The 57,671-nt window shown below is 66.4% G+C and carries 45 protein-coding genes (2 of these 45 cut by a window edge); 28 read left to right on the forward strand and 17 right to left on the reverse strand.

What is annotated here, in order from left to right:
- Positions 1–83: the end of a nidogen-like domain-containing protein gene (locus tag U1H99_RS00245; protein WP_323139788.1), read on the forward strand. It extends 658 nt beyond the left edge of the window; the window shows 83 of its 741 coding nt (coding positions 659–741); its start codon lies off the left edge, out of view; it ends in the stop codon at positions 81–83.
- Between the two features lie 340 nt (positions 84–423).
- Here the strand turns inward: U1H99_RS00245 and U1H99_RS00250 are convergent, their stop codons facing one another.
- Both U1H99_RS00250 and U1H99_RS00255 read right to left on the reverse strand, forming a co-directional pair.
- Entirely contained in the window at positions 424–1,257 is an 834-nt protein-coding gene (locus U1H99_RS00250; protein WP_323139789.1) for an HDOD domain-containing protein, read from the reverse strand.
- A gap of 117 nt (positions 1,258–1,374) precedes the next feature.
- Positions 1,375–1,656 (reverse strand): hypothetical protein, encoded by a 282-nt coding sequence (locus tag U1H99_RS00255; RefSeq protein WP_141831183.1) that lies wholly within the window; start codon positions 1,654–1,656, stop codon positions 1,375–1,377.
- Between the two features lie 178 nt (positions 1,657–1,834).
- On the opposite strand from U1H99_RS00255, the gene U1H99_RS00260 reads away from it, so the two are divergent.
- The 13 genes from U1H99_RS00260 (at position 1,835) to U1H99_RS00320 (ending at position 22,169) form a co-directional block, all read left to right on the forward strand.
- Entirely contained in the window at positions 1,835–2,746 is a 912-nt protein-coding gene (locus U1H99_RS00260; RefSeq protein WP_323139790.1) for a DMT family transporter, read from the forward strand.
- 18 nt (positions 2,747–2,764) lie between these two features.
- Positions 2,765–3,706, forward strand: a complete 942-nt coding sequence (locus U1H99_RS00265) for a GlxA family transcriptional regulator (RefSeq protein WP_323139791.1) — start codon at positions 2,765–2,767, stop codon at positions 3,704–3,706.
- A gap of 200 nt (positions 3,707–3,906) precedes the next feature.
- The gene (locus tag U1H99_RS00270; protein WP_323139792.1) at positions 3,907–5,148 is read left to right on the forward strand and encodes an acetylornithine/succinyldiaminopimelate transaminase; all 1,242 of its coding nucleotides are present in this window, start codon (positions 3,907–3,909) and stop codon (positions 5,146–5,148) included.
- Between the two features lie 85 nt (positions 5,149–5,233).
- Positions 5,234–6,274 carry an arginine N-succinyltransferase gene (gene astA / locus U1H99_RS00275; RefSeq protein ID WP_323139793.1) on the forward strand — a complete coding sequence of 347 codons (1,041 nt, stop codon included), beginning with the start codon at positions 5,234–5,236 and terminating at the stop codon, positions 6,272–6,274.
- 13 nt (positions 6,275–6,287) lie between these two features.
- Positions 6,288–7,334, forward strand: a complete 1,047-nt coding sequence (gene astA / locus U1H99_RS00280) for an arginine N-succinyltransferase (RefSeq protein ID WP_323139794.1) — start codon at positions 6,288–6,290, stop codon at positions 7,332–7,334.
- The gene (gene astD / locus U1H99_RS00285; protein ID WP_323139795.1) at positions 7,327–8,805 is read left to right on the forward strand and encodes a succinylglutamate-semialdehyde dehydrogenase; all 1,479 of its coding nucleotides are present in this window, start codon (positions 7,327–7,329) and stop codon (positions 8,803–8,805) included. Before astA (U1H99_RS00280) ends, astD begins: the two co-directional genes overlap by 8 nt.
- Complete coding sequence (astB, locus tag U1H99_RS00290) at positions 8,805–10,163, forward strand: N-succinylarginine dihydrolase (RefSeq protein WP_323139796.1); 1,359 nt, start codon at positions 8,805–8,807, stop codon at positions 10,161–10,163. The genes astD and astB overlap by 1 nt, the downstream gene beginning before the upstream one ends.
- Positions 10,164–10,307: 144 nt before the next feature.
- Entirely contained in the window at positions 10,308–15,026 is a 4,719-nt protein-coding gene (locus tag U1H99_RS00295; RefSeq protein WP_323139797.1) for an NAD-glutamate dehydrogenase domain-containing protein, read from the forward strand.
- Positions 15,027–15,029: 3 nt separating this feature from the next.
- Positions 15,030–16,028 (forward strand): succinylglutamate desuccinylase, encoded by a 999-nt coding sequence (locus U1H99_RS00300; RefSeq protein WP_323139798.1) that lies wholly within the window; start codon positions 15,030–15,032, stop codon positions 16,026–16,028.
- A gap of 209 nt (positions 16,029–16,237) precedes the next feature.
- Complete coding sequence (locus U1H99_RS00305) at positions 16,238–17,353, forward strand: NADH:flavin oxidoreductase/NADH oxidase (RefSeq protein WP_323139799.1); 1,116 nt, start codon at positions 16,238–16,240, stop codon at positions 17,351–17,353.
- A gap of 102 nt (positions 17,354–17,455) precedes the next feature.
- Positions 17,456–18,331 (forward strand): head GIN domain-containing protein, encoded by an 876-nt coding sequence (locus U1H99_RS00310; RefSeq protein ID WP_323139800.1) that lies wholly within the window; start codon positions 17,456–17,458, stop codon positions 18,329–18,331.
- A 340-nt stretch (positions 18,332–18,671) separates the two neighbouring features.
- Entirely contained in the window at positions 18,672–20,162 is a 1,491-nt protein-coding gene (locus U1H99_RS00315) for an APC family permease (RefSeq protein WP_323139801.1), read from the forward strand.
- An 84-nt stretch (positions 20,163–20,246) separates the two neighbouring features.
- Positions 20,247–22,169: a glycoside hydrolase family 43 protein gene (locus U1H99_RS00320; RefSeq protein WP_323139802.1), complete on the forward strand. Its 1,923-nt coding sequence runs from the start codon at positions 20,247–20,249 to the stop codon at positions 22,167–22,169.
- 13 nt (positions 22,170–22,182) lie between these two features.
- On the opposite strand, the gene U1H99_RS00325 is transcribed toward U1H99_RS00320, so the two are convergent.
- Positions 22,183–23,283, reverse strand: coding sequence for an NADH:flavin oxidoreductase/NADH oxidase (locus U1H99_RS00325; RefSeq protein WP_323139803.1), 1,101 nt, complete (start codon positions 23,281–23,283; stop codon positions 22,183–22,185).
- A gap of 206 nt (positions 23,284–23,489) precedes the next feature.
- On the opposite strand from U1H99_RS00325, the gene U1H99_RS00330 reads away from it, so the two are divergent.
- Positions 23,490–24,371 (forward strand): LysR family transcriptional regulator, encoded by an 882-nt coding sequence (locus U1H99_RS00330; RefSeq protein ID WP_323139804.1) that lies wholly within the window; start codon positions 23,490–23,492, stop codon positions 24,369–24,371.
- A gap of 20 nt (positions 24,372–24,391) precedes the next feature.
- Here U1H99_RS00330 and U1H99_RS00335 read toward each other — a convergent pair whose 3' ends face one another.
- From U1H99_RS00335 to U1H99_RS00355, 5 genes are all read right to left on the reverse strand, one after another.
- Positions 24,392–25,930 carry a sensor histidine kinase gene (locus tag U1H99_RS00335; RefSeq protein WP_323139805.1) on the reverse strand — a complete coding sequence of 513 codons (1,539 nt, stop codon included), beginning with the start codon at positions 25,928–25,930 and terminating at the stop codon, positions 24,392–24,394.
- Between the two features lie 95 nt (positions 25,931–26,025).
- Positions 26,026–28,203: a glycosyltransferase gene (locus U1H99_RS00340; protein ID WP_323139806.1), complete on the reverse strand. Its 2,178-nt coding sequence runs from the start codon at positions 28,201–28,203 to the stop codon at positions 26,026–26,028.
- A gap of 172 nt (positions 28,204–28,375) precedes the next feature.
- Positions 28,376–30,535, reverse strand: a complete 2,160-nt coding sequence (locus U1H99_RS00345) for a S46 family peptidase (protein ID WP_323139807.1) — start codon at positions 30,533–30,535, stop codon at positions 28,376–28,378.
- Positions 30,536–30,824: 289 nt separating this feature from the next.
- Positions 30,825–32,102, reverse strand: a complete 1,278-nt coding sequence (gene cls, locus U1H99_RS00350; protein WP_323139808.1) for a cardiolipin synthase — start codon at positions 32,100–32,102, stop codon at positions 30,825–30,827.
- 71 nt (positions 32,103–32,173) lie between these two features.
- On the reverse strand, positions 32,174–32,443 hold the full coding sequence (locus tag U1H99_RS00355; protein WP_020656446.1) for a GlsB/YeaQ/YmgE family stress response membrane protein: 270 nt from the start codon (positions 32,441–32,443) through the stop codon (positions 32,174–32,176).
- 299 nt (positions 32,444–32,742) lie between these two features.
- Between U1H99_RS00355 and U1H99_RS00360 the strand changes: the two genes are divergently transcribed.
- Positions 32,743–34,242 carry a hypothetical protein gene (locus U1H99_RS00360; protein WP_323139809.1) on the forward strand — a complete coding sequence of 500 codons (1,500 nt, stop codon included), beginning with the start codon at positions 32,743–32,745 and terminating at the stop codon, positions 34,240–34,242.
- A 104-nt stretch (positions 34,243–34,346) separates the two neighbouring features.
- Here U1H99_RS00360 and U1H99_RS00365 read toward each other — a convergent pair whose 3' ends face one another.
- From U1H99_RS00365 to U1H99_RS00375, 3 genes are read right to left on the reverse strand one after another with little or no spacing between them, the layout of a single operon-like run.
- The gene (locus U1H99_RS00365) at positions 34,347–34,919 is read right to left on the reverse strand and encodes a YceI family protein (RefSeq protein ID WP_323139810.1); all 573 of its coding nucleotides are present in this window, start codon (positions 34,917–34,919) and stop codon (positions 34,347–34,349) included.
- A gap of 33 nt (positions 34,920–34,952) precedes the next feature.
- Positions 34,953–35,504 (reverse strand): YceI family protein, encoded by a 552-nt coding sequence (locus U1H99_RS00370; RefSeq protein WP_323139811.1) that lies wholly within the window; start codon positions 35,502–35,504, stop codon positions 34,953–34,955.
- A 9-nt stretch (positions 35,505–35,513) separates the two neighbouring features.
- Positions 35,514–36,050: a cytochrome b gene (locus tag U1H99_RS00375; RefSeq protein WP_323139812.1), complete on the reverse strand. Its 537-nt coding sequence runs from the start codon at positions 36,048–36,050 to the stop codon at positions 35,514–35,516.
- Between the two features lie 299 nt (positions 36,051–36,349).
- Between U1H99_RS00375 and U1H99_RS00380 the strand changes: the two genes are divergently transcribed.
- Entirely contained in the window at positions 36,350–38,311 is a 1,962-nt protein-coding gene (locus U1H99_RS00380; RefSeq protein WP_323139813.1) for a TOL_0244 family TonB-dependent receptor, read from the forward strand.
- A 193-nt stretch (positions 38,312–38,504) separates the two neighbouring features.
- On the opposite strand, the gene purB is transcribed toward U1H99_RS00380, so the two are convergent.
- Positions 38,505–39,884, reverse strand: a complete 1,380-nt coding sequence (gene purB, locus U1H99_RS00385; protein WP_323139814.1) for an adenylosuccinate lyase — start codon at positions 39,882–39,884, stop codon at positions 38,505–38,507.
- A gap of 168 nt (positions 39,885–40,052) precedes the next feature.
- On the opposite strand from purB, the gene U1H99_RS00390 reads away from it, so the two are divergent.
- The 7 genes from U1H99_RS00390 (at position 40,053) to U1H99_RS00420 (ending at position 49,400) form a co-directional block, all read left to right on the forward strand.
- Positions 40,053–40,661, forward strand: a complete 609-nt coding sequence (locus U1H99_RS00390; RefSeq protein WP_323139815.1) for a glutathione S-transferase N-terminal domain-containing protein — start codon at positions 40,053–40,055, stop codon at positions 40,659–40,661.
- 37 nt (positions 40,662–40,698) lie between these two features.
- The gene (locus U1H99_RS00395) at positions 40,699–41,685 is read left to right on the forward strand and encodes a LacI family DNA-binding transcriptional regulator (protein WP_323139816.1); all 987 of its coding nucleotides are present in this window, start codon (positions 40,699–40,701) and stop codon (positions 41,683–41,685) included.
- Between the two features lie 243 nt (positions 41,686–41,928).
- Positions 41,929–44,202: a TonB-dependent receptor gene (locus U1H99_RS00400; RefSeq protein ID WP_323139817.1), complete on the forward strand. Its 2,274-nt coding sequence runs from the start codon at positions 41,929–41,931 to the stop codon at positions 44,200–44,202.
- A gap of 92 nt (positions 44,203–44,294) precedes the next feature.
- Positions 44,295–46,130 (forward strand): alpha-amylase family glycosyl hydrolase, encoded by a 1,836-nt coding sequence (locus U1H99_RS00405; protein WP_323139818.1) that lies wholly within the window; start codon positions 44,295–44,297, stop codon positions 46,128–46,130.
- A complete protein-coding gene (locus U1H99_RS00410; RefSeq protein ID WP_323139819.1) occupies positions 46,127–47,080 on the forward strand; it encodes a PfkB family carbohydrate kinase in 954 nt (317 codons plus the stop codon). The genes U1H99_RS00405 and U1H99_RS00410 overlap by 4 nt, the downstream gene beginning before the upstream one ends.
- Positions 47,081–47,089: 9 nt before the next feature.
- Positions 47,090–48,469 (forward strand): MFS transporter, encoded by a 1,380-nt coding sequence (locus tag U1H99_RS00415; RefSeq protein ID WP_323139820.1) that lies wholly within the window; start codon positions 47,090–47,092, stop codon positions 48,467–48,469.
- Positions 48,438–49,400 carry a PfkB family carbohydrate kinase gene (locus U1H99_RS00420; protein WP_323139821.1) on the forward strand — a complete coding sequence of 321 codons (963 nt, stop codon included), beginning with the start codon at positions 48,438–48,440 and terminating at the stop codon, positions 49,398–49,400. Before U1H99_RS00415 ends, U1H99_RS00420 begins: the two co-directional genes overlap by 32 nt.
- Before the next feature lie 132 nt (positions 49,401–49,532).
- Here the strand turns inward: U1H99_RS00420 and bfr are convergent, their stop codons facing one another.
- The 3 genes from bfr to U1H99_RS00435 form a co-directional block, all read right to left on the reverse strand.
- The gene (bfr, locus tag U1H99_RS00425) at positions 49,533–50,006 is read right to left on the reverse strand and encodes a bacterioferritin (protein ID WP_141831242.1); all 474 of its coding nucleotides are present in this window, start codon (positions 50,004–50,006) and stop codon (positions 49,533–49,535) included.
- 65 nt (positions 50,007–50,071) lie between these two features.
- On the reverse strand, positions 50,072–50,752 hold the full coding sequence (locus U1H99_RS00430) for a PepSY-associated TM helix domain-containing protein (protein ID WP_323139822.1): 681 nt from the start codon (positions 50,750–50,752) through the stop codon (positions 50,072–50,074).
- Positions 50,753–50,914: 162 nt separating this feature from the next.
- Positions 50,915–51,133, reverse strand: a complete 219-nt coding sequence (locus tag U1H99_RS00435) for a (2Fe-2S)-binding protein (RefSeq protein WP_323139823.1) — start codon at positions 51,131–51,133, stop codon at positions 50,915–50,917.
- Between the two features lie 249 nt (positions 51,134–51,382).
- On the opposite strand from U1H99_RS00435, the gene U1H99_RS00440 reads away from it, so the two are divergent.
- From U1H99_RS00440 to U1H99_RS00455, 4 genes are all read left to right on the forward strand, one after another.
- Positions 51,383–51,649, forward strand: coding sequence for a FeoA family protein (locus U1H99_RS00440; protein ID WP_141831248.1), 267 nt, complete (start codon positions 51,383–51,385; stop codon positions 51,647–51,649).
- 14 nt (positions 51,650–51,663) lie between these two features.
- A complete protein-coding gene (gene feoB / locus U1H99_RS00445) occupies positions 51,664–53,553 on the forward strand; it encodes a ferrous iron transporter B (protein ID WP_323139824.1) in 1,890 nt (629 codons plus the stop codon).
- Between the two features lie 2 nt (positions 53,554–53,555).
- Positions 53,556–53,819 (forward strand): DUF6587 family protein, encoded by a 264-nt coding sequence (locus tag U1H99_RS00450; protein WP_141831252.1) that lies wholly within the window; start codon positions 53,556–53,558, stop codon positions 53,817–53,819.
- Between the two features lie 88 nt (positions 53,820–53,907).
- Entirely contained in the window at positions 53,908–56,022 is a 2,115-nt protein-coding gene (locus U1H99_RS00455) for a PAS domain-containing sensor histidine kinase (RefSeq protein ID WP_323139825.1), read from the forward strand.
- Here the strand turns inward: U1H99_RS00455 and U1H99_RS00460 are convergent.
- Both U1H99_RS00460 and U1H99_RS00465 read right to left on the reverse strand, forming a co-directional pair.
- Positions 55,958–56,851 (reverse strand): DUF72 domain-containing protein, encoded by an 894-nt coding sequence (locus tag U1H99_RS00460; protein ID WP_323139826.1) that lies wholly within the window; start codon positions 56,849–56,851, stop codon positions 55,958–55,960. The two genes, U1H99_RS00455 and U1H99_RS00460, sit on opposite strands and share 65 nt — an antisense overlap.
- A gap of 71 nt (positions 56,852–56,922) precedes the next feature.
- On the reverse strand, positions 56,923–57,671 hold the final stretch of the coding sequence (locus tag U1H99_RS00465; protein WP_323139827.1) for a CocE/NonD family hydrolase. 1,186 nt of this gene lie beyond the right edge of the window; 749 of the gene's 1,935 nt are visible here — the last part of the coding sequence; its start codon lies off the right edge, out of view; it ends in the stop codon at positions 56,923–56,925.

The following is a 57,671-nucleotide window of genomic DNA, read 5'->3' on the forward strand; positions in this document are numbered from 1 at the left end:
AAGTGCCGGAGCCTGCCAGTATCGCCCTGCTGGGGCTCGGCCTCGCAGGCTGCATTGCGGCACGCCGCCGTAAAACCGCTTGAACGAGAACAAAGATCTTTTTTGTGTGAAATGACGCACAGAGACGTGCTCGAGCGTGTTTTAACATTGGCTCGTCTCTTTCAGGACATCCCTAGTTTTGGACTTCACCCGTTCCGTTATCGGAGCGGGTTTTTTTTTGTCCAGCTTGTTTGGTAACTTATTGCCGCCTTCTTGCTCCAGATATGACTTTTACGCGCTGGATCAAACAAACGTCAAAAAATTTAACAAGTGTGAGGCAGCGCACAGAGCGTGTCTATTAGCGGAACTAATATGGACTCGTCTCTTTCAGGACATCCCTAGTTTTGGACTTTACCCGCTTCCGTAGCGGGTTTTTTTTGCCCGTCAGGACAGGGCGGCGCTCAGGCCGCGCACTTCCTCTGCCGATTCTTCGAGGATCCGGGCCAGCGTGCCTTCACCCACCGTGAAATCGATGGTGGCGGCACTGCGCAGGCCGGCCATACCGGGGCGCTCCAGCAGCGGCGACGGTACCGGGCATAGGTCGTTGGCCAGCAGCAGCGTGTCGCCCAGGGTCTCCGGCGGCAGCGCGCGCATGCCGTTCCACAGCGCTTCGATCGCGCCCATCACCGGCGCCGGCACACCCAGCTTGAGCAGCACGCCGCGTCCGATCTCGACTTCGCCATGCTCGATCCAATCGTCGGCGCCGCCTTCCAGCAGGCCGGGGAACTCGGCCGCGCGCGACAGCACGTAAAAGCCGCCGACTTCATGCACGATGCCGGCGAACATCGCCGTTTCCGGATCGACGTTGGAGACGCGCTTGGCGATCACCTGGGACAGGGCGGCGACTTGGGCCGAGTGCTGCCACAGCTGGTCGGCCTTGGCGCGCAGGCCGGCGTCGGTGATGCCGCTGGCGAGCTGGCGCACGATCACCGCCGCCGCCAGCGCGCCGAGGGTGCGGAAACCGACCCGCTGCACGGCGGCGCGCACGTTGGTCACGTCCTGGCCGCTGCGGTTATAGGCGGCTGCATTCGCGATCGCGACCGTGCGCGCGGCCAGCAGCGGCTCGGTCTGCACAAGTCGTGCGGCGTCGTCGATATGGCAGTCGGGGTCATTGAGCGCGTGCTGCAGCTTGAGCGTGGCAGCGACGTTCGTGGGGAAGCTGAGGTCACCGCGTGCGACCTGGGCAGCGATGCTCTTGAGGGCGTCGGTTGTGTCCATTGGAAAATTATACCGCCAATAAACAGCTGGGTTTGCCGGGAAATGCGGGGAAGATGCTAGGGCAGCGGGGCGGGGCCGCCCGGCTGCCGTACGATTATGATCTGGCTTATCTGGACATCAAGGTTCGCTGAAGATGGCGTCGCAGCCTTCCTTCGGCTCTTCGGTATCCTGCAGCTCGTCGACCAGGCCGAGGTCGAACAATTCCTCGACCGCGTTCATGAAGCTGTTCAGCTTGGTAGCGCCGATCAGGCGATAGATCTCGCCGGCTTCGTTGCGCACGCCGATCAGCATCTGTTCTTCGCGGACTTCATCGGGGGTGGCGACGTCGAGCAGCAGGTTGCCGATGATGTGCTTGTCGAAATGGGCCGGCTTTTTACCGTCGAGCAGGGCAGTTTTCACGGGGGTGTCCTTTGTTGTTCCTGAGGGGCAGCCGCTCCGGGTGACCTTGCATGGAGCGGCGATATGGCGGGATTATAGCCGCCCGCGGCAATCTTGCCTGCCGATCCATTTCTATCCCACCGTACCGGCTGACCGGGTACCATAGCCGATCTTGCAACCTGGCACCATCGCTCCAACCATGAACCAGCAGCTGCGCGGCATGTGCGCCCTCGTCATCGTCGTTCTCGTCTGGGGCACGACTTTCCCGGCCATGAAGGACCTGACCGCGACGTTTTCTCCGGTGTGGATCATCCTGGTCCGGTTTGCGCTGGCGACCTTGATTCTGTCACCTTTCCTGTGGCGTGCGCGACGCACGGACCTGCTATCCGGCGTGATACTCGGCTTGGTGTTGTTTTTCTGCTACCTGTTCCAGGTCGAAGGGCTGGCGCTGACCAGTTCCAACCGCAATGCCTTCATCACCGGCCTGAACGTACTCGTGGTGCCCCTGCTGGGCGTGCTCGGCGGACGCCTGCCCGAACGCCGCATCTTGCTCGCGCTGGTGCTGGCGCTGGCCGGCCTGGCGGCGCTGTGCTGGGACGACGGCGCCTGGGGCAGCGGCGACACCCTCGCGCTGCTGGGCGCGGTCTGCTTCGGCATCTACGTGAAAGTGATGGAAATCCGCACGCGCCTGGCGCTGCGCCTGATGAGCGTGACCGCGGCCCAGATCGCCACCGTCGCCGTCTGCGCCGCGCTGTGGCTGCTGGCGCGCGAGGTGCCGGTGGGCCTGGGCGCGGCCGGGGACGGTGCCAACTACTGGCAATCGATTGGCAGCCAGCTGGCGCAGTACTGGCCGAATTTCGCCTATCTCGGCGTGGTCTGCACCGCGGCCATCATCTCGATGCAGGCCTGGGGCCAGGCGCGCACGGGCGCCAACGAAGCGGCCGTGATCTATGCCTTCGAGCCGGGTGCCGCCGCCTTTTTCGGCTTTTTCTGGCTGGGTGAGGCGATAACCGGACGCAGCTGGCTGGGAGCAGCACTATTGATCTCCGGTATGATAGTCAGCCAATGGAATACCGAAGGCCGGCCTGCCGCCGCGCTCGCCCCTGAGTAATGTGTTTTAGCCACGTCAATGCAGCACGCTGAACTGTCCCGCCTGGCGCAGGAGACACCGCTGCGCGTGCTGCTGGTGAACGCCGGCGAACCCGACTCGCTGACCTGGTCGGGCCTGATCCAGCCGCTGCGCCTGGCCGCCCGCCTGGTCGGACCGCAGCGCCTGCATGTCGACGTGCGCAGTCCCGACAAGTTCGCCGGCGAATCGCTGCGTCCCTGGCAACTGGTGCTGCTGGTCGCTGACGAAGCCGAAGCCGGCCTGCGCCCTGCCAACCTGCGCGCACTGGCCGAACGCTGCCGCAGCGCACCGTGCTGGGGCGGCGTCGGCGCCGGCGTGCTGTGGCTGGCCGAAACGGGCGTGCTGAACGGCGCGCGCACGGCGCTGCCGTGGTCGCTGTACCCGGATGCCGACGCCATCGCCGACCAGTCGACCTTCAGCCCGCACCTGTTCGAGATCGACGGCGCGCGCCTGACCTGCTGCGGCGGCGCCGCCAGCCTCGACTTCGCCCTGACCCTGGTCGACATCCTGTTCGGCGCCACGGTCCAGGCCCAGGTGAAGGAAATCCTGTGCGTCGACCGCGTGCGCGGCGCCGAAGAGCGCCAGCGGGTAGCCTTGCAGGCGCGTTTCGGCACGCTGCAGCCGAAGCTGACCGAGGCCGTGACCTTGATGGAAGCGAATATCGAGGAACCGCTGTCGACCGACGAGATCGCGCAACTGGTCGGCATCTCGCGGCGCCAGCTGGAACGCCTGTTCAAGCAATACCTCGGCAGCTTGCCGTCGCGCTATTACCTCGAACTGCGCCTGCAACGCGCACGCCAATTGCTGCGCGACACCAACTCCTCGATCGTGCAGGTCGGCCTGATGTGCGGTTTCTCCTCTGGCTCGCATTTCTCGACCGCCTTCGGCGCCCTGTTCGGCAATACCCCGCGCGAAGAGCGCCAGCGCAAACTAAGCGAGTAAAGTCATATCTCAATTCGGGGTCAGAGCAGAATATTGTGCTCTGACCCCGAATCGGGCTTTGACCCGGTTTGTTGTCCGTCCAAAAATGAAAATGCCTGTCGCAGATTGGAAAGAACTGCAAGGATGGGCTTTCTATAATGGGACGCTCGGCGCGGCTGTTGTAGTTCGCGCGACTCTTTAATTGGATGAGGAACAACGTCATGAATGCCAAGCTCGATTCCGGTGTCACCACGCGGCCTGTCACGCGCCAGACTTTCGACGAGGTCCTCGTCCCGACCTACGCCCCGGCGGCGATGGTGCCGGTGCGCGCATCGGGCCTGGACGTGTGGGACCAGGAAGGCAAGCATTACCTCGACTTCACCTCCGGCATCGCCGTCTCCAGCCTGGGTCACTGCAACCCGGTCGTGGTGGAAGCGCTGACGCGCCAGGCCAACACGCTGTGGCACGTCGGTAACGGCTACACCAACGAACCGGTGCTGCGCCTGGCCTCGGCCCTGATCGACGCCACCTTCGCCGAACGCGCCTTCTTCGCCAACTCGGGCGCCGAAGCCAACGAAGCCGCCCTGAAACTGGCGCGCAAGTACGCCCACGGCAAGTTCGGCGCGCACAAGTCGCGCATCGTGTCGTGCTACGCATCCTTCCACGGCCGCACCCTGTTCACCGTCTCGGTGGGTGGCCAGTCGAAGTACACCGAAGGCTTCGAGCCGCTGCCCCCCAGCATCGACCACATCAACTACAACGACATCGAATCGGCGCGCGCCGCGATCACCGACGACGTCGCCGCCGTGATCGTCGAGCCGATCCAGGGCGAGGGTGGCGTGATCCCGGGCGATCCGGCCTTCCTGAAGGCGCTGCGCGAGCTGTGCGACCAGACCGGCGCCCTGCTGGTGTTCGACGAAGTGCAGTCCGGCGTGGGCCGCACCGGCACCTTCTACGATTACATGAACACCGGCGTGACCCCGGACATCCTGACCTCGGCCAAGGCGCTGGGCAACGGCTACCCGATCGGCGCCATGCTGACCACGGACGAGATCGCCCAGTACTTCGCTGTCGGTTCGCACGGCACCACCTACGGCGGCAACCCGCTGGCCACCACGGTGGCTCTGGCGGTGATCGAGCAGATCAACCAGCCGGCCTTCCTCGAGCGCGTGCGCACCGCGTCGGCCAAGGTGTTCGCCAACCTGGACAAGCTGGTCGCCGACTACCCGCAGCTGTTCGGCAAGGCTCGCGGCAAGGGCCTGCTGATCGGCCTGCCGATGGCCGACGCCCACAAGGGCCGTTCCAAGGACTACACCAAGGTCGCCGAGAAGCTCGGCCTGATGCTGCTGATCGCGGGTCCGGACGTGGTGCGCCTGGCGCCGTCGCTGATCGTGTCCGACGCCCAGATCGAGGAAGCCGACCGCATCATGCGCGCGGCCGCCGACGCTTTCCTGGCCGGCTGATAAGTCAATGAGCACAGCGAGTGCGCGGCTGGATGCATCCGGCCCCGCACTCCGCGCCAATCTCTTCAGCCTTCCGGGAGCCCCCATGTACCTTGTCCGTCCGGTCGAACCCGCGGATGCCGGCGCCCTCGAGGCCCTGCTCGCGGACTCCATGCCGGGAGTGCATACCCTGCCGCGCACGCGCGAGAAGATCGCGGCGCTGATCGAGCGCTCGTGCGCCTCGTTCGCGGCCCACGTCGACATTCCCAGCGAAGAAACCTACCTGTTCGTCCTCGAACACATCGAGAGCCATGAACTCGTCGGTACCGCCGCCATCCACGCCTCGGCCGGCTCCAACGGCACCTATTTCGCCTTCCGCAACGACGTGATCCAGCAGGTCTCGCGCGACCTGAACATCAGCCACAGCGTGCACGCGCTGACCCTGTGCTCGGAACTCACCGCGTATTCGCAGCTGTCCGGCTTCACCATCCGCCACCGCGACAGCGCCGGCCAGGAAGCGGCCCTGCTGTCGCGCGCCAGGCTGCTCTACGCGGTGCTGGCGCCGCACCGCTTCGGCGACCGTTTCTTCGTGCCGCTGGCCGGCGTCACCGACGACGAAGGCCAGTCGCCGTTCTGGGACGCCCTGGGGCGCAAGTTCTTCAAGATGGACTTCCTGGACGCCGAACGCACCATCGGCGGCGCCCGCAACCGCACCCTGATCGTCGAGCTGATGCCGCATTACCCGGTCTACGTGCCGCTGCTGCCCGGACCGGCGCAGGCGGCCATGGGCCAGATCCATCCGGACGGCGAACTGGCGTTCGACCTGCTCACCGAAGAAGGCTTCGAGGCCGACGAATACGTCGACATCTTCGATGGCGGCCCGATCCTGCAAGCCCACAAGAACGCGCTGCGCTCGTTTTCGGGCGCCATGGTGCGGCGCGTGGTGGCCCCGGCGCGCGGACCCGCCGCACCGGCCCAGCTGGACACGATGGTCACCTACGCCGTGGCCAGCAGCGAGCGCAACTTCCGCGCCATCGTCGTGCCCTGCGCGCCGGCCGAAAGCGTCGATGCCCTGTGCCTGCCGGCCTGGGCCCAGCAGGCGCTCGGCGTGGCGCCGGGCGACAACGTCATCTGCGTGCGTATCTGAAGGAACTCCAACCATGCTCGTAATACGCGCAATCACCCTGGACGACATCGACCCCCTGATCGAGATGGCGCGCCAGGTCGGCAGCGGGATGACTACCCTGAAGCCGGACCGTGCCATGCTGGGCGAACGCGTGAACATCGCGGTGGCCTCGTTCGCCCAGGCCATCCCGCCGGAAGAACGCGACTACATGTTCGTGATGGAAGACACCGCTGCCGGACGCCTGGCCGGCGTCTGTGCGATCAAGGCCGCGGTCGGCCTCACGGAGCCGTTCTACAACTACCGCATCGGCACCCTGGTGCACCACAGCCGCGAACTGAACGTGTTCACGCGCATGGACACGCTGTACCTGTCGAACGACCTCACCGGGTCGACCGAACTGTGCTCGCTGTTCCTGATGCCGGAATACCGCACCGGCTCGAACGGCAAGTGGCTGTCGAAAAGCCGCTTCCTGTTCATCGCCCAGTTCCAGCACCTGTTCACCGAAAAGATCATCGCCGAGATGCGCGGCTACCAGGCCGAGGACGGCACCTCGCCGTTCTACGAAGGCCTGGGCCGCCATTTCTTCAAGATGGATTTCAACCACGTCGACGGCCTGACCGCGATCGGCAAGAAGTCCTTCATCGCCGAGCTGATGCCGCGCCAGCCGCTGTACGTGGCCTACCTGCCGGACGACGCCCAGCAAGTCATCGGCCAGGTGCACCGCTCGACGCAGCCGGCGCGCAGGCTGCTGGAGCAGGAGGGCATGCACTACGAAGGCTACGTCGACATCTTCGATGCCGGCCCGGTGCTGCAGGGCCGCGTGACCGAGCTGCGCGCGGTGCGCGACAGCGTGCTGACCGTGGCCGACGAAGGCCAGCCCGCAGTTCAGTCCGACCGCGAGTGCGACGTGACGCTGGTCTCGAACACCCGCATCGACGATTTCCGCATGATCCTGACGCAAGCCTGCGCCGGCGGCACCCAGGTCGCCCTGTCGGCGCGCGAACTGCAACTGCTGCATTGCCAGGCGGGCGACCCGGTGCGCACGCTGTCACTCAATGTAAGGAAGAACGTACATGGCTAATCTGTCGAACTACATCAACGGCGAGTGGACCGAAGGGCGTGGTCCCGAACTGGTCACCGTCGATCCTTCCAGCGGCGTCCGCACCTGGACCAGCAACGCGTCGACTGAGGAAGACGTGGCGCGCGCCGTGCAGGCCGCGCACGACGCCTTCGAAGACTGGGCGCTGCGCCCGCTGCAGGAGCGCATCGCGATCTGCCAGCGCTTCCGCGACCTGCTGAAAGAGCACAACGAGGACCTGGCCGCGATCATCGCCGAGGAAGTCGGCAAGCCGCTGTGGGAAGCGCGCACCGAAGTCACCACCATGGCCAACAAGGTCGACATCTCGGTCCAGTCGCATGCGGCGCGCACCGGCGAAACGGCTAGCCGTGTCGCGGACGGCGACGCCGTGCTACGCCACCGTCCGCACGGCGTGTTCGCCGTGTTCGGCCCGTACAACTTCCCCGGCCACCTGCCGAACGGCCACATCGTGCCGGCCCTGATCGCCGGCAACACGCTGGTGTTCAAGCCCAGCGAATATGCGCCGCGCACGGCCATGCGCACGGTACAGTTGTGGATCGAGGCCGGCCTGCCGCCGGGCGTGCTGAACCTGGTCAACGGCGGCCGCGATACCGGTATCGCCCTGGGCCAGGCCGAGGTCGACGGCATCCTGTTCACCGGCAGCAGCCAGACCGGCGCCGCGCTGCATCGACAGTTCGGCGGCCAGCCGGGCAAGATGCTGGCGCTGGAAATGGGCGGCAACAACCCGCTGGTGGTGTGGGATCTCGGTGACAACGACAAGGATGTGGACGCCGCCGTGCACCACACCGTGATGTCGGCCTTCATCTCGGCCGGCCAGCGCTGCACCTGCGCGCGCCGCCTGGTTGTGCAGGACACGCCGGCAGGCCAGGCCTTCATCGAGCGCCTGGTCGAGGTGGCGGGCAAGCTGGCCGTCGGCCCGTCGAACGCCGATCCGCAGCCCTTCATGGGGCCGGTGGTCTCGAGCGCAGTGGCCGCGCGCCTGGTCGACGCGCAGTCGATGATGGAAGAGAAGGGCGGCAAGGTCCTGCTGCGCATGCGCCAGCCGGATCCGAACGCCGGCTTCGTCAGCGCAGGCATCGTCGACGTCACCGACGCGCAAGGCATCCCCGACGAAGAGTGGTTCGGGCCGCTGCTGCAGGTGATCCGCGTGAGCGACTTCGACGCCGCCATCCGCGCCGCCAACGCTACCCAGTTCGGCCTGGCCGCGGCGTTGCTGTCGCCGTCCGAAGACCTGTGGAAGCGCTTCGCCGTCAAGGCGCGTGCCGGCGTGGTCAACTGGAACCGCCCGACCACCGGCGCGGCCAGCTCGGCCCCGTTCGGCGGCGTCGGCAAGTCGGGCAACCACCGCCCGAGCGCCTACTATGCCGCCGATTACTGCGCCTACCCGGTCGCCTCGATCGAAAACGCCGCGCTCGAGATGCCGGCCAAACTTTCCCCGGGACTCAGCTTCTAATGTACAACGCCCGCGAATTCAACTTCGACGGCCTGGTCGGCCCGTCGCACAACTATGCCGGCCTCTCGTTCGGCAACGTCGCCTCCTTCAACAACGTCAAGAGCGCGTCGAATCCGCGCCAGGCCGCCCTGCAGGGGCTGGCCAAGATGCGGGCACTGGCCGCGCGCGGCTTCGCCCAGGCGGTGCTGCCGCCGCAAGTGCGCCCGAACTTCCGCCTGCTGCGCCAGCTCGGCTTTTCCGGGACGGACGCCGACGTGCTGGCCCATGCCTGGCGCGAAGCGCCGGTGATCCTGGCCTGCGCCTATTCGGCCTCGCCGATGTGGACCGCCAACGCCGCCACCGTCAGCCCCTCCGCCGACAGCGCGGACGGCCGCGTGCATTTCACCGCCGCCAACCTGAACAACAAGCTGCACCGCGCCGAGGAACACATCCAGTCGACCCGTACCCTGCGCGCGCTGTTCGCCGATCCGGAGCGCTTCGTGGTGCACGATCCGCTGCCTTCCACTCCCGCCTTCGGCGACGAGGGGGCAGCCAACCACACACGCTTTGCCAGCGCCCACGGCGCCGCCGGCGTCGAGTTCTTCGTGTATGGCCGCGTCGAGTTCGATCCCTCCGCACCGAGTCCGAAAAAATACCCGGCGCGCCAGACCCTGGAAGCCTCGCAGGCGATCGCGCGCCTGCACGGCCTCGATCCGGCGCGCACCGTGTTCGCGGCGCAGAACCCGGACGTGGTCGACCAGGGCGTGTTCCACAACGACGTGATCGCGGTTGGCAACGGCAATGTGCTGTTCTACCACGAGCAGGCCTTCGCCGACGAAGCGGCCACGCTGGACGCCTTGCGCCGCGCGCTGGCGAATGTCGACAGCGACCTGCATGCGGTGCGGGTGGACAGCGGCGCGGTGCCGCTGGCCGACGCCGTGGCGAGCTACCTGTTCAACAGCCAGCTGCTGTCCAAGCCGGACGGCCGCATGGCGCTGGTAGTGCCGCATGAGTGCCGCGAGAACGCCAGCGTGGCGCGCTACCTGGACGGCCTGGTCGGCGGCGGCGCGACGTCGGGTCAAGGCCCGATCGACGAACTGATCGAATTCGACCTGCGCCAGAGCATGCGCAACGGCGGCGGGCCGGCCTGCCTGCGCCTGCGCGTCAGCCTGACCGACGCCGAGGCGGCCGCCATGCACCAGGGCGTGATCATGACCGAGGACCTGTATGCGCGCCTGGTGCCCTGGGTCGAGCGCCACTACCGCGACCGCCTCGAGCCGAAGGACCTGGCCGACCCGCAGCTGGCGCTGGAATGCGCGCAGGCGCTGGAGGCGCTGGAAGGCATCCTCGGCTTGCCGGGGCTGTACGACCTGGCCTAAGAGATTCAGCAGCACCGCCCCGGCAGCACGGGGGCATGTTTTAATTGGCATCTGGACGGGACAACCCCGCTCGAATAAAAGCCTGGCGACGCGCAGCCACAAGCCGCAGCGGCGCGGGTCTACACAATCGTAATGGAGATGTAAATGAACAAAGACATGCCGCAGGACCTGCGTACCCGTACGCTGGCCTTGGTTAACGAGAAAAATGCGGAGAACAAACCCGCAGGCGACGCCGGGCAGGTCGGCGCGCTGATCAGCGCCTGGCTCGGCGCCCTCGACGACGAGGACCTGGCCGGCGTCGCCCCCGACAGCCTGGCCGCCATCCTGCAGGATGGTTTCACCCAGGTGGCGCAGCGTACCGTGCCGGGTTGCCAGATCGCCCGGATGCGCTACACCGACGGGCGCTGCGGCATGTCGACCGCCCTGCTGATCCTGAACGAGGACATGCCCTACCTGGTCGATTCCTTCGTGATGGCGCTGCGCCGCCAGCGCGTGGTCGCCTCGGGCGTGATGAATGCCGTGCTGCCGGTGCGCCGCGATGCGAACGGCGCCGTCGCCACCGTCGGCGAAGCCGGCGCGCCGCTGGAATCCTACGTCCTGTGCCTGCTGGCCGAAGACCTGCCGGCGGACGAGCTGAACGCGCTGGTCGAGCGCCTGCAGATGGTGGCGCGCGACGCCGCCGTGGTGCACCGCGACGCCGTCGCCATGCGCGACCGCATGACCGCCGTGGCCGCCGCGAGCGACCAGGGCACGCCCTCGGGCCAGGAAGTCGCCGCCTTCCTGGAATGGGCCAAGAACGAAGGCTTCGAGCCCTTCGGCTATGCCTATTACTTCGTCAAGCCGGGTGTGCGCGAGCTGGAACGCGACATCCCGAGCCGCATCGGCGTGCTGCAGGATACGGCGCACCCGGTGTACGGCACCTGCCTGAAGAACATCCCGGGCGATTTCGAGATCCTGTCGCGCCGCGAAGAGACGCTGTCGATCGTCAAGGCCGACGTGGCCGGCACCCTGCACCGCGACCAGCCGCTCGACTTCATCGGCGTGCGCGCCACCGACACCCAGGGCAACACCGTCGGCGAGCACTGCTTCGTCGGCCTGTTCACCCGCGCCGCCACGGCGACCCCGCTGGCGCGCCTGCCGTTCGCACGCGGCCGCGTGGCCAAGGTGCTCCGCATCGCCGGCGTGCGCCAGGAAGGCTTCCGCGCCGAGAAATTCATCGAGATCCTGGAATCGCTGCCGCGCACCGAAGCGCTGGAAGCCGATCCGGAATGGCTGGCCCAGGTCTGCAGCGCCGTGGTCTCGCTGTACAAGCAGCCGCGTGCGAAAGTCTTCGCGCGGCGCGACGTGTATGCGCGCCACCTGAACGTGCTGGTCTACCTGCCGCGCGAGCGCTACAGCGCCGCCGTGGTGGCCGCCCTGGCGCAGGCGCTGAAGGACAGTTCGGGCGCGATCGACGTGCGCTCGCAGACCCTGGTGGCCGATGGCCCGCTGGCCCGTGTCTACCTGATCGCCCAGGCCGCGCGCAATCCGCTCGACCTCGAAACCGACATCCAGAAGCCGCTGCTGTCGGTGCTGGACGGCTGGCACGACCGCTACACGCTGCTGACCGAAGACATCGAAGACGTCCCGACCCGCAACGCGCTGCGCAAGATCATGCCGACGCTGCCGGTCAACTACGTCGCCTCGACCGATCCGGAAGTCGCCTTCCGCGACCTGTGCGCGCTGCTGAACAACGGCCAGCCGGACCACGTGTCGGTACGCATCGAGAGCCAGGCCGCCGGCGGTGCGTCGATCCGCCTGTACTCGACCGGCAGCGTGCCCTCGCTGTCGCGCATCCTGCCGGCGCTGCAGAACGCCGGCATCGCGATCGACCGCGAGCAGGCCTTCGCCATCACGACCAACGACGGCACGCGCCACTTCGTCACCAGCCTGATCGTCGATGCGGAATCCGCCGCCAAGCTGGCGCAGCCGGGCATCGCCGAGGTCGCCGAGGAACTGTTCGCGGCCCTGTTCAACGATTCGGCCGAAGACGGCCGCCTGAACGGCCTGGCCATCGAAGGCGGCCTGTCGCTGCGCGAAGTGCAGCTGGTCCGTGCCTATATCAGCTACTGGCGCCAGGCCGGCAGCAAGTTCTCGACCCGCTACATGGCCGAAACCCTGCGCCTGCGCGCCGGCCTGGTCAAGGGGCTGGTCGACGGCTTTACCCAGCGCTTCAACCCGGCCGCGAGCGCCGAGGAACGCGACGCCGCGGCCGGCAAGCTGGCCGAGCTGAAAGCCGGCCTGGCCGCGGTCAACCACGCCGATACCGAGGAAATCATGGCGGCACTGGTCGACCTCGTCATGGCGACGGTGCGCACCAACTACTTCCAGAATGACGGCGAAAAAATCATCTTCAAGTTCGACACCAGCAACCTGGCGCTGGTGCCGGAACCGCGTCCGTTCCGCGAGATCTACGTGTTCTCGCGCCGCTTCGAAGGCGTGCACCTGCGCGGCGGCCCGGTCGCCCGCGGCGGCCTGCGCTGGTCGGACCGCATGGAAGACTACCGCACCGAGGTGCTGGGCCTGGTGAAGGCGCAGATGGTCAAGAACGCGGTCATCGTGCCGGCCGGTTCCAAGGGCGGTTTCGTCTGCAAGCAGATGCCGAAGGATGCCGCCCGTGACGTGGTGGCGGCGGAAGGCGAAGCCGTCTACCGCCTGTTCATCGCCAGCCTGCTGGAAGTGACCGACAACCGCGTGCGCGGCGAGATCGTGCCGCCTGCCGACACCGTGCGCTATGACCAGGACGATCCGTACCTGGTGGTGGCGGCGGATAAAGGCACCGCGACCTTCTCCGACATCGCCAACAGCATCGCCGTCTCGCGCGGCTTCTGGCTGGGCGACGCCTTTGCCTCGGGCGGCTCCAACGGCTACGACCACAAGAAGATGGGCATCACGGCCAAGGGCGCCTTCGAAGCCGTCAAGCGCCACTTCTACGAGATGGGCCACGACATGAACACCACCCCGGTGACCATGGTCGGCGTGGGCGACATGTCGGGCGACGTATTCGGCAACGGCGTGCTGCTGTCGCGCCAATTGAAAGTGCTGGCGGCCTTCGACCACCGCCACATCTTCCTCGACCCGAATCCGGACGTCATCGTCTCGTTCAACGAACGCCAGCGCATGTTCGCGCTGCCGCGCTCGTCGTGGGAAGACTATAACAAGGACCTGATCTCGGAAGGCGGCGGCGTGTTCGCGAGGAGCAGCCGCCACATCGAGCTGTCGCCGCAGGTGCGCGCGGCCCTCGACATCGCGGAAACCAGCTTGAGCCCGGAAGCGCTGATGCACCGCATCCTGCTGGCGCCGGTCGACCTGTTCTACAACGGCGGCATCGGTACCTACATCAAGTCGTCGGGCGAGACCCATGCGCAGGTGAAGGACCGTGCCAACGACAACATCCGCGTCAGCGGCAACGAGCTGCGCGTGAAGGTCGTGGCCGAAGGCGGCAACCTGGGCGCGACCCAGGCCGGCCGCATCGAATTCGCCCTGGCCGGCGGCCGCATCTTCACCGATGCGATCGACAACTCGGCCGGCGTGGATTGCTCGGACCACGAAGTCAACGTCAAGATCTGGCTCGACACCGAAGTCAATGCCGGCCAGCTGCCGGAAGCGGACCGCAACCGCATCCTCACCGAAATGACCGGTGACATCGAGCACCTGGTCCTGCGCGACAACACGCTGCAGACCCACCTGCTGGTGCGCGAAGCCCAGGCCCAGGCCGGCGCCGCGGTGGTGGACGGCTATGCGGCCCTGATCGCCAGCCTGGAAGCCGAGGGTGCCGTCTCGCGCGAGCTGGAACAGCTGCCGAGCGAGACCGAGCTGGCCCGCCGCAAGGCACTCGGCCAGGGGCTCACCACGCCGGAACTGGCGGTGGTGATCGCCAACGTCAAGAACCGCTTCAAGCGCACCCTGGCGGCCCTGCCGCTGACGGAACAGCCATGGGCCGAGACCATCCTGCGCCCGTACTTCCCGAAACAGCTGGTCGCCACCCGCGACCCGCTGGCGCACCCGCTGGCCAACGCCATCCTGGCGACCGTGCTGGCCAACGAAGCGGTCAACCGCTGCGGTCCGCTGATGCTGCGCGACCTGGCGCTCGAGCACCGCATCGACGACACGGAAGTCGTAAAGGCCTGGGGCCAGGCCTGGGCCGCGCTGCACCTGGCGCCGGTGTTCGAGGCGCTCGACAACGACGCCCTGAACGTGCCGCGCGACGTCTCGCAGGCGGTCGACGCCCGCACCCGCGTGATGCTGCGCACCGTGATCGAAGGCGTGCTGTCGCTGCCGGCGGAGCAGGCCGGCGCCGGCGGCATGGACGAGCTGTCCAAGCTGTTCGCCACCCCGGAACAGCTGCGCCAGCTGGTCCCGGCCAAGCTGGATGCCGACAGCCATGCGGGCCTGCCGCCTTCGTTTGCGCAAGCCTGGAAGGCGGTCGACACGGTGGAGGCGCTGGCCGCCTTCCTGTTCGCCGCGGTCTCGGTGCAACGTCCGGACGGCCTGTCGCTGGCCGAGTTCCTGCACGTCGGCCTGCTGCTGCGCAGCGCCGCCGGACTCGATGTGCTGGAGCGCGGCCTGAAGCTGCCGGCCACCAGCAAGTCGCAGGAACAGCTGCGCAACTATGCGCTGCAAGCCCTGCGCCGCACCCAGCAGCGCATGCTGCTGCAGGTGCTGGAGCGGGCCAAGCAGGGCGGCGACATGGAGGCTGCGGTGCACGAGCTGACCGGGGCGATGGGCCTGGGCGGCCAGGCACAGCCGACCGACCTGGAACAGGCGATGCTGGACGTCTGGTCGCTGTCGGAAGGCAGCAGCCCGGAACGGCTGGCGGCGTAAGCGATGAGCGCAGCGTCTTTCAATACGCTGCCGGAAGCGGTCCGGGCGCTGGCCCGGGCCGATTTCGGCGAGGTGGCGGCACGCTTCGAACAAGCCGGTTTCAGGGTCAGGCTGCCCGCCAAGGGCATCCTGAGCGTGAAATCGGCGGTATCCGACGCAGCGCGCGCAAGCGTGCTGCTGTCGGTCGGCGTGCACGGCGACGAGACCGGACCGATCGAAATGGCCGCGTACGCGCTGGATGCCCTGTCGCGCACGCCGGACGCGCTGGCGGTGGACCTGATGCTGTGCGTCGGCAGCGTCGACGCCATCGCGGTCGGCAAGCGTTTCATCGATGCCGACCTGAATCGCATGTTCCGCCTGCAGCGCGGCGACCTGGCCGGGACCTTCGAAGCCGGGCGCGCCGACACCATCATCGCCGCCACCCGCGACTTCTTCGAGGGCACCGGACCGCGCCGCTGGCACCTCGACCTGCACACCGCGATCCGCGGCTCGCGCTACCCGAAGTTCGCGATCGTGCCGCAGCTGATCGCGGAAGAAGCGCGGACCGAACTGATTGCCTGGCTCGGCCTGGCCGGGATCGAGGCGGTCATCATGAATCCGGCATCGGCCGGTACGTATAGTTACTGGAGCGCCGAGCAGCACGGCGGCGCCGCCAGCACGGTGGAGCTGGGGCGCATCGGCACGCTGGGGCAGAACGACCTGTCGCAGTTCAGCGAAGCCGCCGATGCGCTGGCCGGATTGCTGCGCGGGGTGCCCCAGTCAGGAGGGAAGGCGCCGCTGGTGTTCGACACCGCGCAGTCGATCACCAAGCTGTCCGACGGTTTCAGGATGAGCTTCGGGCGCGAGACCGAGAATTTCACGCCCCTGAAAAAGGGCGATGTCATCGCCACCGATGGCGCTACCGTGTACACGGTGCAGCACGACGAGGAGTATGTCGTGTTCCCGAATCCCGACGTGCGTGTAGGTTTGCGCGCCGGGATCATGGTGGTTCGCGTCGACTGAGCCGTACTGTTTGAACGCGTGGACGGCAAGCCGTCCACCCTACGTGTGTGTCACCGGTAGGGTGGACAGGTTTCCCGGTATGCTTCACCGGTAGGGTGGACGGGTTTCCCGTCCACGCGTTCGCGCTTCATTTGCTCACCGCCCACGAAAAGCAGGATTCAATCGTGCGCGCTAGACTATCCCTTTCGAATGCACGGGAGTGTCTCCTCATGAGCAAACTGTTTTCCCCGATCAAGATCGGCCAGCTCGAACTGGCCAACCGCATCGCCATCGCGCCGATGTGCCAATATTCCGCCGAAGACGGCCTGCCGGCCGACTGGCACATGATCCACCTCGGCCATCTGGCGCTGTCCGGCGCCGCGGTCATGATCCTGGAGGCGACCGCGGTCACGCCGGAAGGGCGCATCACCTACGGCGACCTCGGGCTGTGGTCCGACGAGCACGCCGCCGCGCTGGAGCCGATCGTCAACGCGATCCGCAAGCATTCGCCGATCAAGGTCGGGATCCAGCTGAGCCATGCCGGCCGCAAGGCATCCAGCGAAGTGCCGTGGCTGGGCGGCGCCAACATCCCGGCGGATCACGCCAACGGCTGGCAGACCCTGGCCCCCTCCGCCGTCCCGCACGCCGACGGCGAAACCGTGCCCGAGGCGCTCGACGCCGCCGGCCTGCAGCGCATCAAGGACAACTTTGCCGCCGCGGCACGCCGCGCCGATGCGCTCGGCCTGGACGCGATCGAGATCCACGGCGCCCACGGCTACCTGCTGCACCAGTTCCTGTCGCCGCTGTCGAACCGGCGCACCGACGAATACGGCGGCGCGCTCGAGAACCGCATCCGTTTCCCGCTCGAGGTGTTCGAAGCGATCCGCGCGGCGGTGTCGCCCGAGATGGTGGTCGGCATGCGCATCTCGGCCAGCGACTGGGTCGAAGGCGGCTGGGACGTGGAGCAAAGCGTCGTGCTGGCCGAGGCACTGGAAAAGCTGGGCTGCCAGTTCATCCACGTGTCGAGCGCGGGACTGTCGCCGCAGCAGAAGATCCCGGTCGGTCCCGGCTACCAGATCGAATTCGCGGCACGCATCAAGCAGGCCACCGCCATGCCGACCGTCGGCGTGGGCCTGATCACCGAAGCCAAGCAGGCCGAGACCATCATCCAGACCGGCCAGGCCGACATGGTGGCGCTGGCGCGTGCGATGCTGTACGACCCGCGCTGGCCGTGGCATGCGGCGGCCGAACTGGGCGCATCGGTGGCGGCGCCGCCGCAGTACTGGCGCTCGCAGCCGCACGAGTTCAAGAACCTGTTCGGCGATACGCGGCTCGGCCAGCGTTAATCGCGGTTCGCCCCGCGTTTTCGGCAGTCCGTCGCATGGGCGCGGATGGGCTGGGACCCGCTTGTTAGAGTGCATGCATCACAACAAGAAAGGTCTACCACCATGCGCACCGTGCTTGCCCTCGCCCTTGCCACCTCGTTTGCGGCCGCCCTCGGCGGCTGCGCCATCATCGTCGCCAACGGTCCGGATGGCGATGTCTCGGTCCGCACGCCGTTTTCCAGCGATAGCGTGCAGGGCGACGGCGTCCTCGCGCGCGACCAGCGCACCGTCGGCACCGTCTCCGGCCTGGAAGCGAACGGCTCGGTGCTGGTGGACGTGCGCGTCGGTCCGGCCACCTCGCTGGTGGTGCAAGCCGACGGCAATCTGCTGCCGCTGGTGCGCACCGACGTGCGCGGCGATACGCTGGTGGTGGAGATGACGCGCGGCTACCGCAGCAGCAACCCGGTGCGGGTCACCTATACCGTGCCGCGCCTGGGCGAAGTGCGCCACAGCGGTTCCGGCCAGCTGTCGGTGCAGGGCTTGAATGGCGGTTCCCTGCGGGTGGTGCAGTCCGGCTCGGGCTCGACCCTGCTGACCGGCCGCGTGGCCAACCTGGACGTGACCGGCAGCGGTTCCGGCAGCGTCGACGCCTCGACGCTGCAGAGCGCCGGCGCCAATCTGTCGATGAACGGTTCCGGGCGCATTAGCGTGGGCGAGGTGCGCGGCGACCATGCGACTGCCACGCTGACCGGTTCGGGCCAGCTGCGCGCCGGTGGCAGTGTGCGCTCGCTGACGGCGCGTTCGACCGGGTCGGGGCACCTCGACCTGGTGGACCTGGTCAGCGAGCAGGCCGACCTGACTTCGACCGGGTCCGGTGGCTTGACCGCCAACGTGAAGCAGTCGCTGGTGGCGCAGAACGGCGGCTCGGGCGGCATTCGGGTGTACGGGAATCCGGCGCAGCGCTCGGTGAACGGGAAGCTGGTGCAGATCGTGAATTGAAGCCGGTTCAACGCGTGGACGGGAAACCCGTCCACCCTACGGCATGGATGCGTCCAGGGTAGGGTGGACGGCTCCGCCGCCTACGCATTCGACGATCGCTTGATCCAGCAGATTATCCAGCGGCTCAGGCCCGAACACTTCGCGATGCGGGCGCGCCACCGGCACCCGCGCAAGTACATCTCAGGTCCTCATCGACATCCCCCCGCATGGTTGGCATCGGCAAATGCACATTTGCCGAAACTATTTTTTTCTTGCATCGCAGATAGCCATATAATCGCGACTTTGCGTTGACGTGCACGTCAACTTGTCTAGATATATTAGTGCGACCAGAGGACACGCCGTGAAGCAGACATTGGCCCAGAAGCTGTTACGAACCAAATCAGCCGAACGGGTGGCCGACGGCGCCCCTGGCCATGGTGGCGGTCTCGGCCGTAGCCTGGGCCTGTTCCCGCTGACCATGATCGGCGTCGGCGCCACCATCGGCACCGGTATTTTCTTCACGATGGTCGAGGCGGTGCCGAAAGCCGGCCCGGCGGTCATCCTGTCGTTCCTGTTTGCGGCGATCACGGCCGGCCTGACCGCGCTGTGCTACGCCGAACTGGCCAACCGCGTGCCGGCCTCCGGCTCGTCCTACTCGTTCGCCTACGCCACGGTCGGCGAGTTCGCCGCCTTCGTGGTGGCGGCCTGCCTGTTGCTCGAGTACGGGCTGGCGGCCAGCGCGACCGCCATCGGCTGGTCCGACTACCTGAACAATTTCCTGCACAATGCGATCGGCTGGGATATTCCGGACACGCTGCGTTCGCCGATGATCGTCTCCGGCAAGAACGGCATCGAATTCCACGCCGGCCACTTCAACCTGCCGCCGATCCTGCTGGTGGTGCTGTGCTGCACCTTGCTCGTGCGCGGTACCAAGGAATCGGCAACCACGAACGCGATCATGGTCGTGATCAAGCTGGCGATCCTGGTGTTCTTCTCGGCGATCGCCCTGACCGGTTTCGACATCAACAACTTCCACCCATTCTATGCCAGTGCCGGCGACCACGGTCCGGGCGGCATGGCCGGCGTGACGGCGGCGGCGGGGACCGTGTTCTTTTCCTTCATCGGCATCGACACCATCGCCACGGCCGGCGAGGAAACCCGCAACCCGACGCGCGACGTCCCGCTCGGCATCCTGGCGGCACTGATCCTGGTCACCGTGTTCTACATGCTGGTGGCGGTGGCCGCGATGGGCGCCCAGCCGGCCCACCTGTTCGCCGGCCAGGAAGCGGGCCTCGCCGTGATCCTGCAGAACGTGACCGGTAAAGCCTGGCCGGCGCTGGTGCTGTCGGGCGGCGCCGTGATCTCGGTGTTCTCGGTGACCCTGGTGACGATCTACGGCCAGACGCGCATCCTGTACGCGATCGCCAAGGACGGCCTGATTCCGAAGACCTTCCAGACCGTCAACCCGCGTACCCAGTCGCCGGTGTCGAACACGCTGATCGTCTGCGTGATCGTCGGCGTCGTCGCCGGCCTGGTCGACGCCACCTTCCTGTGGGACATGGTGAGCATGGGCACGCTGGTGGCCTTCATGGTGGTGTCGATCGCGGTGCCGGTGATCCGCCACAAGCAGGGCGAAACGGGGCGCAAGGGGTTCCGCGTGCCTTTCGGCCCTTACCTGGTGCCGGGCCTTTCCATTGCAGCCTGCCTGTACCTGGTGCACGGCCTGTCGGGCGTGACCTATACCGTGTTCGGCATCTGGATGACGGTCGCGATCCTGACCTATTTCGGCTACGGCATCCGCCACAGCCGCATGAACCGCAGCGCCGCGTCCCAGGGCGAGCTGACGCATTGATCAACCGGCTGAGCGATCGCCCTTGCGGTCCCGCAGCCCGATGTCCCGCTTCTATAATGCTTCCGCCATCCACATGGAGGAAGCATGCCCAGCTTGTTGCAGTTCCTGGCGGCGCTCGCCGTGCTGTGCCTGTCCGGCGCGGCCTGCGCCCAGCCGATTCCACCCAACGCCTCGGCCACGGCCAAGCCGCCGGCGGCCCGCCCCAAGTGGCAGGCCGACGCCTGGCTGATGACTTCCTTCCGCGGCAGCGGCGACGGCCTGCACCTGGCCGTCAGCGACGACGGCAAGACCTGGCGTGACCTCGACCGCATCTTCCTGAAACCCGGCGTCGGCAGCGGCTTGATGCGCGACCCGCACCTGCTGCGCGGCCCGGACGGCATCTTCCGCCTGGTCTGGACCACCGGCTGGAAGGACAAGGGCATCGGCTACGCCTCGTCCACCGACCTGGTCAACTGGTCCGAACAAGCATACCTGCCGCTGTTCGAGGACGTGCCGGGCACCCGGACCGCCTGGGCGCCGGAAACCGTGTACGACGACGCCGGTGGCCAGTACGTGATCACGTGGTCGTCCGACATCGAGGGCCGCTTCCCGCAGACGGCGTCGAGCGAGCGGATGAACCACCGCACCTATTACGTCACCACCCGCGATTTCCAGAGCTTCAGCAAGCCGCAGCTGCTGCTCGACCCCGGCTTCGACCACATCGACACCACCCTGAACAAGGTCGGCAAGCAATGGATCGCCGTGTTCAAGGAGGGCGACCGGCAGCAGCAGAAGATCTGGGGCGCGCTGCGCTATGCCGTGGCCGACAATGTGCTGGGACCGTACACCTTGATGCCGCAGCCGCTGGTGCAGGGCCAGCGCGCCGAAGGACCGACGCTGCTGCGCCAGGGCGACACCACCCGCCTGTTCGTCGATTTCTACTCGGCCGGCCGCTACGGCGTCTACGAGACCGCCGACTGGCGCACCTGGACCGACGTCTCTTCCGAAGTAAAAGTGGTGCGGGGCCAGCGCCATGGCACCATCCTGTGGGTGCCGCCCTGGCTGGCGAAGAATCTGGAGACGTCGCAGGCGGACGGTAAACCGGTCACGCCGCAGCCGGTGCCGCCGCCGATCCTGGACGGCTTCACGGCCGATCCGTCGATCCGCGTATTCGGCGACACCTATTATGTGTACCCGACCTCGGACAAGCCGAACTGGCAGACCACCGACTTTTCGGTGTGGAGTTCCAGGAACCTGGTCGACTGGAAGAAGGAGAGGATGGTGCTGGACGTGGCGCACGACCTGAAGTGGGCCAAGGTCGAAGCCTGGGCGCCGGATGCGATCGCGCGCAACGGACAATACTATTTCTACTTTTGCGCGGGCCAGCGCATCGGCGTGGCGACGGCAAACAGCCCGCTCGGCCCGTTCAAGGATGCGCTCGGCGTGCCGTTGATCGAGAAGGGCAGCGGGGTGCAGACCAATACCATCGATCCGTATCCGTTCATCGACGACGATGGCCAGGCCTACCTTTATTACGGCAACGGCAAAATCGCGAATGTGGTCAAGCTGAAGCCCGACATGGTGACGCTGGACGGGCCGCCGGCCGGCATCCCTTTGAACCAGTTCCGCGAGGGGATCGTGGTGTTCAAGCGTGGGGGAAAGTACTACTTCATGTGGTCGATCGACGATGCCAGGAGCCCGGATTACCGGGTCGGCTGGGGTGTGGCCGATTCGCCGCTGGGGCCGGTGCGTTCGCCCGAACATAACTTCATCGTGCTGCAGAAGCACGGCGCCGCGGTCGGCACTGCCCACCACAGCGTGGTGAATGTGCCGGGCACCGACCGCTGGTACGTGGCCTACCACCGCCACGCGCTGCCGCAGGGCGGCGGCTACCAGCGCCAGACGGCGCTGGCACGGATGACCTTCGACGGCGCCGGCAACATCGAGCCGATGGACCCGCTGGCGGTGCCGTTCAGGCCGGGCGACCGCGGCGAGCCGCTGGTGAACGGCCGCGCTGTCATCCCTTAGACGATCGCCGCGATCAGCGCGCCATGCGGTAGCGTTCCAGCCAGTGCGCGTACGGCGCCGGCAGGACCCAGGTCGGCTTCTCGACGCCCAGTTCCTTGGCGGCCTGCAGCGGGTAGTGCGGATCGGCCAGGTGGGCGCGGCCGACCATCACCAGGTCCAGCTGCTCGCCCTTGACCGCGTCTTCCGCCAGCTGCGGGCCGTCGAAGCCCCATGCCGATGCGACCGGCAGGCCGGCTTCGTTGCGCACGCGCTTGGCGATGTCGCCGAGGAAGGCCGGGCCCCACGGGATGTTGGTCTCGGCGATGGTGAAGCCGACGCTGACGCTCAGCATGTCCAGGCCGCGCTCGCGCATCTGGCGCACCAGTTCGATCGATTCGGCCAGGGTTTCTTCGTCATTGCCGTCGTATTCGAGGACGCCGAAACGGGCGGTCAGCGGCAGGTTCTGCGGCCATACTTCACGCACGGCTTCCAGGGTCTCGAGCAGGAAACGGCTGCGGCCGGCGAAGTCGCCGCCGTACTGGTCGGTGCGCTTGTTCGAGTGCTTCGAGAAGAAGCTCTGGCCCAGGTAGCCGTGGGCGAAGTGCAGTTCCAGCCATTCGAAACCGGCGTCCAGGGCGCGCTTGGCGGCGGCCACGAAGTCGGCTTTGACGCGGGCGATGTCGTCCAGCGTCATCTCTTTCGGGACTTTCGGCAGGCCGTGGCCATAGGCGATCGCCGACGGGGCGATGGTGTCCCAGCCGTACGCGTCTTCCGACGGGATGTGGTCGTCGCCTTCCCACGGACGGTTGGCGCTGGCCTTGCGGCCGGCGTGGCCGATCTGGATGCCGGGAACGGCGCCGGCGGCCTTGATACGGGTGGCGATGTTGGCCATGCCTTCGACTTGGGCGTCGTTCCACAGGCCGGCGCAACCCGGGGTGATGCGGCCTTCCGGCGACACGGCGGTCGCTTCGACGATCACCAGGCCGGCGCCGCCGCGGGCGATGCCGGCGTAGTGGACCTGGTGCCATTCGTTGACGAAGCCGTCGTTGGCCGAGTACTGGCACATCGGCGGGACGGCGATACGGTTGCGGAGGGTGACGTCTTTGAGCTTGAAGGGGGTAAACAGGGCTGACATGGAAGGTAATTGCGCTTTCGTATTGAGGATCACAGGTCGAGCCGCGGTCTGCGCCGCGGCGGGCCGGTCAGTATAAAAGGATTATGCCGGGCTTGCTGGCGAGGGCCAAAAAGCGCAATCCGGCTGCGTGTTCGATCCTGATAGCCTAGAGCGCGCTACAGATAATGTAAACTAATGCCAGTTAATCGATTCCATAAAATCTGCTTATGCTGAATCCACAATGGCTGCGCAGCTTCAGCGCGCTCGTCGACACCGGCAGTTTTACGCGCGCGGCCGAACGTCTCTCGCTCACCCAGGCCGCGGTAAGCCAGCACGTCGCCCACCTCGAGGAAGCGCTCGGCCAGCTGCTGATCCGGCGTCCGCGCCAGATCGAGCTGACGCCGGCGGGCCGGGCGCTGCTCGACTACTGCGCCCAGCTGGAGGGGGCCGAACGCCAGCTGCATGCACGCCTGAGCGATGCCGAGGCCGAGGCCGGTGAAGTCAGCCTGATCACGCCGGGCAGCATCGGCCTGGCCCTATATCCGATCCTGCTCGACCTGCAGCAGGCACATCCGGGACTGGTGATCCGGCACCGCTTCGCGCCTGACCCGGAAGCGCGCGACGCCGTGCTGCAGAGCAGCTACGAGCTCGGCCTGGTGACCCTGAAACCCGACGATCCGCGGCTGGCGTTCGAAGCCTTCCTGGAAGAGCCGCTGGAGCTGATCGTGCCGGCCGGCGTGCAGGTGGCCGGCTGGGACGATTTAGCGCGCCTGGGCTTCATTGGCCACCCCGACGGCCAGGCGATGGCCACGCGCCTGCTCAGCCGCTGGTTTCCCGGCAATCCGGGCGTGCGGGCGCTGCCGGTCCATGGCTTCATCAACCAGATCGGCCTGATCCTGGAGCCGGTGGCGCGCGGCCTGGGTTTTACGGTGTTGCCGCGTCATGCGCGGCTGGCGTTCGCGCGCCAGGAAGCGATCCGCGTCGTCGCCGGCGAGGCATCCGTCGTCGATCAGTTATGGCTGATTCACCGGGCCGAGTGGCCGCTGTCGGCCCGTGCGCAGCGGGTGGTGGCCCAGATCCGGCAAGTCTGCACGGGTAACCGCGCCTGACGCGGGCGCGGCGGCGCCGCTCAATGCGCTGCGGCCACGGCCGGCAGCAGGAGGAGGACCGCGGTACCGGCGCCCGGACTGGAGTCGATCTTGACCACGCCGCCATGCAAGTCGACGATCTCCTTGAATATCGTCATGCCCAGGCCCGTGCCGGCCGTTTCCTGGTCGGTGTGGGCGCGATAGAAGGGCTCGAAGATCCGGGCTTGCTGTTCGGCTGTCATGCCGATGCCCCGGTCGGTCACGCGAAAGCCGACCATCGGTCCGGCGTCGGCGTCGGTCTCGAATACATCGACCTGGATGGCGCTGTCCGCTGCCGAGTATTTGATGGCATTGCTGAGGATATTGGTCAGTGCCTGCTGCAGTTTTAGACTGTCGGCGCGCACCTGCGGCAGGGCGGGTGCGACCGCCGTGTGGATACGGCTGGACACGTGCAGGCCGTCCAGGCCGCTCAGGGTTTGTTCGAGCATCGCGGCAGCGTCCTGCGGGCGCAGATCGAATTCTTCCTTGCTGCCGCTGTCGATACGGGCCAGGTCGAGCATCTCGTTGATCAACTTCACCAGGCGGGTCGCCTGGCGATGAATGACGCTGATGATCTCGATGCGTTCGTCCCGCGCGAAGTCGTGCTTGAGAAGCAGTTCCGAAAAGCCGAGCACGCTGGCCATGGGGGTGCGCAATTCATGCGTGGCCGTCACGAAATACTTGCGGCCGCGCGCTTCGGCGGCTTGGGCCTTCCGTTCTTCGGCCCTGCGCGCCGAAATATCGCGCACGGCCAGGGCATAGCGGTAGGTGCCGGATGTTTGCAGCAGCTTGATCGAAAACTCGGCCGGAAATACGCTGCCGTCGACGCGGCGCGCGATCGCCTGCAACTGGTCGGTCTTTCCTGCCTTCAGCGATTCGCGCAACCTGGCCGGATCCTCGCCCACGAAGTCGTTCGAGTTGCGGCCGATCAGGCCATTCTTCGTCGCCGCGTACATGGCTTCGGCGACCGCGTTGCAGGCCAGGATCACGCCGCTCTCATCCAGCATCATCACGCCTTCGGGCAGGTGGTCGAACAAGGCACGTGCCGCGGTCTCCTTGTCCTGCTGCCTGGCGGCCTGCCGGCGCAGCGCGGCGGCGGCCAGTTCGCGCTCCAGCAAGACGGCGAAGTCCGCCAGCATGGCGCGCCCGCTGTCGTCGAACGCGCGCGGCCCGGCGTCGAGCACGCACAAGGTGCCGGCCCGCTTGCCATCCGGGCCACGCACCGGCACCCCCGCACAGAACCCCAGCCCAAGGCCGTCCAGTGCCGCGGGCGCCACCACCGTGACGCCATCCGGGCCGACGGCATCGGCAACAACGCCTGCGGGCGGCAGGGCCGCCAGCGGCGTGGCGGCGAAACGGGACTGCAGCCGGTGTCCGTCACCTTCCACCAGCGCAAACAGGGCGGTCGGCATGCCGAGTCCCTGGGCCGCGAGCCGCGTGATGCGGTCGAAGCATGCCTCGGCGCCGGCGTCGGTCACGCCGCCTGCAACGGCTTCGGGTAACGGCGTTGCCTGGTGGTTCGGCAGGGAGGGTTCGGACATAGGGAATCGACTGTACGTAGTGAGGTGCCACATTCAGTATACGAGAAGTTCCGCACCGGCCCGTGTCCGCATGCGCGGTCACGGCACCGGCGGCCCTACGCAGCCATGCCGGCCACGGACGAGCGCTGTTGTGTCAAGGCGATCAGGGCATGCATCTCGTCGGTCATGGCAACCCATGAGGTTTGCCTGACAAGCGCGCGCATCTTGTGCGCCAGGGCGTCGCGCTCCGCCTGCGTTGATGCGAGCGCAGCCTCGCAGGCGGCGATGAATGCCTGTTCATCGCGCGCCACCGCGACGACGTCGCCGTACAGCGCCCCCATGTCGCGGATCGCCGTGCTGACCACGGGCCGTTCTGCCGCCATGTATTCCAGCACATTGGCCGGATTGGCCGGCGGTTGCGAGGCATCCGTCAGGTAGGGCATCAGGCAGACATCCCATCCGACCAGGAACTGCGGCCAGGCCTGGTAGGTGTGCGCTCCCGGATAATGGATGTTGGCGCGTTGCGGCAGGCTGGCTTCGGTGCGGTGCACGATGGGACCGACCAGCACGATCTGCCATTCCGGATGCGCATCCGCGACGGCGGCAATCAGGTCGCCGTCGATATGCTCGTCGAGCGTGCCGTAGAAGCCCAGGCGCGGGCCGCCGATCGCCGCCTGCAAGGGGTGGCCGTTGCTGCGGTCCAGCGCCGGCTCGAAATGGACGGTGTCGACGCTGTTGGCGAAATAATGGACGTGCCGATGGTACCTGGCCTTGGTGTCGCGCAGGCTTGGACTGCCGGTGAACACCAGGTCGGCGGCGGCCAGCACGGCCGCTTCGCGCTCCGGCCAATGCTGCGCGGTATTGCCCGACGCGGCGGGATCGGTCATGGCGTCGTACACGACCAGGCTCGGGTCCAGCGCTTTCGCCAGCGGCAGCGCCATCGGCGTGGTCAGCCAGACGATGGGTTGCGCGTGCCGCTTGGCCAGGTCGAGCATGAAGGGCTGGGCCAGGGCCCACGAGAGTTCGCCGGTACCGGACGTATGGTGCCGGTAGACGCTGACCCGCGGTGCCGGATGGCTGATCTCCGTGTAGTCGATGGCGGCGCCGGCAACCGGTTCCTCGATATAGACGATGTTGTAATGGCGGGCGATATTGCCGAGTATCTGGCGCGGACGCGTGTTCGCGCCGTGCCAGCGGAGGTGGGACAACACCACGATGGTCGGCATCGCCGCTGCATCCGAAAAGCGTTCGGTCAGCGCTTGCGCCTGCCGTAATCCCTGCGCATAGGCCGGCGCCAGGACGCGCGCCTGGGGATCGTCCGCTTGCGCCACCACGTCCCAGATGCCGCTGTGATGCCAGTAATTAGGGTTTGCCCAGTCCGGCCGGTCGATGCCCGGGTACAGGCAAATCCCGGCAATGTCGGCGCCGCGGTGGCGCGCCATCATGGCCTGTTCGGCGACTTCGCGTATCCAGATGCCGCGGCCACTGCCGACATGGCCGGTTTCCGCAAGCAGCAGGGGACGGCCATACCGTTCATGCACTTCCACCAGCATCTGGTACAGCGGCTTGCGGCGCGCATCGTCGAGATGCCACCACAGCCGGTGGCCGGTGGCGGCTTCCCACTGATTCGTATCGTAGTAATTCACGCCCATCAAATCCAGATAGCGTGGCGCGCCGCCGAGTTCCGGATCGCGGCGGCCGGCCAGCATGTCGAAGGCTTCGAACTGCGCTTCGCGCATGGCCTCGGCGTGCAGGTGGGAGGCGGGATCGTTGTCGTGGGCGATGATGTGCACCAGCGGATCGCAATGCAGCATGCGGGCGCCCGGGATGATGTCCCAGATGGCGTCGCAGCCGGCGATGGCCGCCTTCACCAATTGCCGCTTGGCGTCGCGCCTGGCGTGCTCGTATGCCATGTTCGAGTGGCGGAACATGCCCACCGACATGCCCCAGCTGGTGAACGAAATTTCGTTCACCGGCGAAAACACCGGGGCGGGACCGCCGAAGGGCTGCAGGAACTCGGCTACCGCGCGGCAATAGCGTACGAAGCGCGGCACGAATTGATCGCCGTAGACGTCCAGGTCTTCGGGCCAGCCGTAGTGCAGCAGGGTCCAGCAGATCTGGAGGCCCAGTTCCTTCGCCGCATGCACCCGGGCTTCGATGATGGAAAAATCGAAGCGGCCATCCTGTTCGACCAGGCGCCAGCCGATCGATTCGCGGACCGTACGGATGCCGAACTGTTTCAGGAGCCGGTAATCTTCCAGGGCGCGCTGCTGGTGGCCGTTGGCACTGTTCATGTCCAGCCGCAAGCCGTCATGGTTGATATGGTCGGCACCTTCGTAGCCAGACTGCCAGTAAGTTAAAAACGGTCCTGCATTCGCCATATACGCCCTGATCGTAAAACCTGCACTAAAAAAGCCACGTCCTTGCGGAACGTGGCTTTTTCGATCATACAACGAAAGCGTTCAATTACAGCGCGTGCATCTCCTTCAGCAGGTTATCGGCATGGTCGACCTTCTCCATGTTCCACAGGATATAGCGGATATCGACCTGGATATCGCGCGTGGCCGCCTTGTTGAAATCCCAGTCGGAAATGATCGAATCCAGGGTGCCGTCGAAGGCCAGGCCAATCAGTTCGCCGCGCGCATTCAGCGCCGCCGAACCCGAGTTGCCGCCGGTGATGTCCAGCGTTGCCAGGTAGTCGACCGGCACGGTCTTCAGCTTGGGATCGGCGTAGCGGCCGAAGTCCTTGGCGCGGATCGCCGCCAGCTGCTTTTCCGGGGCGTTGAACTCGCCTTCGCCGGTGTGCTTGGCGACCACGCCTTTTACGGTGGTGAACGCGGTCCAGGAACCGGTGCCGTCAGCGCCGTAGTCGCGGCCCTTGATGTTGCCGAAGGTGACGCGCAGGGTCGAGTTGGCGTCCGGATAGACGGCCTGGCCTTTGCTGTTCATATAGGCAATTTTTGCCTTCATGTAGTTTGCATAGGCTTTCTGGATATTACCGCCGAGTTCTTCCTCTTGCGCTTCTTCCTTGCGGTCGGCGTCGTAAAGGGCGACAGCGGCCTTGATGAAGGCGTCGTTGCTGGCCTGGAACTCAGCCGGCGACTTGGTCAGCCACGCAGTGCGGACGTCCTTGTTCTGCAGCTGGGAACCGGCGTAGATCTTGTCCAGCGCGGCTTTTAGTGCAGCCTCATCCATGCCCGGCTTGATGCCGAGCGCATTGTCGAAGGCGACGTTGTGCTCGCTTGCCGGCTGGGCGTTGTATTGTTTGAGGAAGTTCAGGACCAGCGCCTTGTCGACGGCTTCGACGTAGGTGCGGTCCTGGCCGGTGACGGCGGCGTTCAGGCGCGGCAGGTCGCGCTCCTGGTAGCCCGACTTGCGCTCGACGTCCGGCTTGGTGCGCTCGTTGGCCAGGCGGTACAGCGTGCGTGCCGAGTTCAGGAAGCGCGGAGTCGAGTAGCTCAGGAAGAAGTCGCGCTTGGTGGCGGCGTCGCGTGCGGCGATCAGCTTTTCGACGGCGTCGATGTCGGCGCCGAATTCGGCCTTGCGCGCGGCGTTGCCATTGACCCAGGCTTTCAGCGCATTGTGTTCGGCCGTCTTGCGCGCCAGGATGTCGCTGCCTTCGTAGCTGGCGATCATGCCCTTGCGGTTTTTATAGTAATTGTTGACGCTGGCGATCTGGCCCGCGTACTTCAGCCGGGCCGCGGCGTCGTTCTTGGTTTCGCGGTCGATCACGGCCAGGGTCTCGCCCGAGGCCTTCACGAAGGCCGGGTAGTTCCAGTCGAAAGTGAACGCCACTTCCGACGGCAGGCGGTGGCGGTTGGTGCGGCCCGGGTAGCCCAGCGCCATGATGAAATCGCCTTCCTTGACGCCTTCCTTGGCGATCTTCAGCACGTGCTTCGGCTGGTAGGGGACGTTGTCCTTCGAGAAGTCGGCGGCCTTGCCGTCGCGGCTGACGTAGGCGCGATAGAAGCCGTAGTCGCCTGTGTGGCGCGGCCACATCCAGTTGTCGGTGTCGCCGCCGAATTTGCCGACGCCCGACGGCGGCGCGTGCACCAGGCGCACGTCGCGGATTTCCAGCTGCTTGATGCGGTAGAACTCGAGGCCGCCGTAGAAGCTGGCCACGGTGCAGCGGTAGCCGGCGTCCTTCTCGCACTCGGCCACCAGCGCCTTCTGGTTCTTTTCCATCGCTTCCACGCGGGCCTTGCCGGTCAATTTCGCGACGTCCGCGGTGACGATGCGGTTGCTGACGTTCTCGACCGCCTCGGTCACGAAGATGCGGCTGCCCGGCGCGGCCGGCAGTTCTTCGGCCAGGGTCTTTGCCAGGAAGCCATTGGCCAGCAGGTCACGCTGCGGCGTCGAGTTGACAGCGACGCTGTTGTACACGCAGTGGTGGTTGGTGATGACCAGGCCTTGCGGCGAGACGAAGGACGCCGAGCAGCCGCCCAGGCTCACCACCGCGCCCATCGGGAATTCGATCAGTTTGGTCAGGCTTGCCGGGTCGAGTTTCAGGCCGGCGGCTTTGAGTTGCTTGGCTACTTGTGGCAGCTGCTGCGGCATCCACATGCCTTCGTCCGCTTGTGCGGCGAAGCTGGTGAGGATGGCGAGCGAAAGAAGCGATTTTTTCATGGCGTCCGTGTCTTATGGGATGTGATCTTTTGGCTCGGAAAGAGCCGCCACAGTATCCATAATGGGGTGGACGAACGTCAACCGTTACTTTCTGTGAATTTTATGGGGCTACCTTGGCTGAACACTTGGCAGGAACACCGTGGCTGGATACCGGGCTGTGGGCTGAACACCGGGCTGCGGGCTGGACACCGGGGTCAGAGCCCCTAAGATCAACACCGGGCTCTGACCCCTAGCTTCGTAGGGTGGGCATCCCGCGTCCACGCTTCTGCGTGGGCGCGGGGTGTCCACCCTACAGCTGCGCGCCGATCAGTGCGGCGATTTCGCCGGACAGCTTGTCGGTCCACGGACGGTTCTCCCATTGCTGCAGCGTGACCGGACGCGCGCGCTTCCAGTCGTCGTCGAACACGACTTCCTGCTGCTTGGCGAAGTCGGCGTCGAGCACGTTCAGGTTGGCCTCGTCGTTCAGGCTGAACGAACGGTTGTCGAAGTTGGTCGAGCCGACCGACACCAGCAGCGAATCGACGGTCAGCGATTTCACGTGATACATGGTCGGCTGGTACTCGGCAATCTTGATGCCGGCCTTCAGCAAGTCGCCCCAGCGCTCGCGCGAGGCGGCGCGCACGACGTCGGAATCGATGATTTTTCCGGGCGTGATGATGCGCACCTCGACCCCGCGCCTGGCGGCCGCGACCAGCGCCTGCACGGTCAGGTCGTCCGGCACGAAATAGGCGTTCGACAGGTGGATCGTGTGGCGCGCGGCGGTGATCGCCATCAGGTACATCAGGTGCATGCTTTCGCTGCCGCCGGTGGGCGAGCTGGAAAACATCTGGGCCGCCATCGAGCCCTGGGGCGGCAGCGCCGGGTAGTAATCCGGGCCGTCGAGCACGACGCCGGTGGCCTTGGTCCAGTTGTCGCCGAACACGGCCTGCATTTGGCCGACCACCGGGCCTTCAACGCGGAAATGGCTGTCGCGCCAGTGATCTTCGTCCTGGCCCTGGCCGCGCCATTTATCGGCGATGCCGACGCCGCCCGTGAAGCCGACGCGGCCGTCGGTGATCAGGAGCTTGCGGTGGGTGCGGTTGTTCAGGCGCGTCAGCTTCCACCAGACCGGCTTGTGGTAGCGGTGCAGTTCCACACCGGCCTTGCGCATTTCTTCCATCGAGGCCTCGTCGATCTTGATGCTGCCGATCCAGTCGAGCAGCACGTGCACTTTCACGCCGGCGCGCGCGCGCTCGGCCAGGGCGTCGGTGAATTCCTTGCCGATGCTGCCGGACCAGTAGATATAGGTTTCGAAATTGATCGAGTGCTGGGCTTCGCGGATCGCCTTCAGCATGGCGGGGAAGATCTGGTCGCCGTTGAGCAGGACTTCGGCCTTGTTGCCCTCGATGATGGGCGGTCCCAGCAGCACGCCGAGCGAGCGCCGGAACTGGGGATCGTTGGTGTCGTACTGGCGCGTCAGCTGGGTATCGATCTTCTTTTCGCTCGGCATGAAGTTCAGCACGAGAAGGCCGACGACGACGGTGGCCACGATGGAAATCAGGGATACGATGGGTCTCTTGACGCGCATAAATATTCTTGGTGTAGACGTAAAAAAACCAACGCCGGGTGAGCGTTGGTTTTCAGGGGTGCTGCATATGATTAGCGAACGCGGCCGCGACGCAGCAGGTTCACGATGGCCAGCAGGATGACTGCGCCCAGGAACGAAACCAGCAGCGACGACACGCTGAAGTCATCGGAATTGATGGTGCCCGAGCCGAACAGCGGCGAAAGCAGCCAGCCACCCAGGAAGGCGCCGACGATACCGACCACGACATTAAGAATCATGCCTTGTTCAGCGTCCGTTTTCATGACCATGCTGGCGAGCCAGCCGAGAATACCACCCACGACGATCCAGATAATGAACAACATGACGATTCCTCCTCAAAGTGGAAAATATACTTCAGGCCAATTGATTACCGAGGCCATGAGCAAAGTCTAATGATGGGAACACCACGAGGTCGGTGCGGCAACGAACGTTAGACGCGCAAACCGGATGTGCGTTCTTAGAAGGCTTTATCAAGAGCCTGGTTTGGTTGCATGTCGAATATTTAAATAGAGTGCGTGAACGAACAGAGCGCTACTGCTGTGCAGGCATATCTTGCCCTCACTAGCAGTGCCCAATACAACATGCAGCGGACTCATACCGCAACCTTTGAAAGGACTTCATCATGAGCATCTTCGACAGCAACGATCAGACCAAGCAAAACCGTATGGTGACCGGCCTGTTCCCGGACCGTGCCAGCGCAGAACGTGCCTATAGCTCGCTGTCTTCCCGCGGCTACGGCAAGGATGACGTCAACCTGATGATGTCCGATAGCACCCGTGAAACCCACTTCGGCGATACCGAAACCGAACTGGGCAGCAAGGCCGCCGAAGGCGCCGCTGCCGGTGCCGGTATCGGCGGCACCATCGGCGCCGTGCTGGCCGGCGTGGCCGCAATCGGCACCAGCCTGGTGATCCCGGGCGCGGGCCTGGTCGTTGCCGGTCCGCTGGCCGCAGCCCTGGCCGGCGCCGGCGCCGGCGGCATCACTGGTGGCCTGATCGGCGCGCTGATCGGTGCCGGCATTCCGGAAGAACGCGTCAAGCACTATGAAGAAGGCATCAACCAGGGCGGCATCCTGATGGGCGTGACCCCGCGCTCGGACGACGACGTCGAGCACATCCAGCGCTCGTTCACCGATAACGGCGGTTCGCACGTGATCGGCACCGGCGTCGGCGCACTGGCAGGCGCTGCCACCGGCGCAGCGATCGGCTCGGCTGCCGGTCCGATCGGCACCGTGGCCGGTGCAGCCATCGGCGGCATCGCCGGCGGCCTGGCCGGCAAGGGCGCCGGTGAAGTCATCAACCCGAAAGCCGGCGACGACCTGGGTGAGCACCACCTGGCCAAGGGCGTCGGTGCGGGCAGCGGCGCAGCCATCGGTGCGGCTGCCGGTGCGATCGGCGGCCCGATCGGCATGGCGGCGGGTGCGGCAATCGGCGGCCTGGCCGGCGGCGCAGCCGGCCGCGGCGCGGGCGAAGTCGTGAACCCGAAGTCGGACGACCGTCTGAATGAACACAACCTGGCCCAGGGTACCGGTGCCGGTGCCGGCGCCATCGCAGGTGCATCGATCGGCGCCGCAGGCGGCCCGATCGGTGCCGTGGCCGGTGCGGTTGCAGGCGGCATCGCCGGCAGCATGGCCGGCAAGGGCGCGGGCGAAGTCGTGAACCCGAAAGCGGGCGACGAGCTGCATGAGCACAACCTGGCCGGCGGCGTCGGCACCGGCGGCGGCGCTGCAGCCGGCGCGGCCCTGGGCGCAGTGGGCGGCCCGATCGGCATGGCAGCAGGCGCAGCCATCGGCGGCGTCGCCGGCGGCTTGCTGGGCAAGGGTGCGGGCCACCTGGTCAACCCGACCGAGGAAGATGCTTACTGGCGCAACAACTACCAGACCGCGTCCGGCTACACCCCGGGCTACACCTATGACGACTACGCGCCGGCCTATGCACTGGGCTACAACAACGCGCGCCGCTTCCCCGACTACGACACGGCCGAGCCGCACTTCGCCGGCGAGTGGGATCGCGTCAAGGGCAACTCGCGCCTGACCTGGCCGCAAGCCAAGTCGGCCAGCCGCGCCGCCTGGGAAAAGGTCGAGCGCGCGATTCCGGGTGATTCCAATCACAACGGCATCTGATTGATAAGATAGCGTGGACAGCTCCGCCGTCCACGCGTCTACCCTACGAAAAAGCCCCGGGGCCGCAAGGCCCCGGGGCTTTTTTGTGCGCGTAACGCGGACGGTTACTGCTTGACCGCTTCCACCTGGATCGCCAGCTTGACGTCCATGTTGAAGCCGTAGGCTTCGCCGTAGCTCACGCCGAAATCGCTGCGCTTGAAGCTGCCCGAGGCGTCGGCGCCGCAGACTTCCTTCTTGGTCATCGGGTTGATCATGCACTTGAACTTGTTGACGGTCAGGGTGACCGGCTTGGTCACGCCGTGCAGCGTCAGCTGGCCGTCGACGGTGGCCGGGGCGTCGCCCTTGAACACCAGCTTGCCCTTGTAGGTCGCGGTCGGGAACTTGGTGGTGTCGAACAGTTCGTCCTTCTTGGCGTGCGCGTTCAGCGCGTCGTTGCCGAAGTCGATGCTGTTGGTGTCGATGGTGATGTCGATGGTGCCGGTCTTGGCAGCCTTGTCGTAGACGATGTTGCCTTCAGTCTTGTTGAACTTGCCGCGCCAGACCGACAGGCCGCCGAAGTGGTCGGCTTCGAAGCTCGGGTAGGTGTGGGTCGGGTCGACCTTGTAGGTGTCGGCGGCAAAGGCAGCGGTGGTGCTGGCGGCGGCCAGCAGGGCCAGGGCGATGTGCTTGATTTTCATGTGTTTTCCTCTTGGTTTGAATGGATACTACGTTTACTGCGCCGCAGCTACACGGAACTTGATGACGACTTCATCGGCGACGATGCCGGTGTCCTTCCATTCGCCTTCGCCGATATTGAAGGCGAGGCGCTTGATCGGCAGCTGGCCTTCGAAGACCTGCCTGCCGCCTTCCGGTTTCACGCTGAGCGGGAAACTGACGTCCTGGGTGCGGCCCTTGATGGTCAGCTTGCCGCTGACGTTGAGCTTGCCCGCGGCGGCCGGCTTGATGGCCGTCGACACGAAGCTGGCTTTCGGGAACTGGGCCGAATTGAACCACTCCTTCTTGGCGATTTCCTTGTTGTACTCGGGCGAGCCGATGTCGAGGCTGGCGGTATCGATGTCGACCCGCGCGCTCGCCTTGTCCGGGTGCGCGGCATCATAGTCGATCTGCGCATTGAAACGGGTGAATTTCGACTCGACCGCCGCATCCATCTGCTTGAATACGGCCGAGACGCTGCTGCGTGCGACGTCGGTTTTCAGGGGAGCGGCGACAGCCGCCAGCGTGGTCACGGCAAATACGGCGGCAAGGGTGGCGCGAAGTTTCATGGTGTCTCCTCAGGTTGAACGGCCGGGCAGCATGCGGCGCAGGGTGCCGTCGCGGTCGACGACGGCATGCTTCAGTGCTGCCAGCACGTGCAGGGCGACCAGTGCGGCCATCGCCATGTTGAGCCAGTAGTGGACGCCTTTCAGCGTCGCGGCCAGCGCCGGGTCCTTGGCGATGAACACCGGCAGCTTGACCAGGCCGAACCAGACGACCGGGACGCCGGCCGCCAGCGAATAAAAATAGCCGGACAGCGGCACGGCAAAAATGAACACGTACAGCAGGTGGTGTAGGCCATGCGCCGCGCCGCGCTGCCAGGCCGGCATCGACGCCGGCAATACCGGCGGACGGTGCCCCAGGCGCCACAACAGGCGCAGTACGGCCAGCAGCATGACCGTCACGCCCGCCCATTTGTGCCAGGAATAATAGCGCAGCTTGGTCGGGGTAAGGCCGGGGATGTCGGTCATGACCAGGCCCAGCGTGAATGCGCCGATGATCAGCACGGCGATCAGCCAGTGAAGCGCGATAGCGGTCGTGGTGTAGCGCTGCATGATGGGCCCCGGTGAATTGTCGTCAATACGGATCGGCACAGATCTTATCAAAAAATATTGCTGTGCTGACTCATTGCGAATAGCAAGACTGTAACCGTTCCATCTTTTGCTTGGAAGACAGATGAACGGATAACATTGTTCACTCAGCGGGACAATCGCCGCCGCATCGTATGCTCGTATTTCATCCGTTCACGATACGTTGCATTTATGCTAAAGAAAACGGGCTGAGGCAGGTAAAATGTTGACGCATCAAATTTATAAAAGATAATTGTAAGTATGATAGTTTCGATTGATTACGCATGAGCAGCTTCGTTCCATCGATCGCCGTCGCCCTGGCGGCACTCGCGCTGCTACCCGCGCACGCCCAGACCGCCGATGACGACGCCAAGCCGCGCTCGTCCGCCGACTTCGCCGACCTGTCGATCGAGGAACTGGCAAACATCGACATCACCTCGGTGTCGCGCCGTCCCGAGCGCCTGCAGGAGGCGCCGGCTTCGGTCTTCCTGATCACGGCCGACGACATCCGCCGCTCGGGCGCGCGCAGCCTGCCGGAGATTTTGCGCCTGGCGCCCAACCTGCAGGTGGCGCGCAGCAGCAACGCCAATTACTTCATTTCGGCGCGCGGCATGAACGGCACCGGCAACAGTCCGGCCAACAAGCTGCTGGTCATGATCGACGGCCGCTCGGTGTATTCGCCGCTGTTCTCGGGCGTGTTCTGGGACGAGCCGGACGTGATGCTGGAAGACATCGAGCGCATCGAGGTCATCAGCGGGCCGGGCGGTACCCTGTGGGGCGTGAACGCGGTCAACGGCGTGATCAACATCACCACGCGCGCCGCGCGCGACACCCGCGGCGACCTGGCCATGCTGCGCGCGGACGAGGACGGCGCCCAGCTGGCCTTCCGCCACGGCGGCGGCAGCGACGGCGGCAGCGGTCCGCGCAACTGGCGCGTCTACGGCAAGGTGTTCGGCATCGGCCACGGCGAACTGGCCGCCGGCGTGCCGCTCGACGACGACTGGACCCAGGGCCAGGTCGGCCTGCGCGCCGACTGGCGCCGCGGCGCCGACCGCTGGGACGTGATCGCCAACGCCTGGCGCGGGCGCCAGGGCCAGCCGGCGCCCGGCGTGATCGCCGCGCCCGGGGCGGGGATGGGCCTGGGCGACATCGACACCCACGGCGCCAACCTGAGCGGACGCTGGGAACGCGTGCTGGACGACGGCGCCAGCGTGGCCGTGCAGGCGTATTACGACACCCGCTACCGCAAGGTGCGGCCGACCTTCACCGACGCGGTCGACATCGCCGACATCCAGTTCCAGCATGCGCTGGCGCCGCTCGGCGCGCACACGATCGTCTGGGGCGGCGAATACCGCTACGACCGGGACCATGTCGACAACACCCGCTTCGTCGCCTTTTTGCCGGCCGAGGACCGCCAGGCCTGGGCCAGCCTGTTCGGCCAGGACGAGATCGCGCTGCGCCAGGACCTGCGCCTGACCGCGGGTGCGCGCTACGAGCGCAACCCCTACACCGGCGCCGAGTTCCTGCCGACGCTGCGCCTGTCCTGGCATGCGACGCCGCTGCATTCGTTCTGGGCCGGCGCTTCGCGCACCGTGCGCGCGCCGTCGCGCCTGGACGCCGACACCTACGTTCCCGGCGTGCCGCCCTACCTGCTGGCCGGCGGCAGCCAGATACGCGCCGAAGTCGCGCGCGTGTTCGAGCTCGGCTACCGCGGCCAGGCCGGCCGCGCCATGGCGTGGTCGGTGACTGCCTTCCGCAACCTGTACGACCACCTGCGCACGCAGGAGGTGTCGGCAGACGGCAGCCAGGTCATGTTCGGCAACGGCATGCAGGGGCACTCGCACGGCATCGAAGCCTGGGGCAGCCTGCAGCTCAGCGACAGCTGGCGCCTGTCGGCCGGAGCCACCGCGCTGCACGAGGCGTTCAGCCTGAAGCCGGGCAGCCGCGACACGGGCAGCACGCTGGCCGGCGGCTTCGATCCGGCCTATACGGCGCAGCTGCGCTCGAGCTGGACCATCGACGCCGCGCGCGAGCTGGAAGTGTCCCTGCGCCACGTCGGCGCGACGCGGCCGGCGGTCGATGCCTATACCGCGCTCGACGCGCGCTTCGGCTGGCGGATCGCGCCGGGGGTGGAGGTGTCGGTGATCGGGACCAACCTGAATGGCGGGCATCCCGAGTATGGGTCGGTGCCGATCAGGACGGAGGTGCCGCGGACGGTGGGGATCAAGCTGGTGTGGCAGAGGTAGGGCAGAGGCGGCGTACGAAAAATACGTAACCTCAAAATCGTCGCCCCTGCGCAGGCAGGGGCTCAAGTTCGTGGCGTACCGAAAACTTGGACCCCTGCCTGCGCAGGGGCGACGCGCAGGTGCAACATTTACGCGCTAGCGCTTATCTCAGGCTGGCGCTTGTTTCACGCTGGCGCTTGTTTCACGCAGACGCTCAGATCGCCTTGGCCAGCTGCGCCGCCAGGCCAATGTAGTTCGCCGGCGTCATCCCCAGCATCAGTTCCTTGGCTTCCTGCGGCAGCGCCAGTCCGTTAATGAATTCCTGCAGCGCTTCGCGGGTGATGCCCTTGCCGCGCGTGAGTTCCTTCAGCTGTTCATAGGGGTTCTCGATGCCGTAGCGGCGCATCACGGTCTGCACCGGCTCGGCCAGCACTTCCCAGTTGGCGTCCAGGTCGGCCGCCAGGCGCTGCGGATTCACTTCCAGCTTGTTCAGGCCGCGCAGGCAGCTGTCGTAGGCCAGCAGCGCGTAGCCGAAGCCGACACCGATGTTGCGCAGGACCGTGGAGTCGGTCAGGTCGCGCTGCATGCGCGACACCGGCAGCTTGTCGGCCATGTGGCGCAGCACCGCATTGGCCAGGCCCAGGTTGCCTTCCGAGTTCTCGAAGTCGATCGGGTTGACCTTGTGCGGCATGGTCGACGAGCCGATTTCGCCGGCCTTCAGCTTCTGCTTGAAGTAGCCCAGCGAGACGTAGGTCCAGATGTCGCGGTTCAGGTCGAGCAGGATCGTATTCGTGCGCGAAATCGCATCGAACAGCTCGGCCATGTAGTCGTGCGGCTCGATCTGGATGGTGTACGGATTGAACGTCAGGCCGAGGCGCTGCTCGATCACGTTCTTCGAGAACGCCGGCCAGTCGAAGCCCGGGTACGCCGACAGGTGGGCGTTGTAGTTGCCGACCGCGCCGTTCATCTTGCCGAGGATCTCGACGTCGGCGATGCGCTTGACGGCGCGCTGCAGGCGCGCGACCACGTTGGCGAATTCCTTGCCCAGGGTGGTCGGGCTGGCGGTCTGACCGTGGGTGCGCGACAGCATCGGCAGGTCGGCGTTGACGTGCGCGATCTCGGTCAGCTTGGCGATCACCGCCTGCAGCGACGGCAGGATCACGCCGTCGCGCGCCGCTTTCAGCATCATGCCGTGCGAGGTGTTGTTGATGTCTTCCGAGGTGCAGGCGAAGTGGATGAATTCGCTGGCCGCGACCAGTTCCGGCACATCCTTGACTTGCTCCTTCAGCCAGTACTCGACCGCCTTGACGTCGTGGTTGGTGACCGCTTCGATTTCCTTGATGCGGGCGGCGTCGGCTTCCGAGAAGTCGGCGGCCAGCTTGTCCAGCAGTGCCGAGGCGTCGCTTGAAAACGGCTTCAGTTCGGCGAAGCCGGCCTGGGCCAGCGCCTGCAGCCAGGCGATCTCCACCTTCACGCGGTGGTGCATGAAGCCGGCCTCCGACAGGATCGGGCGCAGCTTGTCGGTCTTGGCGGCGTAGCGGCCGTCCAGCGGGGACAGGGCCGACAGGGTGGAGTAGGGTGCGGTAGTGGTCATGGCAGGCAGGCGCCCGAGGCGGCGCTTCAATGGCAAAGACCGCGATTTTACCACCGGCCCGCGTTTGTCAAGTCGCATTTTGGCAGGCGTTGCAAGGAGTTGCCGTCCGCTCGACCGGGGTAAGTCCGATGCTCTATACTGTCTGCCACTCCCCTAATCTGAGCATTTATGAAACTCATCGGTTCTGTCACCAGTCCCTATGTGCGCAAGGTGCGCGTCGTGTTGGCAGAGAAGAAGCTCGACTACGTGTTCGAGCTCGAAAACGTGTGGTCGAGCGATACCAAGATCTCGGCCTCCAACCCGCTCGGCAAGGTGCCCTGCCTGGTCATGGAAGAGGGCAGCGCCATGTACGATTCGCGCGTGATCGCCGAATACCTGGACACCCTGACCCCGGTCTGCAAGCTGTTGCCCGCCAACAGCCGCGACCGCGCCAACGTCAAGGTCTGGGAAGCGCTGGCCGACGGCGTCGGCGACGCCGCCGTGCTGGCCTACCTGGAACGCACCCAGCGCCCGCCCGAGCTGCAAAGCCAGGCCTGGATCGATCGCCAGCAGGGCAAGGTCCGCAACGGCCTGCGCGTCATGTCCGAGAACCTGGGCGAGCAGCCGTTCTGCATGGGCATCCACTACACGCTGGCCGACGTCGCCGTCGGCTGCGTGCTGGGCTGGCTGTCCCTGCGCTTCCCCGAGATCGACTGGCGCGGCGACTACCCGAACCTGGCGCGCCTGTTCGACAAGCTGTCCGAACGCGCGTCGTTCAAGGATACCGTTCCGCGCTGAGCACGCCATGTCGACGTCGACGTCCCGGCGCTTGCAAATGGCCGACATCGCACGCCTGGCCGGCGTGTCGACGTCGACCGTCTCGCGCGCGCTGAACCAGAGTCCCCTGGTCAACCAGGAAACGCGCGACCGCATCCTCGACCTGGCGCGCTCGCTGAACTACGTGATCAACATCGGCGCGCAGAACCTGCGGCTGCAGCAGAACCGCACGGTGGCCGTCGTGATTCCGATCGAGCAGGCGACCCGCCAGCAACTGTCCGATCCGTTCTTCCTGTCGATGCTGGGCAACCTGGCCGATGCGTTCAGCGAGCAAGGCTTCGACATCCTGGTCTCGCGCGTCGACGCCGACCAGGTCGACGCGGCGGCCGCGCCGTTCGACGCCGGCCGTGTCAGCGGCGTGGTCCTGATCGGCCAGGGCCGCCACCATGAAGAGCTCAACCGGATCGCCGCGCGCGGCGTGCCGTTCGTGGTCTGGGGCGCCCAGTTGCCGCAGCAGCTGTACACCACGGTCGGCGGCGACAACCTGGCCGGTGGCCGCCTGGCGACCGAACGCCTGCTGGCGCAGGGCCGGCGCCGTATCGCTTTCCTCGGCGACATCACGCTGCCCGAGGTGGCGCTGCGCCACCGCGGCTACGCGGCCGCGCTGGCCGCGCAGGGCCTCGCACCGGATCCGCAACTGCACGTCGACGCGTCCTTCCTGCCCGAGAGCGGCGGGCAGGCGGTCGAGGAACTGGCGCGCCGTGGCGCCGTCTATGACGGATTGTTCGCCGCCAGCGACCTGCTTGCCATGCGCGCCATCCACGGCCTGCGCGCGCAGGGCCGCGAGGTGCCGTCCGACGTGGCCGTGGTCGGCTACGACGATATCGAACTTGCCAGCTATTTTCATCCGCCCCTGACGACGGTGCGCCAGCCGCGCGACGTCGCCGCACGCGCCCTGGTGGACGCGCTGCTCTCCTGCCTCGACGGCAAACCCGCCCCCTCGGTCCTGCTGCCGACCGAACTGATCGTCCGCACCAGCGCCTGAACCGCCATCATTGCTGTCGCCACCGGCCTTGCTGCAAACGTAATTGAAAACGTTTGCAGCCCAACTGTGAATTTTTTCGATTTTTGACAGTAATCCCCGTTGTTGCGCGCGCGCGTCGTTTTTGCAACACCATTGCAATCGATTGCAATTAAACAAATTTCAGGAAATAATGACTGCGTGCCGATGCGGCGCCGATAACGCCGAATGGCGACCAATAAAACCGGAGGAGACATGGAAGTTCGAATGAAGCACACGGCACACGCCGTGGCGCTGGCCTTGCTGCACCTGAGTGCGGCGCACGCCCAGGAAACCGTTCCAGAAGCTGCACAGGCGACCGATGGCCTGAAGATGGAGCGCATCGTCGTGACCGGCACGCCGGTCGGCTCGAGCAAGATGAAGTCGAGCGTCTCGGTCAGCACGCTGGAAGCCGATGCGATCCAGAACCTGGCCCCGACCAGCGCCGCCGACGTGCTGCGCGCGATCCCCGGCGTGCGTTCGGAATCGTCGGGCGGCGAAGGCAATGCCAACATCACCGTGCGCGGCGTGCCGATCTCCGCCGGCGGCGCGCGCTACGTGCAGATCCAGGAAGACGGGTTGCCGGTGCTGCAGTTCGGCGACATCAACTTCACCACCCCGGACAGCTTCGTCAAGATCGACGGCACCCTCGACCATGTCGAGGTCGTGCGCGGCGGCTCGGCCTCGACCCTGGCGACCAACTCGCCCGGCGGCATCATCAATTTCATCGCCAGGGACGGCAAGGAAGCGGGCGGCAGCATCGGCCTGTCGCGTGGCCTGGACTACGACAGCACCCGCGTCGATTTCAACTATGGCGCGCCGGTCTCGAACCGCGACCGCTTCTTCGTCGGCGGGTTCTACCGCAATGGCGAGGGCATCCGCGACACCGGCGTCAAGCAGGAGCGCGGCGGCCAGCTGCGCGCCAATTTCACCCACGAGTTCGATGGCGGCTGGGTGCGCGTCTCGCTCAAGCACCTCGACGACCGCAGCCCGACGGCGCTGCCGGTGCCGGTCACGGTCAGCAACGGGCATATCGCCGAGATCGCCGGCATCGACCCGCGCACGGCGTCCTTCTATTCGCCGTACTGGGTCAAGGATGTGTCGCTGACCAAGGGCAACGGCCAGGTCGCAAACGACGTCAACGAGGGACTGTCGGTCAAGAGCAATGCGCTCGGCCTGGAGGGATCGTTCGACCTGGGCAACGGCTGGACCGTGACCGACCGCTTCCGCAAGGCCAACAACAGCGGCCGCTTCATGGGCGTGTTCCCGGCCGACAGCGGCACGGTCGGCAGCTACACCTTCGCCACCGGACCGCGCACCGGCCAGGCCTACAATGGCCGGGCATTCAATGCCGTGGTCTTCAACACCTCGATCGACGACGCCGGCAACACCCTCAACGACGCGCGCCTGACCAAGACCTTCCGCATCGACGGCGGCGCCAAGCTGAACCTGACCGCCGGCTGGTACAGCTCGCTGCAGAAGCTGGGCCTGACCTGGAACTTCAACCAGTACCTGATGCAGGCCAGCGGCGACCAGCCGGCCCTGCTGCGCACGGCGAGCACCACCCCCGGCTACGTCGGCCCGGCCTTCGGTGCCTGCTGCTCGCGTGCCGTCGACGTCGAGTACAGGACCAATTCGCCGTACGCCAACATCGGCTGGGAGCAGGGCGCCGTGAATCTCGACGCCAGCGTGCGCCGCGACCGCCAGCACGCCGGCGGCAGCGCGAATATCGCCACCGGCGCCGCGGCCTACGTGCCCGCCACCGCGCAGCGCGTCGACTACGACATCGGCCACACCTCGTATTCGGTGGGCGGCAACTGGCGCGTCACCCCTGCGCTGGCGCTGTTCGCGCGCACCAGCGAAGGCGTCGCCTTCAATGCCGACCGCATCCTGTTCGGCGCGCCGCTGGACGGCAGCGCCCCGGTCAGCATCAACACCGTCAAGCAGCTGGAAGGCGGCGTGAAATGGCGCAGCGGCGGCCTGAGCACCTTCGTGACGCTGTTCCGCGCCCGCACCCGCGAAACCAACTACGAGGCCACGACCCAGCTGTCGACCGCCAACAGCTACGAGGCCAAGGGCGTGGAGCTGGAAGCGGCCTGGCGCGCCGGCGACTTCCATGTCAACGGCGGCCTGACCCTGACCGACGCCGAGATCACGGCCACGGCGCCCGGCGGCGAAGCCGTCATCGGCCACACGCCGCGGCGCCAGGCGCGCACCGTGTACCAGCTGACGCCGGGCTATGACCTCGGTGCGGCCAGCTTCGGCCTGGCCGTCGTCGGCACCGGCAAGAGCTGGGGCGACGACGCCAACACCCTGGTCCTGCCCGGCTACACCGTCGTGCACGCTTTCCTCAACTACCAGTTGACGCCGAAGGTGCAGCTGGCGCTGAGCGCCAACAACCTGTTCAACCGGATCGGCTACACCGAGATCGAGAGCGACGGCCACGCCGCGCGTTCGATCACGGGCCGTGCCGTGAAGGCCAGCGTCAAGTACGCGTTCTGATGTATTCCTGATGTATACAGGGGGAGCCGGCGGCGCCGGCGCCCCCTGGCCCCCGGCGTGTCCCGTTCCTACCGATTTTTTCGAGATCCTTGATGATGTCCACTTCCTTGCGTCGACTGCTCGACGCATTACCAGCGCACCAGCACGCCGCTGCGCAGCAGCGTTTCGCGCGCCGCCAGGCCGTGCTGGGCGACCGCCTGCAACGGCTGTACGGCCATCTGCCCGGCCACGCCGCCTGGTTCGACGACCTGATGGCCGAGGTCGGGCAACTGATGGCGGCGCGCCCGGCCACGCTGCAGGCGCTCGACGCCCACCGCGAAGACCGTCCGGACTGGTTTTGTTCCCCGGACATGCTCGGCTACAGTGCCTACGCCGACCGTTTCGGCGGCAGCCTGCGCGGCGTGGCGGCGCGTATCCCGCACCTGCGCGAACTGGGGGTGACCTATCTGCACCTGCTGCCGTTCCTGCGCCCGCGTGCGGGCGAGAGCGACGGCGGCTTCGCGGTCGCCAGTTTCGACGAGGTCGACCCGCGCCTGGGCAGCATGGCCGACCTGGAAGACTTGACGGCCGGGCTGCGCGAGGCGGGTATCAGCCTGTGTGCCGACATGATCCTGAATCACGTGGCGGACGATCATCCGTGGGCCCAGGGCGCGGCCGCCGGCGACGCCGGCCTGCGTGACTTTTTCCATGTGCTGGACCGCGACGCGGCCGAGGCCTACGAGCGTACCCTGGGCCAGGTGTTCCCCGAGGCGGCGCCCGGTAACTTCACCCACGTCCCGGCCATGGGCGGCTGGGTGTGGAGCACCTTCTATCCGTTCCAGTGGGACCTGAACTACGCCAACCCGGCGGTGTTCGCGGCGGTAGTTACAGCCATGCTGCGCCTGGCCAACCGCGGCATCGAAGTGTTCCGCCTCGATTCCACCGCCTTTTTGTGGAAGCGCCTCGGTACCGACTGCATGAACCAGCCCGAGGCCCACCTGCTGCTGCAGGCGCTGCGCGCCCTGGTCGACATTGCCGCCCCCGGCGTGCTGCTGAAGGCCGAAGCGATCGTGCCGACGCGCGAGCTGCCCGGCTATTTCGGCAGCGCCGACGCGCCCGAGTGCCACCTGGCCTACCACAGTACCCTGATGACGGCCGGCTGGGCCGCGCTGGCCGAGCAGGATGCGAGCCTGGTGCGCGCGGTGGCCGCCGCCACGCCGCCGCTGCCGCCCGGCGCAAGCTGGCTGACCTACGTGCGCTGCCATGACGACATCGGCTGGAAGCACCTGCTGGCCGAGGCCGGCAGCCTGGATCGCCTGGCCGCGGTCGCGCACTTCTACAACGACGGCGCCGGCTATGCCGACGGCGTCGGATTCCAGGGCGGTCTCGCCACCAATGGCACCGCGGCCGCCCTGTGCGGCCTGGGGTCGGCCACGTCGGACCAGGCCGTCGAACTCGCGCTGCGCCGCCTGCTGCTGGTGCATGGCCTGGCGCTGTGCTTCGGCGGCCTGCCGGTCTTGTACATGGGCGACGAACTGGCCATGCCGAACGACCACGCTTACCGCGACGACCCGGCGCGCGCGCATGACAGCCGCTGGATCCAGCGCGCGCCGTTGGACGAGGAGCGCGCGGCGCAGCGCCACGACCCGGCCAGCCCGACCGGGCGCGCCTATGCCGGCTTGCGCCGCCTGATCCGCCTGCGCCGGCAACTGCCGGACCTGGCCGCGGGCGTGCCCTGCACGGCGCTGGACGCGGCCGACCCGGCGCTGCTGGCGCTGGCGCGCGGTGAGCATGTCCTGGTCTTGTTCAATTTTTCGGCGCGCACGCTGGTGGTCGACCTGCAGGCGCTTGGCGGCGCCGGCACGCTGGCGCTGGCGCCCTGGGAGCAGGCATGGCTGGACCGGCGCAGCGGCCGGCACCTGGGCGACACCATGGAGGAAGCGCGATGACACATCGGAAGCAGGCCGCGATCGCCGTGTTCGGCGAGGCGCTGGTCGACGATTTCGGCGACCGCCAGGTTTTGGGTGGCGCCCCCTTCAACGTGGCGCGCCACCTGGCGGCGCTGGGCCAGGAAGCCTTGATGCTGACCCGCATCGGGCAGGACGAGAACGGCGCCCGCATGCGCGCCGAGTTCGCGCGCTTCGGCCTGTCCACCGCCGGGCTGCAGGTGGATGAGGCGTTGCCGACCGGCGTCGTGAGCGTCGAACGCTGCACGGACGGCAAGGGCGGCGACCACCGTTTCACGATCCTGCCGCACCAGGCCTACGATGCGATCGAGGCGGAGCCGGCCATTGCCGCCCTGGCCGCGGCCGCCCCCGGGACGCTGTATTTCGGCACCCTGGCCCAGCGTGAGCCGCAGTCGCGCCTCGCCTTGACCGGGCTGCTGGCGGCGCAAACCGCCTGCCACTACCTGGACCTCAACGTGCGCGCCGGGCACGTGACCGAACGCTGCGTGTTCGCGTCGCTGCACGCGGCCGACATCGTCAAGGTCAACGAAGAGGAGTTGCTGGATTTGTTCGGCTGGTACACGCACACGCGCCTGCGTACCGACGACATGGGCAGTGCCGAGGTACGGCGCGCCTGCGCGATCCTGCTGCGCGTGTTCAAGCTGACCGGCCTGATCGTGACACTGGGACCGCGCGGCGCCGTGTATTTCGGCGCCGACGACGCTTACCATGTCACACCCCTGCCGGCGCGGCCGCCCCAACTGGCGGACACGGTGGGTGCCGGCGACGCTTTTTCCGCCGTGTTCCTGCTGGGCCGGGCATGCGGGTGGTCGCTCGACCTCACGCTGGCACGCGCCAACGAATTCGCCGGTGCCGTCTGCGGCATCGTCGGCGCGGTACCGGCCGACACCGCTTTCTATCGCCCCTTCATCGAACGCTGGTTCCACGCCTGAGGAGAACCGATGTCCCCGCTCAAGCCGCGCATGACGTTCTGGCAGATCGTCAACATGAACATCGGATTCTTCGGCATCCAGTTCAGCTTCGGGCTGCAGCAGAGCAGCATGAGCCCGATCTACAAGTATCTCGGCGCCGACGAGGCGAGCCTGCCCTACCTGTGGCTGGCCGGCCCCGTCACCGGCCTGCTGGTGCAGCCGCTGATCGGCGCCATGAGCGACCGCACCGTCAGCCGCTGGGGGCGCCGCACCCCGTATTTCCTGATCGGCGCCATCCTGTGCAGCATCGGCCTGCTCCTGATGCCGTACAGCCCGACGCTGTGGATGGCGGCCAGCCTGTTGTGGATCCTCGACTCGGCCAACAACGTCACGATGGAACCCTACCGCGCCTACGTCAGCGACAAGCTGCCGGCCAGCCAGCATTCGCTCGGCTTCCTGACGCAGAGCGCCTTCACGGGACTGGGCCAGACGCTGGCCTACCTGACACCCTCGCTGCTGGTGTGGCTCGGCATGAACAAGGACGCCGTCAACGGCAGTAACATTCCGCAGGTCGTGGTGGCCGCCTTCCTCATCGGCGCCGTCTGTTCGCTGCTGTCGGTCCTGTGGTCAGTGCGCACCACGCCCGAGGACCCCTTGCCGGCCGAGGCGCTGGCGGCGCTGCGCGCTGCGCCGGCCGGCTGGCGCCACACGCTGGCCGAGATCGGCGCAGCGCTACGCGACATGCCGCCCACAATGAAGCAGCTGGCGCTGGTCAAGCTGTTCCAGTGGTACGCGATGTTCTGCTACTGGCAGTTCATCACGCTGTCGCTGGCGCGCACGCTGTTCGGTACGGGCGATGCCGCTTCGCCGGGCTTCCGCGACGCCGGCCTGCTGAACGGCCAGATCGGCGCGTTCTACAACTTCGTCGCCTTCCTGGCCGCGTTTGCGCTGGTGCCGTTCGCGCGCCGCCATGGCCCGCACGTCGTGCACGCCGTATGCCTGGCGCTGGCCGGCGTTGGCATGCTGGCCATCCCGCATATCCATACACCGGTGCTGCTGCTGGTGCCGATGGTCGGCATCGGCCTGGCGTGGGCCAGCATCATGGGCAACCCCTACGTGATCCTGGCATCCAGCCTGCCGCCGGAACGCACCGGCGTCTACATGGGCATCTTCAACATGTTCATCGTGATCCCGATGATCATCCAGATCTTCACGCTGCCGTTGTACTATCACAGCTGGCTGGGCGGGAATCCCGAAAACGTGATCCGCCTGGCGGGCGGGCTGATGATCTGCGCCGCCATGGCGGTCCGGCTGGTGCGCTACAATGCCGGCGGTGCAATCGAGCGAACGGAAGACGTGTATGCGGACTTGGAGCGGGATGGCGATAGTGTTCGGCGAGGTGCTGGCTGAGGATGGCACGGACGCCTCGAAGCTGGGGGGCGCCCCGTTCAACCTGGCGCGCCACCTGGCGGCCTTCATGGCGCCGCCGCTGCTGATCACGCGCATCGGCGACGACCGCAACGGCGCGGCCGTGCGCGCGGAGTTCGAACGCTTCGTGATGCCGGAAACCGGGCTGCAGGTCGATACGATGGAAGAAACCGGCCGGGTCGCCGTCGAGCGCACGGCGGCGCGGATGGGCTCATCTCCGCGCAGCGTCCTCCTGCCACGCCAGGCCTACGATTTCATCGACCCCGAGACCGCGGCCGCCGCCGTGTCCGCGGCTGTGGCCGGTACAGCGCCGGACATCGTCTACTTCGGCACCCTGGCCCAGCGCGGCGAGCGCTCGCGCCAGGCACTGGCGGCCGTGCTGGCGGCGGCGCCGCAGGCCAAGCGCTTCCTCGACCTCAACCTGTTTCCCGGCCAGGCCGACCAAGCGATCGTCGGCGCCGCGCTGGAGGCGGCCGACATCGTCAAGGTCAACGAGGAAGAATTGCAGGCGCTGTTCAACTGGTATTTCCAGATCGCGCCGGACGATACCCCGATGTCGACCGAGGAAGTGCACGCGGCCTGCCGCGCTCTGATCGACCGGTTTTCACTCGACGCCCTGATCGTGACCCTGGGCCACCGCGGCTCGGTCTACTTCGGCAGCGACGGCAGCCTGGTCGCCAACCGCGACAACCCGGTGCCGCCCTACGTCATCGATACGGTGGGCGCGGGCGATGCCTTCTCGGCGATTTTCCTGCTGGGACGGGCACGCGGCTGGCCGTTGGAACTGACGCTGGCGCGGGCGAACGAGTTCGCCGGGGCGATCTGCGCGGTGACCGGGGCGGTGCCGCAGGATATGGGTTTCTATGACAAGTGGGCGCGGCGCTGGCTGGCGGGCGGCGTGAGCGCCGCGTAAGCACGCAGCCTGTTTGCGCCGTCAACATAAAAACGTCGCCCCTGCGCAGGCAGGGGCCCAAGCTTTGCGCAACATTGCGAACTTGGGCCCCTGCCTGCGCAGGGGCGACGGTCTTTCGGCCAGCTGAAAGTCTTAGACTTCGCCGATCTGCGACTGCAGATAATTCTGAATCCCGACCTTGACGATCAGGTCCAGCTGCGTCTCCAGCCACTCGATATGCTCTTCGGTATCCTCGAGGATATCCAGCAGCAGGTCGCGCGACACGTAGTCATGCGCGACCTCGGCGGCGGCGATGCCTTCCTTGACCGTGATCTGCGCCGCCCGCTCCAGCTTGAGGTCGCATTCCAGCATTTCCTGGGCCGATTCGCCGATCAGCAGCTTGTGCAGCGCCTGCAGGTTGGGCAGGCCGTCGAGCATCAGGATACGGTCGATCAGGCGGTCGGCATGCTTCATTTCGCCGATCGATTCGTCGTATTCCTTCTTGCCGAGCTTGGTGAAACCCCAGTGCTTGTACATGCGCGCATGCAGGAAATACTGGTTGACTGCGGTCAGCTCGTTGGTCAGCTGCGCGTTCAGCAGCCGGATGATGTTGGGATCGCCCTTCATGGAGTGCCTTTACGGTGAGTGATGGCAGCATCATAGCAAACCGGGCCGGTCTTTTGGGCCAGTGTTTACAGCGCCGTCAGCGCCAGGCCCCCGGCCGCCAGCAGCGACACCGCCCCGATCACCACGCCGATCGTGCGCCGGCGGTTGGTCATGGCCCACAGCACCACGCCCGACAGCGACAGCAGGATGATCGAGCCGGCCAGCGTGTCGACCAGCAGGATCCAGCCGACCCCCATGCCGACGCCCTTGTGCAGGTTGGTGAGGGTGGCAAAGACATTGTTGTCGCTGCGCTTGAGGGTCACGTAACTGTTGCCGACCCAGTACTCGGCCTGCACGTTGCCGGACGGCGACGCGAAGCTAGCGCTCCAGCGTGGTGGCTGCACCACGGATTGGTCGCCCCAGGCCACCGGACGCGCCGGTTCGGCCAGCACGCGGCGTGCATCGGGTTCGAGCTTGAGCGAGGATTTCAGCCAGGCGGCCAGCGCCTGCGGGGTGGCCGGTGCCGGCGTGGGCAGCGGCACCTGCACCGTGCTTTCCTGGACCTGGGCGGCGGGAATCTTCAGTACGGCGCGGTGGTTGAGGAGGATGCCGGTGCAGCCGAACAGCAGGCCGAGGACGGCACCCCACAGGCCGATCCAGCCGTGCATCTTGCGCAGCCACTTGAGGACGATGGCGCGGCGCGTGGGTGCTGGCGGCGGCTCGACCTTGAAGGGGGTTCTTGGTGAGCGGAACGGGATAACAGGCATAAGACTCGCGGCTTGGCTGCTATGGATATCACATACTACCAAGACCCGAGCAACCCGGCCGGAATAAGCATCGATATGTGCGATGCAATATTGCAGCGCCTAACAAGACCTCATGGCGGCGTTGCATCGCCTTGCCGTACTAACGCTAATTAAATAGTGTGTTTATGCCACCATGCCGCCTGCAGAGCTGCGGCGCAGTTCGGTGACGGTGGTCTTGCTGTCGAGGTGTTCGTTCATCACTTCGCGGGCATAGCTGACGCACTTGCCGCAGCAGGTGCCGACGCCGAGTTCCTTGTACAGGTCGGCCATCGAGGTCAGGCCGAGGTCGACGGCCTGGCGGATTTCACGGTCGGAGATGTTGTTGCAGACGCAGACGATCATGGTTTCGGTTCCGTTTCGGAGTCTCGCAGCAGGCCAGCGTTGTCTGACCTATAATGCGAATCATTCTCATTCGGGTTTGTATTCTCCAGAACTTAGGTAGCGATTGCAAGCGTTTTTGTTGTGCGCACACGCCTATCCAACGCTGGGTGAACCGAAGTAGACAAAGCGCAAATAGAAATAATTCGCATTTAGGTTTATGATGCACATAGTTGTCTCATCAGCGCCACGTCCCATCACTGGAAGCGAAACATGACTCTTGCACCCACCCTGACCACGCTCGACGCCCTGAAGGCCGGCCAGAGCGCCACCGTCATCACTCTCGCGCCGGGTTCGCTCGCGGACGCTTCCGGTGCGGACGTCTCGCGCCGCCTGATGGAACTCGGTTTTGTCCCGGGTGAACGCATCCGCATGCTGAAAGGCGGCCTGCCCGGCGGGCCGCTGGCGGTCAAGGTCGGCCAGTCCACCTTCGCCCTGCGCCGCTTCGAGGCAGCGCTGATCTCGATCCAGCCGGAATAAATGGAACATACATAATGGGAGCAGTAGAACAGCAGGTCCGGGCGGCCACCAGGACGCCCGTCATCGCCCTGCTGGGTAATCCGAACTGCGGCAAGACCGCATTGTTCAACCGCCTCACCGGCTCGCGCCAGAAGGTCGCGAACTACGCCGGCGTGACCATCGAGCGCAAGGAAGGCCATTTCACGCTGCCTGGCGGCAAGCCGCTGCGCGTGCTCGACCTGCCTGGCGCCTACAGCCTGTCGGCTCACACTCCCGATGAAGCGATCACGCGCGACGTGGTGGCCGGCCTGCGTGCCGGCGAACAGGCGCCGGACGCCGTGGTCTGCGTCGTCAACGCCACCAACCTGCGCCTGAACCTGCGCCTGGTGCTGGAAATCCAGCGTCTCGGGCTGCCGATGGTGCTGGCCCTGAACATGGTCGACGTCGCCAAGAAGCGCGGCATCGAGATCGACAGCGCGCGCCTCTCCAGGGAATTGGGCATGCCGGTGGTGGAAACCGTGGCGGTGCAGGCCGGCGGCGAAAAGGCGCTGCTGGCGGCACTCGACACCATGTCGTTCGACCACCGCGTCCAGCCGCAGCCGCTGCAGGCGATCGACGCGGTCCCGGTCGAGCAGACCCAGCGCGAGGTGCGCCGCATCATCGACGCCGCCGTCAGCTTCGACAAGGACACCGGCAACCTGAGCGAGGCGATCGACCGCGTGGTCCTGCACCCGGCCGCCGGGCCGGTGATCCTGGCGGTGCTGATGTTCCTGGTGTTCCAGGCCGTGTTCAGCTGGGCCGCGGTGCCGATGGACCTGATCAAGAGCGGCGTCGAGGGACTCGGCGCCTGGGTCGGTTCCAGCATGGCCGACGGTCCGCTGCGCAGCCTGATCGTCGAGGGCATCTTCGGCGGCGTCGGCAGCGTGCTGGTGTTCCTGCCGCAGATCCTGATCCTGTTCTTCTTCATCCTGATCCTCGAGGATTGCGGCTACCTGCCGCGCGCCGCCTTCCTGCTCGACCGCCTGATGGGCGGGGTCGGGCTGTCCGGGCGCGCCTTCATTCCGCTGCTGTCCTCGTTCGCCTGCGCGATTCCCGGGGTGATGGCGGCACGCACCATCCAGAACCCGCGCGACCGCCTGGTGACGATCATGATCGCGCCGCTGATGACCTGCTCGGCACGGCTGCCGGTGTATGCGCTGATCATCGCCGCCTTCATCCCGCACCGCGAGCTGGGCGCCGGCATCAACCTGCAGGGCCTGGTGCTGTTCATCCTGTACGCGGCCGGCATCGTCAGCGCCATGGCGGTGGCCTGGTTCTTCAAGCGCAGCATCGGGGCCAAGGGCCAGCATCCGCTGATGATGGAACTGCCGGCCTACCACTGGCCGCACCTCCAGAACCTGGCGCTGGGCCTGTGGGAGCGCGCCAAGATCTTCCTGATGCGCGTCGGTACCATCATCCTGACGCTGATGATCCTGGTCTGGTTCCTGTCCAGCTTCCCGGGCGCGCCAGAAGGGGCGACCCATCCGCCGATCTACTACAGCATCGCCGGCATGCTGGGCCGCGCGCTGGCCGTGATCTTCGAGCCGATCGGCTTCGGCTGGCAGATCTGCATCGCGCTGGTGCCGGGCATGGCCGCGCGCGAAGTCGCCGTGGGCGCGCTCGGCACGGTGTACGCGCTGTCCGCCGCCGGCGATGACGTGGCCGGCTCGCTGGCGCCGCTGATCGCCGCGTCCTGGAGCCTGCCGACCGCGCTGTCGCTGCTGGCCTGGTACGTGTTCGCGCCGCAATGCCTGTCGACCCTGTCGGTGGTGCGCCGTGAAACCGGCAGCGCGCGCTATGCCTTCCTGATGGCGGGCTACATGTTCGCGCTGGCGTATGCGGCGTCGTTCATCACCTTCCACGCCGCGCGGGCGTTGGTAAGCTGATCATGGTCCAGTACCTCGTCGTCGCCGTCATCGTGCTGCTCGCCGCGCTCTACGCCGGCGGCAAATACCTGCCGGTCGCCTGGCGCCGCAAGCTGGTCTACAAGCTGCGCGACCGCGGCCAGGGCAATGGCCGGGTGGCCAAGTGGCTGGACAAGGACGGCAGCTGCGGCAGCGGCTGCGATACCTGCGGCAGCTGCGAGACCGAGCCGCTGCCGGCAACCGATGCCAAGGGCCGCAAGGTCATCCAGCTGCACGTCAAGCGCTGACCGGCAGCCTTGCTGTCCGATGGGAAGCCGGGCGAAGTTGGTGGAACTATGACATGATGTTGCCCGTCGTCCACCACTCTTGAAACCCATGCCTTCCGAACCCGCGCCGCTGCCCGGCATCGAACACCAGGCCAATCCCGAACTCCGGTTCCGGGCATTGTTCGAGCAGGCGCCGGTCAGCATCCAGATACTGGCGCCCGATGGCCGCACGCTGCGCGTCAACAAGGCCTGGGAGGATCTGTGGCAAATCCACGCAGGCAGCGCGCTCAGGAACTACGTCTTCGGCAAGTACAACGTCTTCACGGATCCCCAGCTGATCGACAACGGCATCGCGGCGCTGCTGCGGCGTGCGTTTGCCGGCGAGTCGGTACGGCTGCCTGCCGTCCGCTATGACGTGGCCGCGATCAAAGGGACCGGACCGGTACGCTGGATCAGCGCCCAGGCGCATGCGGTCAAGGATCCGGCGGGGCGCACTCTCGAAGTCATGCTGATGCACGAGGACATCACGGAGCGCATGGAGACCGAAGCCGCCTTGCGCATGCGCGAAGAGCGCTTCCGCTCACTGGTGATGACGACCTCGCAGATCGTCTGGACCAACACCCCCGATGGCCGGGTCGAGGAGGATTCGCCGTCGTGGCGTGCCTTTACCGGCCAGACCTACGAGGAGTGGAAGGAGTTCGGGTGGCTGGATGCGGTGCATCCCGACGACCGCGAGAAAACCAAAGCGCTGTGGGTGGCCTGCGTGGCCGCGCGCGCCGTGTTCGAGACCGACTACCGCGTGCGCCGCCCCGACGGCAGCTACCGCTGGATGGCCGTGAAAGGCGTGCCGCTGTTCGGCGCCGATGGCGCGATCCGCGAATGGATCGGCGCGAATACCGATATCCACGAGAAGGTCATGGCGCAGGCGGAAGTCGTCCAGCGCCTGCACCGCGAAAAACGCAACGCCGCGCTGCTGGCCAAGGTGGCGCAGGCCTCGCGCACCCTGCATACGGCACTGGCCAGCGACGGCATGGCCAACGCGCTGGTGGAGGAAGTGCGCGACATCCTCGACGTGCACCAGGCGGTGGTGTCGCTGACCGAAAGCGGCAGCTGGGCGCAAGGCATCACCGCGGTCTCGCTGTCCGACAAATACGCCGCGTTCCGCACCTATGCGGTCAAGACCGACGGCAGCGGCATCTATGCCGAAGTCTGCCGCACCAACCAGGTGATGCGCCTGACCCAGGCGCAGCTGGAAGCGCATCCGGCGTGGAAGGGGTTCGGCAGCCATGCCCACGCCCATCCGCCGATGCGCGGCTGGCTGGCCGTCCCCCTGATCGACCGTGCCGGCCGCAACATCGGCCTGATCCAGGCCTCGGACAAGATCGAAGGCGAGTTCACCGAAGAAGACGAAGCCATCCTCGTGCAGCTGGCTTCGATCGCCTCGAACGGCTTCGAGAATGCACGGCTCTACGGTTCCCTACAGGAGCAGGACCGGCGCAAGGACGAATTCCTGGCCATGCTGGCCCACGAACTGCGCAATCCGCTGGCGCCGATTTCCGCCGCCGCCGACATGCTCAGGATCGGCACCGCCAACGAGGAGCGGGTACGCCGGGCGAGCGACGTCATCAGCCGCCAGGTACGGCACATGACGTCGCTGGTCGACGACTTGCTGGACGTCTCGCGCGTGACCCGGGGCCTGGTCCAGCTCGATACGTCCTTGCTCGATCCGATGACGATCGTGGCCAATGCCGTCGAGCAGTCGCGGCCCATGATCGAAGCGCGCGGCCATGCGCTGGCGGTCGAAGGCGACGCCGGCGGGGCGCGCATTCTCGGCGATGCGCATCGCCTGGTGCAGGTCGTGGTCAACCTGCTCAACAACGCGGCGAAATACACGCCCAACGGCGGCCGAATCGCGCTGCTGGTAGTGCACGCGGCGTCGACGCTGACGATCAGCGTACGCGACAATGGCGTCGGCATCGACGCCCAGCTGCTGCCTTACGTATTCGACCTGTTCACGCAGGCCCAGAGGTCGCCCGACAGGGCGCAAGGTGGCTTGGGCATCGGCCTTGCCCTGGTGAAAACCATCATGACCTTGCATGGCGGCACGGTGACGGTACACAGCGATGGCCTCGGGCACGGCAGTGTGTTCGCCGTCACCTTCAGGGTGCCGGCGGAGCCTCCGGCCACGCCAGATCCAGCAGCGCCATCAGACGCCGCGCATTGAACGGCGCCCGCACCTTGATGTCGTTGTCGAAGTAGCAGTACACATCCCGGCTCGCCGCCGCCGGCGGCGCCACCTGTGACACCAGCCGCGCATCCGGCGGCTGCTTCCCCTCGCTCCACAAGCGGATCTTGTCCGCCCAGCGCGCCAGCGCATCGTCCTCGTAGCCGCTCGCATACAGCTCATGCTCGCCGTGCAGCCGGATGTACATGAAGTCGGCGGTCACGTCTTCGTCGTTCGGGAACTTGCCGGCGCTGTCGGCCACCACCAGTGCCACGTTATATGTGCGCAGCAGGGCGATGAAGGCGTCGTCGCGGAAGCTGTCGTGGCGGATCTCGATCGCGTGGCGCAGCGGGCGCACGGCATCGATTTCGAGCCATTCGCGGCCGCGCATCTTGTCGTCGTGCCCGCGCGCCAGCGCCAGCGCCTCGCCGGTGTCGCGCGGCAGCATGCGCAGGAAGGATTCGACCTTGTCCGGCTCGAAGCGCAGCTGCGGCGGGAACTGCCACAGGATCGGGCCGAGTTTTTCGCGCAGCGCCAACACGCCCGAGGCCAGCACGTTGGCCAGCGGCGTGTCGATGCCGCGCAGCTTGAGCATGTGGGTGATGAAACGGTTGCCCTTGACCGCGAACACGAAGCCCGGCGGCGTGGCCGCGTACCAGGCCGCGTAGCTCGCGGGCCGCTGCAGCGAATAAAAGGAACCGTTGATCTCGATGGTGGGGAGCAAGCGCGCGGCGTACTCCAACTCGCGCGCCTGGACCAGGCCCGGTGGATAGAACACGCCGCGCCACGGTGCGTAGCGCCAGCCCGAGATGCCGATGTGGATTGCCATTCCCCGATCTTAGGAGGAGGGCGGGACCGGCTCGGTGCGCTGACGAACCGTGTCCGGTCAAGCGGCTTGCATTAGCGCGCTGCGTTCACGACCGGCAACTCGATCGCGCTTTCCATGCCCGGCGCGTGGTAGACGCGCTGGTTGGCCTTGCGATAGTCGCCCGGCTTGGCATGGAAGATGTTCGGCACGAAGGTCTGCGGGTTGCGGTCGTACAGCGGGAACCAGCTCGACTGGATCTGCACCATGATGCGGTGGCCCGGCAGGAACACGTGGTCGACGTTCGGCAGCGCGAAGCGGTAGCGCTCGGCCTTGTTGGCCGGGATCGCCAGCGGCTTGTCGAGGCCCTGGCGGTAGCGGCCGCGGAAGATGTCCATCGCGATCGGCAGCTGGTAGCCGCCCAGTTCCGGCTGGGCCGCGACTTCGTCCGGGTAGACGTCGATCAGTTTCACGACCCAGTCGCTGTCGGTGCCGCTGGTCGAGGCGAACAGGTTGACCATCGGCTGGCCGGCCAGCTGCAGCGGGGTGGTGAGCGGGGCGGTCACGTAGGTCAGCACGTCCGGGCGGTCGGAGTAGGAACGCTGGTCGGTGACCAGCCACGGCTTCCACACCGTGCCTTCGCCCATGCGTACCGGACGCGGCACGAAGGGCACCGGCTTGGCCGGATCGGACACGTATTCGTCGTAGGCGGCGGTCTTGGCGTCACCTTTCTCGCTCATTTTCTCAAAATTGAGTCCGTAGCCGGCCTTCAGGTACAGCGGCGTGGACGCCTGCGCCAGCGGCCACCCATCGAGGCGGCGCCAGCGGTTGACACCAGTCTGGT

It is taken from the genome of Massilia phyllosphaerae (assembly GCF_034659755.1).
GTDB lineage: Bacteria > Pseudomonadota > Gammaproteobacteria > Burkholderiales > Burkholderiaceae_D > Telluria > Telluria phyllosphaerae.

Excerpts from the sequence above, each read along its gene's own strand:
- U1H99_RS00250 (WP_323139789.1), bottom strand. The coding sequence starts at position 1,257 with ATGGACACAACCGACGCCCTCAAGAGCATCGCTGCCCAGGTCGCACGC.
- U1H99_RS00260 (WP_323139790.1), top strand. The coding sequence starts at position 1,835 with ATGAACCAGCAGCTGCGCGGCATGTGCGCCCTCGTCATCGTCGTTCTC.
- U1H99_RS00265 (WP_323139791.1), top strand. The coding sequence starts at position 2,765 with ATGCAGCACGCTGAACTGTCCCGCCTGGCGCAGGAGACACCGCTGCGC.
- U1H99_RS00270 (WP_323139792.1), top strand. The coding sequence starts at position 3,907 with ATGAATGCCAAGCTCGATTCCGGTGTCACCACGCGGCCTGTCACGCGC.
- astA (WP_323139793.1), top strand. The coding sequence starts at position 5,234 with ATGTACCTTGTCCGTCCGGTCGAACCCGCGGATGCCGGCGCCCTCGAG.
- astA (WP_323139794.1), top strand. The coding sequence starts at position 6,288 with ATGCTCGTAATACGCGCAATCACCCTGGACGACATCGACCCCCTGATC.
- astD (WP_323139795.1), top strand. The coding sequence starts at position 7,327 with ATGGCTAATCTGTCGAACTACATCAACGGCGAGTGGACCGAAGGGCGT.
- astB (WP_323139796.1), top strand. The coding sequence starts at position 8,805 with ATGTACAACGCCCGCGAATTCAACTTCGACGGCCTGGTCGGCCCGTCG.
- U1H99_RS00295 (WP_323139797.1), top strand. The coding sequence starts at position 10,308 with ATGAACAAAGACATGCCGCAGGACCTGCGTACCCGTACGCTGGCCTTG.
- U1H99_RS00300 (WP_323139798.1), top strand. The coding sequence starts at position 15,030 with ATGAGCGCAGCGTCTTTCAATACGCTGCCGGAAGCGGTCCGGGCGCTG.
- U1H99_RS00305 (WP_323139799.1), top strand. The coding sequence starts at position 16,238 with ATGAGCAAACTGTTTTCCCCGATCAAGATCGGCCAGCTCGAACTGGCC.
- U1H99_RS00310 (WP_323139800.1), top strand. The coding sequence starts at position 17,456 with ATGCGCACCGTGCTTGCCCTCGCCCTTGCCACCTCGTTTGCGGCCGCC.
- U1H99_RS00320 (WP_323139802.1), top strand. The coding sequence starts at position 20,247 with ATGCCCAGCTTGTTGCAGTTCCTGGCGGCGCTCGCCGTGCTGTGCCTG.
- U1H99_RS00325 (WP_323139803.1), bottom strand. The coding sequence starts at position 23,283 with ATGTCAGCCCTGTTTACCCCCTTCAAGCTCAAAGACGTCACCCTCCGC.
- U1H99_RS00330 (WP_323139804.1), top strand. The coding sequence starts at position 23,490 with ATGCTGAATCCACAATGGCTGCGCAGCTTCAGCGCGCTCGTCGACACC.
- U1H99_RS00335 (WP_323139805.1), bottom strand. The coding sequence starts at position 25,930 with ATGTCCGAACCCTCCCTGCCGAACCACCAGGCAACGCCGTTACCCGAA.
- U1H99_RS00340 (WP_323139806.1), bottom strand. The coding sequence starts at position 28,203 with ATGAACAGTGCCAACGGCCACCAGCAGCGCGCCCTGGAAGATTACCGG.
- U1H99_RS00345 (WP_323139807.1), bottom strand. The coding sequence starts at position 30,535 with ATGAAAAAATCGCTTCTTTCGCTCGCCATCCTCACCAGCTTCGCCGCA.
- cls (WP_323139808.1), bottom strand. The coding sequence starts at position 32,102 with ATGCGCGTCAAGAGACCCATCGTATCCCTGATTTCCATCGTGGCCACC.
- U1H99_RS00355 (WP_020656446.1), bottom strand. The coding sequence starts at position 32,443 with ATGTTGTTCATTATCTGGATCGTCGTGGGTGGTATTCTCGGCTGGCTC.
- U1H99_RS00360 (WP_323139809.1), top strand. The coding sequence starts at position 32,743 with ATGAGCATCTTCGACAGCAACGATCAGACCAAGCAAAACCGTATGGTG.
- U1H99_RS00365 (WP_323139810.1), bottom strand. The coding sequence starts at position 34,919 with ATGAAAATCAAGCACATCGCCCTGGCCCTGCTGGCCGCCGCCAGCACC.
- U1H99_RS00370 (WP_323139811.1), bottom strand. The coding sequence starts at position 35,504 with ATGAAACTTCGCGCCACCCTTGCCGCCGTATTTGCCGTGACCACGCTG.
- U1H99_RS00375 (WP_323139812.1), bottom strand. The coding sequence starts at position 36,050 with ATGCAGCGCTACACCACGACCGCTATCGCGCTTCACTGGCTGATCGCC.
- U1H99_RS00380 (WP_323139813.1), top strand. The coding sequence starts at position 36,350 with ATGAGCAGCTTCGTTCCATCGATCGCCGTCGCCCTGGCGGCACTCGCG.
- purB (WP_323139814.1), bottom strand. The coding sequence starts at position 39,884 with ATGACCACTACCGCACCCTACTCCACCCTGTCGGCCCTGTCCCCGCTG.
- U1H99_RS00390 (WP_323139815.1), top strand. The coding sequence starts at position 40,053 with ATGAAACTCATCGGTTCTGTCACCAGTCCCTATGTGCGCAAGGTGCGC.
- U1H99_RS00395 (WP_323139816.1), top strand. The coding sequence starts at position 40,699 with ATGGCCGACATCGCACGCCTGGCCGGCGTGTCGACGTCGACCGTCTCG.
- U1H99_RS00400 (WP_323139817.1), top strand. The coding sequence starts at position 41,929 with ATGAAGCACACGGCACACGCCGTGGCGCTGGCCTTGCTGCACCTGAGT.
- U1H99_RS00405 (WP_323139818.1), top strand. The coding sequence starts at position 44,295 with ATGATGTCCACTTCCTTGCGTCGACTGCTCGACGCATTACCAGCGCAC.
- U1H99_RS00410 (WP_323139819.1), top strand. The coding sequence starts at position 46,127 with ATGACACATCGGAAGCAGGCCGCGATCGCCGTGTTCGGCGAGGCGCTG.
- U1H99_RS00415 (WP_323139820.1), top strand. The coding sequence starts at position 47,090 with ATGTCCCCGCTCAAGCCGCGCATGACGTTCTGGCAGATCGTCAACATG.
- U1H99_RS00420 (WP_323139821.1), top strand. The coding sequence starts at position 48,438 with ATGGCGATAGTGTTCGGCGAGGTGCTGGCTGAGGATGGCACGGACGCC.
- bfr (WP_141831242.1), bottom strand. The coding sequence starts at position 50,006 with ATGAAGGGCGATCCCAACATCATCCGGCTGCTGAACGCGCAGCTGACC.
- U1H99_RS00430 (WP_323139822.1), bottom strand. The coding sequence starts at position 50,752 with ATGCCTGTTATCCCGTTCCGCTCACCAAGAACCCCCTTCAAGGTCGAG.
- U1H99_RS00435 (WP_323139823.1), bottom strand. The coding sequence starts at position 51,133 with ATGATCGTCTGCGTCTGCAACAACATCTCCGACCGTGAAATCCGCCAG.
- U1H99_RS00440 (WP_141831248.1), top strand. The coding sequence starts at position 51,383 with ATGACTCTTGCACCCACCCTGACCACGCTCGACGCCCTGAAGGCCGGC.
- feoB (WP_323139824.1), top strand. The coding sequence starts at position 51,664 with ATGGGAGCAGTAGAACAGCAGGTCCGGGCGGCCACCAGGACGCCCGTC.
- U1H99_RS00450 (WP_141831252.1), top strand. The coding sequence starts at position 53,556 with ATGGTCCAGTACCTCGTCGTCGCCGTCATCGTGCTGCTCGCCGCGCTC.
- U1H99_RS00455 (WP_323139825.1), top strand. The coding sequence starts at position 53,908 with ATGCCTTCCGAACCCGCGCCGCTGCCCGGCATCGAACACCAGGCCAAT.
- U1H99_RS00460 (WP_323139826.1), bottom strand. The coding sequence starts at position 56,851 with ATGGCAATCCACATCGGCATCTCGGGCTGGCGCTACGCACCGTGGCGC.